The 57,671-nt window shown below is 36.5% G+C and carries 31 protein-coding genes (1 of these 31 running past the window's edge); 27 read left to right on the forward strand and 4 right to left on the reverse strand.

The features are described from left to right. Positions 1 to 66: 66 nt before the first annotated feature. A complete protein-coding gene (locus tag ACRD62_RS10450) occupies positions 67 to 1,428 on the reverse strand; it encodes a TonB-dependent receptor plug domain-containing protein (protein ID WP_430820056.1) in 1,362 nt (453 codons plus the stop codon). A 581-nt stretch (positions 1,429 to 2,009) separates the two neighbouring features. Between ACRD62_RS10450 and ACRD62_RS10455 the strand changes: the two genes are divergently transcribed. From ACRD62_RS10455 to ACRD62_RS10545, 19 genes are all read left to right on the forward strand, one after another. Continuing rightward, positions 2,010 to 2,957, forward strand: a complete 948-nt coding sequence (locus ACRD62_RS10455) for a LamG-like jellyroll fold domain-containing protein (protein ID WP_430820057.1) — start codon at positions 2,010 to 2,012, stop codon at positions 2,955 to 2,957. A 5-nt stretch (positions 2,958 to 2,962) separates the two neighbouring features. Then, positions 2,963 to 5,470: a sulfatase-like hydrolase/transferase gene (locus ACRD62_RS10460; RefSeq protein WP_430820058.1), complete on the forward strand. Its 2,508-nt coding sequence runs from the start codon at positions 2,963 to 2,965 to the stop codon at positions 5,468 to 5,470. Positions 5,471 to 5,870: 400 nt separating this feature from the next. Continuing rightward, a complete protein-coding gene (locus tag ACRD62_RS10465) occupies positions 5,871 to 7,433 on the forward strand; it encodes a glycoside hydrolase family 43 protein (RefSeq protein ID WP_430820059.1) in 1,563 nt (520 codons plus the stop codon). Between the two features lie 220 nt (positions 7,434 to 7,653). Further along, on the forward strand, positions 7,654 to 8,247 hold the full coding sequence (locus ACRD62_RS10470; protein ID WP_430820060.1) for an RNA polymerase sigma factor: 594 nt from the start codon (positions 7,654 to 7,656) through the stop codon (positions 8,245 to 8,247). A 76-nt stretch (positions 8,248 to 8,323) separates the two neighbouring features. Beyond that, on the forward strand, positions 8,324 to 9,400 hold the full coding sequence (locus ACRD62_RS10475; protein ID WP_430820061.1) for a FecR family protein: 1,077 nt from the start codon (positions 8,324 to 8,326) through the stop codon (positions 9,398 to 9,400). Positions 9,401 to 9,524: 124 nt separating this feature from the next. Beyond that, positions 9,525 to 12,947, forward strand: coding sequence for a TonB-dependent receptor (locus tag ACRD62_RS10480; protein ID WP_430820062.1), 3,423 nt, complete (start codon positions 9,525 to 9,527; stop codon positions 12,945 to 12,947). Next, positions 12,947 to 14,848 (forward strand): RagB/SusD family nutrient uptake outer membrane protein, encoded by a 1,902-nt coding sequence (locus tag ACRD62_RS10485; RefSeq protein WP_430820063.1) that lies wholly within the window; start codon positions 12,947 to 12,949, stop codon positions 14,846 to 14,848. The genes ACRD62_RS10480 and ACRD62_RS10485 overlap by 1 nt, the downstream gene beginning before the upstream one ends. 6 nt (positions 14,849 to 14,854) lie before the next feature. Beyond that, on the forward strand, positions 14,855 to 15,553 hold the full coding sequence (locus ACRD62_RS10490; RefSeq protein WP_430820064.1) for a DUF3823 domain-containing protein: 699 nt from the start codon (positions 14,855 to 14,857) through the stop codon (positions 15,551 to 15,553). Positions 15,554 to 15,650: 97 nt separating this feature from the next. Beyond that, a complete protein-coding gene (locus tag ACRD62_RS10495; RefSeq protein ID WP_430820065.1) occupies positions 15,651 to 18,149 on the forward strand; it encodes a glutaminase family protein in 2,499 nt (832 codons plus the stop codon). Between the two features lie 319 nt (positions 18,150 to 18,468). Further along, positions 18,469 to 20,301: a LamG-like jellyroll fold domain-containing protein gene (locus ACRD62_RS10500; protein ID WP_430820066.1), complete on the forward strand. Its 1,833-nt coding sequence runs from the start codon at positions 18,469 to 18,471 to the stop codon at positions 20,299 to 20,301. Between the two features lie 190 nt (positions 20,302 to 20,491). Continuing rightward, positions 20,492 to 21,925, forward strand: a complete 1,434-nt coding sequence (locus ACRD62_RS10505) for a glycoside hydrolase family 125 protein (RefSeq protein ID WP_430820067.1) — start codon at positions 20,492 to 20,494, stop codon at positions 21,923 to 21,925. A 588-nt stretch (positions 21,926 to 22,513) separates the two neighbouring features. Further along, positions 22,514 to 23,938, forward strand: coding sequence for an IPT/TIG domain-containing protein (locus ACRD62_RS10510; protein ID WP_430820068.1), 1,425 nt, complete (start codon positions 22,514 to 22,516; stop codon positions 23,936 to 23,938). Between the two features lie 23 nt (positions 23,939 to 23,961). Beyond that, a complete protein-coding gene (locus ACRD62_RS10515; protein ID WP_430820069.1) occupies positions 23,962 to 27,033 on the forward strand; it encodes a SusC/RagA family TonB-linked outer membrane protein in 3,072 nt (1,023 codons plus the stop codon). An 11-nt stretch (positions 27,034 to 27,044) separates the two neighbouring features. Beyond that, positions 27,045 to 29,090: a RagB/SusD family nutrient uptake outer membrane protein gene (locus ACRD62_RS10520; protein ID WP_430820070.1), complete on the forward strand. Its 2,046-nt coding sequence runs from the start codon at positions 27,045 to 27,047 to the stop codon at positions 29,088 to 29,090. A 104-nt stretch (positions 29,091 to 29,194) separates the two neighbouring features. Continuing rightward, on the forward strand, positions 29,195 to 30,178 hold the full coding sequence (locus ACRD62_RS10525) for a DUF4973 domain-containing protein (protein ID WP_430820071.1): 984 nt from the start codon (positions 29,195 to 29,197) through the stop codon (positions 30,176 to 30,178). 146 nt (positions 30,179 to 30,324) lie between these two features. Beyond that, positions 30,325 to 30,636 carry a hypothetical protein gene (locus ACRD62_RS10530; protein WP_430820072.1) on the forward strand — a complete coding sequence of 104 codons (312 nt, stop codon included), beginning with the start codon at positions 30,325 to 30,327 and terminating at the stop codon, positions 30,634 to 30,636. A gap of 57 nt (positions 30,637 to 30,693) precedes the next feature. Continuing rightward, a complete protein-coding gene (locus ACRD62_RS10535; RefSeq protein WP_430820073.1) occupies positions 30,694 to 31,803 on the forward strand; it encodes a glycoside hydrolase family 76 protein in 1,110 nt (369 codons plus the stop codon). 222 nt (positions 31,804 to 32,025) lie between these two features. Further along, a complete protein-coding gene (locus ACRD62_RS10540; RefSeq protein WP_430820074.1) occupies positions 32,026 to 34,533 on the forward strand; it encodes a glutaminase domain-containing protein in 2,508 nt (835 codons plus the stop codon). Between the two features lie 205 nt (positions 34,534 to 34,738). Beyond that, positions 34,739 to 36,877 (forward strand): family 43 glycosylhydrolase, encoded by a 2,139-nt coding sequence (locus tag ACRD62_RS10545; protein ID WP_430820075.1) that lies wholly within the window; start codon positions 34,739 to 34,741, stop codon positions 36,875 to 36,877. Positions 36,878 to 36,982: 105 nt separating this feature from the next. Here ACRD62_RS10545 and ACRD62_RS10550 read toward each other — a convergent pair whose 3' ends face one another. Both ACRD62_RS10550 and ACRD62_RS10555 read right to left on the reverse strand, forming a co-directional pair. Further along, entirely contained in the window at positions 36,983 to 38,383 is a 1,401-nt protein-coding gene (locus ACRD62_RS10550; RefSeq protein ID WP_430820076.1) for a sulfatase family protein, read from the reverse strand. 16 nt (positions 38,384 to 38,399) lie between these two features. After that, on the reverse strand, positions 38,400 to 40,445 hold the full coding sequence (locus tag ACRD62_RS10555) for a family 43 glycosylhydrolase (protein WP_430820077.1): 2,046 nt from the start codon (positions 40,443 to 40,445) through the stop codon (positions 38,400 to 38,402). A 254-nt stretch (positions 40,446 to 40,699) separates the two neighbouring features. On the opposite strand from ACRD62_RS10555, the gene ACRD62_RS10560 reads away from it, so the two are divergent. The 8 genes from ACRD62_RS10560 to ACRD62_RS10595 all read left to right on the forward strand — a co-directional run bounded on the left by ACRD62_RS10560 (position 40,700) and on the right by ACRD62_RS10595 (position 55,346). Next, a complete protein-coding gene (locus ACRD62_RS10560) occupies positions 40,700 to 42,979 on the forward strand; it encodes a GH92 family glycosyl hydrolase (RefSeq protein WP_430820078.1) in 2,280 nt (759 codons plus the stop codon). A gap of 23 nt (positions 42,980 to 43,002) precedes the next feature. Then, positions 43,003 to 45,282 carry a GH92 family glycosyl hydrolase gene (locus ACRD62_RS10565; RefSeq protein ID WP_430820079.1) on the forward strand — a complete coding sequence of 760 codons (2,280 nt, stop codon included), beginning with the start codon at positions 43,003 to 43,005 and terminating at the stop codon, positions 45,280 to 45,282. A gap of 10 nt (positions 45,283 to 45,292) precedes the next feature. After that, the gene (locus tag ACRD62_RS10570) at positions 45,293 to 46,273 is read left to right on the forward strand and encodes a glycoside hydrolase family 43 protein (RefSeq protein WP_430820080.1); all 981 of its coding nucleotides are present in this window, start codon (positions 45,293 to 45,295) and stop codon (positions 46,271 to 46,273) included. A 32-nt stretch (positions 46,274 to 46,305) separates the two neighbouring features. Continuing rightward, positions 46,306 to 48,798 carry a sugar-binding domain-containing protein gene (locus ACRD62_RS10575; protein ID WP_430820081.1) on the forward strand — a complete coding sequence of 831 codons (2,493 nt, stop codon included), beginning with the start codon at positions 46,306 to 46,308 and terminating at the stop codon, positions 48,796 to 48,798. A 182-nt stretch (positions 48,799 to 48,980) separates the two neighbouring features. Then, positions 48,981 to 51,752, forward strand: a complete 2,772-nt coding sequence (locus tag ACRD62_RS10580) for a beta-L-arabinofuranosidase domain-containing protein (protein WP_430820082.1) — start codon at positions 48,981 to 48,983, stop codon at positions 51,750 to 51,752. A 206-nt stretch (positions 51,753 to 51,958) separates the two neighbouring features. After that, the gene (locus ACRD62_RS10585) at positions 51,959 to 53,377 is read left to right on the forward strand and encodes a sulfatase family protein (RefSeq protein ID WP_430820083.1); all 1,419 of its coding nucleotides are present in this window, start codon (positions 51,959 to 51,961) and stop codon (positions 53,375 to 53,377) included. Between the two features lie 29 nt (positions 53,378 to 53,406). Then, positions 53,407 to 55,038: an arylsulfatase gene (locus tag ACRD62_RS10590; protein ID WP_430820084.1), complete on the forward strand. Its 1,632-nt coding sequence runs from the start codon at positions 53,407 to 53,409 to the stop codon at positions 55,036 to 55,038. 17 nt (positions 55,039 to 55,055) lie between these two features. Continuing rightward, entirely contained in the window at positions 55,056 to 55,346 is a 291-nt protein-coding gene (locus tag ACRD62_RS10595) for a hypothetical protein (RefSeq protein WP_430820085.1), read from the forward strand. Between the two features lie 65 nt (positions 55,347 to 55,411). Here the strand turns inward: ACRD62_RS10595 and ACRD62_RS10600 are convergent, their stop codons facing one another. Further along, positions 55,412 to 57,671 carry the 3' portion of a glycoside hydrolase family 2 protein gene (locus tag ACRD62_RS10600; RefSeq protein WP_430820086.1) on the reverse strand. 35 nt of this gene lie beyond the right edge of the window, so only the last 2,260 of its 2,295 coding nucleotides appear in the window; its start codon lies beyond the right edge, outside the window; its stop codon occupies positions 55,412 to 55,414.

The raw sequence follows: 57,671 nt of genomic DNA on the forward strand, positions 1-57,671 counted from the left end.
TAAGAGAGGTGCTTACGAAATACGATTACAAAAATGTCAAAGAACTTAAAAATAAACAATTAATAATCAGTGGGTTTTAAGCGCCCACCAATGAGGTGAGGTATTTAATTTCCAGTATGGATTATTAGGATATTCCCATGCATCAAGTCCGTCTGGTAACAAATGAATCAGATTGCCTTCTTCATCTTCATAAGCTTTCATGTCGTAACTTCTTGGATAATTAATGATGTTTTGCATGTACCCATCATTGGTTCCGTAAAGTCCTGATCCGGTTAATGTTTTTGTTGAAGAAGTTGAAACATAATTAAACTTGGTTCCGAAGGTGAAAATTCCTTCTTTTCTTTCAAGGTTAACTAAGAACGAAGATCTTTGATAATCGGTAGTTGGAACAATACCGTCCTGATCAGTGTGAGCTAATGAAATGTAATAGCTGCCCTTTTCGTTACCACCGCTAACATTAAAGGAAGTTTCATAGGTCCAGGCGTTCTCAAAGAAGTCTTCCATGTTGTTGTATCTTGTATCACCACTTTGAAATTCTTCACCCCATGATAAGTGGGTTTGATCTGTAAAGTTACCACCATCGCGATCAGCAGTACCGGCTTTATAAACACCTTGTTGTGATGGTAGTCGATTTACCTGATCCAAACGAGTTCTGAAGGAAAAGTTAACCTTTGCTTTTCCTTTTCCTTTTTTTGTTGTTATAACTATTGCTCCGTTTGCTGCTTTTAGTCCGTAAAGAGCAGAAGCAGCAGCTCCTTTTAGTACTGTCATTTCAGCAATGTCGTCTGGATTTAAATCAGAAATAGCATTTCCCATATCCAATGAGGAAGCAGACAAACCATCTGTTAATGAGTTACCAACGGCAGTAGTGTTATCCACCGGAACACCGTCAACAACAAATAAAGGTTGGTTGTCAAAAAGGAGGGATGTTCCACCTCTGATAATTATTTGAGATGAGGCTCCGGGAGCTCCACCGGAGTTGGTAACCGTTAAACCTGCAACTTTTCCGGCAAGTGAATTGACAAGGTTCGGTTCTGCTCCAATAACTATTTCTTCAGCTTTAACATCTTGAATCGAATAAGTTATTGTTTTTTTCTCGCGGCGAATACCCAATGCTGCAACTACTACATCATCAAGGTATACATCACCACTTAAAACTATGTTGATATCTGTTTTTTCACCAACACTGACTTCTTTTGTTTTCATTCCTACAAAAGAATAAACGAGAGTAGCACCTTTATTAACTTTGATGCTGTAAACACCAGAAGCATCGGTGATGGTTCCATTGGAAGTTCCCTTCTCTAAAATTGCAACTCCTGGCAAAAGCTCGCCGTTGTTGTCTTTAACTGTTCCTTTAATTAATAGATCCTGTGCTATAAGGCTATAACTACAAAGAAACAAACTTAAAAGTAGAATGATTTTTTTCATAGGCATATGTTTGTGTATTAAATGACTCCATTGATACAAGTAAAAATTTTACTAATCCTTTCGTCAACCCAATACTTATCTTACTATATGCCTAATTAGCAATGGCTTTTACTTTATAATAGAATATAAATTTCAGTATGTGTGCGTGCGAATTACTATTAATATGTATGTTGTAATACATGTGATTCAAAGATAATAATAACATTTTGTATATCTAGCAAAGTGTTATAATATTTTTAGAATCTTATAGTAATTCTTGAATCTGATGAATTATTAATAGCTGATGTTTTTTGTATAATAACTGAAAGCGCTATTCCCATAAATTAAAAATAGTTTAATAACTCAATACCTGAATCAGACTGTTTTAAAATTAATTTTAAGCCTTGTTAATCTTTTGAAATAAGGTTCAGAACTTCAGGCCTCATTTATTTTCTAAATCTCATTAAACATTATGTAATTTTATGTGAGTAATTAGTTAGGTCTTCTTGTAATAAAGGAGAACTATGATTTCAACTTTAGGCTTTTAGAGGATTTCATAGGGTTCTTCATTTTATTATTGTTAAACATTAAATCCAAAAATTATGAATGTTAGAAGACTACTATTTAGTTCAATTCTTTTTTTAACAACAATTCCTTTTCTTAATGCTCAACAGATTAGTACAGAGCAAATAAAATGTTATTTGAAATTTGATAATAATCTGGACAATTCGTCAACGAGTGGAGCTACTTTTTCTCAAACTGTAGGTAATGATCTTACTTATGATACCGGTAAGTTTGGTGAGGCTGGATATTTCAATGATATGGCAGTTGTATCATCAGGAATAGATTTCAATCCGGTAAACAGTTTTACTTTAATGGCATGGGTTCAAATGGATCAGCTTTCTTTTGCACAAACCTGGGTGCACCAAAAGGATGTTTCAGGTCAGAATTTCGGCCGTATTCATATGGAAGTGTTAGATGCAAATGTATTAGGTTCTTTTACCGATGGAATCCGATGTGATGATAATACAGCCATTTCTGCTGGTACATGGTATCATTGTGCTGTAGTAAAAGACGCTTCTGCTGGCAAAAGATATATCTATGTGAATGGTATTTTGGTTAATGAAGTAAATGGTGGAAATGAAAGTAATACCGGTGAAATTGTTTTAGGTGCCAGAAAGAATGAGACAGAATATTTTGTTAAAGGAGGACTAATGGATGAATTGTTGCTAACATATGAAGTACTTGATGCAACAACAATTAATTCAATAATGAATGATGGTGTTGCAGCAGCTATGACTTCGACTTCTATTAAGAAAATGCCTTTGCAGGCAAATAATTATTACTCAAATGGCCAAATCCATCTTTCGTTTAGTGGCGATGTTTCTGCTGCTTCATATGCAATATATGATGTTACCGGTAAGTGTTTATTAGAAGATAATATTTCAACAAAGACCAATTCTATACCTGTAAATCTTAGAAAAGGATTATACATCTTAAAGGTTTCTTCTGAAGAGGGTGTTGTATCTAGTAAGTTTATGGTTAAGTAATTAGGATGTACAAATATTTGTTTCTACTGTTGGTTTTTTGTTCTGCGGTAATCTTAAAAGCCCAGGAAAAGCCAAACATCATGATCATCATGGTTGATGACATGGGTTATTCAGATTTAGGCTGTTATGGCGGTGAGATTCAAACTCCTAATATTGATAAGCTTGCATCCGACGGAGTTCGTTTTACTCAAATGTATAACTGTGCTCGTTGTTGTCCAACGAGAGCATCTCTTTTAACAGGTCATTATCCACAACAGGCAGGTATTAATGCTATGGGAGTTAACCTGAATCGCAATGCAGCTACCATTGCAGAAGTTTTAAAAGAAAATGGCTATCACACCGGGATGACCGGAAAATGGCATCTGTCAGAGACAAAAGCATTAAGTGATGCTCAGGAGCATTTAAGATGGTTAGCTAATCAGGTTGATCACAGTCCTTTTGCTCCTGTCGAAAGCTATCCTTCCAATCGTGGTTTTGAAGAGCATTGGGGTGTTATTTGGGGTGTTGTAAACTTTTTTGATCCTTTTAGTTTGGTTCATAATGAAACACCAATAGCTGAAGTGCCGGATGATTTTTATATGACTGATTTTATAACCGATAAATCAATTGAATTATTGGATCAGTTTTCGCAGGATGATCAGCCATTTTTTATGTATGTTGCTCATACAGCTCCTCATTGGCCATTGCATGCTTTGCCTGAAGATATTGCCAAATATGATGGTAATTATGATGATGGATGGGAAGTACTAAGACAGACGCGTTACCAAAATATGGTAAATATGGGTATTCTAAACAGTGAAACATGTGCTTTGCCTGAAAATTCATCAGGAAGAAGTTGGGCTGACTGTCAGGAAAAAGAATACGAGTCTAATTGCATGGAAGTTCATGCTGCAATGATTGACAGGGTTGATCAGGGTGTGGGAGAAATTATAAAGCATTTGCAGGATATTGGCGAATATGATAATACTATCATTTTTGTTTTGTCTGATAATGGAGCTTCTTACGAAAGAGGTTACCCTCCCGGATTTGACCGACCCGGATTTACCAGAGATGGTACAACCATTGTTTACAATGCTCAAAATCCAGGGCCGGAGACTACCTGGAACTATATTGGACAGGCATGGGCTAGTGCTGTGAATACGCCATTCCGCTATTGGAAAAAAGAATCATATGCAGGTGGTACCACTACGCCAATGATTGTGCATTGGCCAAATGGCTTGCAGGGAAAAGAGAATACACTGAACAGGGGAGTAGCCCACGTTATTGATGTTTTACCAACCTGTCTTGAACTGGCTGGTGCAACCTACCCTGAAACCATCAATGGAGAAACTACGCTTCCTCCTTCAGGCAAAAGTTTGATGGCGCAATTAAATCAAACTTCTGTTAATACACACGATACTGTTTTTTGGGAACATGAAGGTGGAAAGGCTGTTAGAGTTAATGATTGGAAGTTAGTTTCTTTGCCAAATACTCAATGGGAATTATATGATCTTTCTTCTGATGCTTCTGAAATGGTTAACCTGGCTTCAGAGTATCCTCAAAAAGTTTTCGAATTAGCCGAACTATGGGAGCAGTGGGCTATTGAAGTAGGCTTAAGAGAAGCCCCAGTGAATGTGCCTGTTGAAATGGTTTTTCATTATCCGTTTGATGGAAATGTCGATGATGCTTCAGGAAATGCAAATACGTTACAATCTGTTAATGGATATGACTTTAGCGCAGGTCAACATGGACAGTCGTTATTACTAAATGGTACCAATCAATACCTGGATTTAAATACTGAGAATCTTGTTAATCCGCAATCTACACCTTTTACTGTTTGCGCATGGGTTTATAATACATCTGATTATGTTCCTGGGACCGATAGCTTTTATGAGGAAGTGATTCTGGCTCAAAAAAACGGATCCAGTGATGGTAATGGCAGAATCTTCACCTATTACAGGTTATTATCTCAGAGTGGAAGCTTTAATAACTTTTTAGGTGCGAATGCTAATCTGTCATCCAGTGGTTCTTTTGAGCGAAATAAGTGGATACATGTTGCACTGCAATGCGATCCTCAAAGCCAGACTGTAAAATATTATATCAATGGAGAAAAAGATATTATCTGTTATACTCCTGCGTTTGAGAATTGTACTGGTGGTTTCAGAATTGGAGCTCATAAAACGGGTGATAAGAACTTTTGGGGAGGTAATATTGATGAGCTTTACCTGTTTAAAGGATTGTTAAGTCAGGAGGAGATTAATGATGTTATGAATGATCAATGGTCGCCATCAACTGATGTAACCAAAGCCTTGGAATCGGAAATTATCGTCTTTCCTAATCCTGCTGATGATATAATTACCGTAAAGGGAGTTCGTTGTCAGAAGTTAGAGTTATTTAGTATTTCGGGAAGCTTGGTTCTATCTTGTTATAATTCAAATGCAATGAATATTGAAAATGTCTCTAATGGGCAGTATATTCTAAAAATTTATGACGACAACGGCCAGTCAATTAATAAGAAAGTAATTGTCCAGTAAATAGTAATTACCATTTCTGTTATCAGAAAGGTAAGTAAAGAGAGAGGTCATTGAGCTTTAAAGTTCAGTGACCTTTTTTTTTATAGTCTGCCTGTAAATGTTGTTGTCTGACAATAGTTATATTGAAACTAGATAAACAGCTTTTATAATAATGTTTGTTAACCTTAATAAACTGCCCGGAAATTTATACTTTCGTATGATGCACAATATTTTCTTAAAAAAAATACGTTTTGCGCGTGAGTAATTTGGTTAAGAAAATTGTATACAACTTGAGGAAGTGTTTTTTATCAGGTGCAGATTTGTTGTATGTATTTGGTTTTAAGGGGATAATATTTAGAGTTAATTTAGGTAATTTCTCCTTAATAATCATTCATACTGAAGAGGTTTAATTTTTGATGAAATGAAAAAAGTATTATTTGCTGTTTCTGTCTTAATAATCATTCTCGGTGGTTTTAGTGGATGCGGGCTGATGGAAGGAAATAATGATGTGATTCTTAATCCTGTTTTGCCTGGTGATTATCCAAATCCTACTGTAGTGAAGATAGGGGATTGTTATTACGCTTCAGCAACAAGTAATGAATGGTCACCATTGTTTCCTATTTTTAAATCGTATGATTTGCAAAAATGGGAGTTGATTTCATATGTTTTCCCCGGAGGTGCACCGGATTGGGCCAATAAGAACTTTTGGTCTCCTGAATTGGCTTATGATGAAGAACAGCATAAAGTTTATTTATATTATTCAGCCCGAGATAAAGAAACTAACAGAATGTCGATAGCCGTGGCTTCGGCAGATTCGCCAGAAAAACCATTTACTGATCATGGTCCACTGATTTCTCAGGAAGTTGGCTCAATTGATGCCTTTGAAATGAAAGATCATAATGGAAAAATTTATTTGATTTGGAAGGAAGATGGAAGTAGTGTAGGATTACCGACACCTATTCTTGCACAGGAAATAAACAAAGACAGAAGTAAGTTATTAGGAGAGCCTGTTGAACTTATACGAAATGATCAGGTATGGGAAAATGGTAAAGTTGAGGGAGTATGCTTGTTCGAAGAGGATGAATATTTCTATATGTTTTACTCATCAGGAGAATGTTGTGCAGTTAATTGTAACTACAAAGTAGGTGTTGCACGTGCGAAAAACCTTTTAGGTCCGTGGGAAAAATATCAAAGTAATCCGATACTAAGAGCCAATGTTGACTGGAAATGTCCTGGACAAGGTGCCGTTGTTACGAAAGATGGAGATCATTTTTTGTTATATCATGCCTATAGTCGTGAAGGAAGTGTTTATGTGGGGCGTCAGGGAGTGTTGGAAAAAATATTGTGGACTGATGATGAATGGCCTTATTTTAGCAATGCACAAACATTCAATCGTCCAAAAGAGAACATGAATTTTGAGGATGATTTTAAGGATGCATTGGATTTGATCTGGCAATGGCGTGTTACTCAAAATATTACTTATGCAACCGGGGATGAAGGGTTGATGTTGGGAGCTTCTCATGAGAACTATGATTTAGGTAGCTTATTGGTTCAACCAATGAAGTCTATCCATTATGAGTTTGTGGCTACAGTTGATGTAGGTAATTCAGGTTTAAATTCAGAAGGTGGGATTGGATTGATTGGAGCTGTTAATAATGATTTCTATGCACCACTTGCAGGTATTGGTATTTCAGCTAGTCATGATTTGATTAAGGTTTGGAAAACAAGTGATGCTAAAACATCGATCCTTGGAGAATTTTCTGTTATGGAAGTGGGTGATGATATCATAGACTTAAAAATGGAAGTAATTGAAGGACATTTTATTGATTTTTACGTAAAGGTGGATGGACAGTGGAAGAAAATTATTGAATCGGTTGATGCGTCAGTTTTTGTGCCGTGGGGAATGGGTTACCGATTGGGTTTGGTTGCCAAAGGTGAAAACAATGAATTTGTTAATATTAAAAGAGTAAAAGTTACGAATTAAATATTGTTCTAAGGGATAAAAAGAGTAAAAGAATTAACAGCATTAAGGAGGTGCTTTTGAAAAAATCTACAAACGATAACGTAAAATCTAGGGCATAGATGAAGTTGAGAAACGAAATAATTGAGAAGTAAATGCCCGAAAGTAAAGCCCTGAACTTTAATGATTATTAAATGAAATGGTTATTAAAGGTTCTAAATCATGTTAATCTAAATTTGTGAATTTGAAAACGAATCGATCTGGTAGCATAAGTCCGCAGGTGATCAAACGACTTAAGGAAGGGGATATGCGTGCCTACAAGCAGATATATGAAAGTTTCAGTGAGAGTCTTTTTCACTTTACCTTTTATTATCTGAAAAATACTGCGGAATCGGAAGAAATTGTTCAGGAAGTGTTTTTGAGAATATGGGAAATTAAAGAAGAGATTGATGAAAATAAATCGTTTAAGAGTTATCTGTATAAAATGACTATTAATAAGGTTTATAACCATTTAAAACATCAGGTAGTGGAGCAAAAATACGAAAACTATCTTCTTCATTATAATCATTCATTTTCTGAAACTCCTGAGACAAGTATGGACTATAAAGAGTTGGATGAAAAAATCTGCTCATTATTGGAAAGGTTGCCTGATCAGCAAAGGAATATATTTAATCTGAGTAGGATTGAAGGTATGCCTAATCCAAAAATCTCAGAGAAGCTGGGATTGTCAATTCGTACTGTTGAGAATCAAATATATAGGGCAACAAAATTTTTAAAGCAACATTTAAAAGATGAATATCACCTGGCTCTTTTCTTTATTATCTGGCTATTTAACTAGATAATGAATAAAAAAAGACAAGAATTTAAGATTTATGTGAGTAAAAAAGGAATGGTGATTGTATTAGTTAGTAGAAATGAAAAGCGAAAAAGAAATACAAGATAGGTTTAAGATACTTCATAAGCAGTTTGTGGAGGGGAACTGTTCTGTCAGCGAATTGGAAGAGTTAGATGCGCTGATGGAAGAGCATGAATCTGCCAACAGTATTAAAAGCCAAATGCATTCTGAGTTGGAGAAGGAGGAATTCGTGAAAGAGGGTGCTTTTAATAAAGATGGATTATTTGATAAGATAAAAAGTGAAATTGATTTTCAATCCGGAGAGAAGAGTAATAAGGTAAGAAAGTTATATATTAATCTCACACGGGTTGCAGCAATAATTATATCCTTTGTTTTAGGAGGTGCAGCCTTTTATCTGTTTCAAAGTAATTTTAATAAAGAGGTACCTGTAGTTAAGTTCAGCGAAATTGTTACTCCTCTGGGAGCTAAAACAAAAGTAGTTTTACCCGATGGTTCGGTTGTATGGGTAAATGCAGGAAGTCGTTTAAAATATTCTAACCTTTTTAACGAAAGCAACAGAAAAATATCATTGGAAGGTGAAGCTTACTTTAAAGTAGCCAAGAATAAGGATTTGCCTTTCGTTGTTGATGCATATGGGTTTTTGGTTGAGGCTGTGGGAACGGAGTTCAATGTAAAGGCTTATGAAGAAGAAGCGACCATAGTTACCTCATTGGTTGAGGGTAAAGTGAAACTTAATCATGAAACCGAGAAAATTGCTAAAAATGTTTATCTAAACCCAAATCACAGGGCGACCTTTTATAAGTCTGATACACATGAAAAAAGCAAACCTCGTTTAGTTATAAATACCAATGTTGATCTGACTCCAATTATTGCATGGCGTGATAATCAGTTGATTCTGGATAAAGAATTATTAAAAGATTTGGCTGTTAAGTTAGAACGTATGTACGACTGTAAATTTCATTTCGATGCAGATGAAATAAGAAATTATGAATTTACAGGTTCGATTAATAATTTGACACTGAATGAAATAATGGATGTAATTAAAATATCTTCTCCAATAAAATATAACATTAAAGGAAACGATGTTTATGTAAGAAGAGATGAGCAACGTAGCCGAAAATTTACAAAATATTAGGCATCAGTGGTTAGTTGAGTAATTCCCCGTATTTTCAGCTAAACTTCTGTTCTTTCTCTTTATACAGTAATCTATGACTTGGAATGTCCATAGAAATTGTATAAACTTCGGTAACTTTATTGTGATGCAAAATCTTAGGGGATCTGTAATTTATAGAAGAGCAATACTCAAATCAAAATTTCAAGCTTTAAAGCATGGAACAGTGATTGCTATTACATTTTTTCTTCTGGTAAATATTACAGTTAATGCCCAAAACGAAAAGATAAGTGGCAATTTTTCCGGTAAAACCTTAAAAGAAGTTTTTAGCTTGATTGAAAGTCAAAGTACATATCGATTCTTTTTTAATGAGAACTTCATTAATACCAATAAAGTGGTTAATATGAGATTCAATAACGAAAGTATTGAAGATGTACTAAAGAAGTTATTTAGGGGATTAGAAGTTAGATATGAAATAAAGGAGAGTGGGTTAATTGTTTTGTCAACAGAAAGTGACAAGAAGAATTTCAGAGTTTATGGAAGAGTAACAGATAGGTCGGGTCATCCTTTACCGGGCGTTGCAACACTTATAAAAGGTACAACTATAGGCACAATTACAGACATAAGAGGAAATTATTCATTGAATGTAAATGACAGTAATGCATCGTTGTGTTTTTCATTTATTGGCATGCAGTCGCAGGAAATATTAATTGCAAACAATGAAAATATTGATGTTGTCATGCTTGAGTCTCCTTTTGGATTGGGTGAGATAATAGCTGTTGGCTATGGCACCATGAAAAAAGGCTCTATTACCGGGGCAATTTCATCCATAAAGGATATTGATATAGATCAAACACATGCTACTACTGTAAGTACATCGTTAGCTGGAAAAATGGCAGGGATATCTTACCGTATGTCTGATGGCAGACCCGGTTCGAGTGCTTCCATCCAGATACGGAACATGGGAAGTCCGCTGTATGTAATTGATGGTATTCCGAAAGATGTAGGTCAGTTTAATAATATAGCTCCCAATGATATTGAAAGTATCTCTGTTTTAAAAGACGCATCAGCTGCCGTGTACGGAGTAAGAGCTGCTAACGGAGTAATTGTTGTAACAACAAAGAGAGGAAAGAAAAGAACAGACAACCATATCAATGTTGATGCATTTATGGGTTGGCAGAATTGGTCACGTTTCCCACAAACAGTAAATGCTTATCAATGGATGCTTGGGAAGGCTGATGCTGAGATGAATGAATTCGGACAAACATCTATCACACCACAAGAATTAGCCAGGTGGAAGAAGGGAACTGAGAGTGGATATAAAAGTTTTGATTGGTACGATTTTATCATTCAAAAAAATTCACCACAGAAGTCTATTAATGTAAATACAACCGGTGGCTCTGATCGTATCAGCTACTATTTATCATTTACCCAACTGGATCAAAACTCGGTATTGGGTGATGAGTTTATTTTTCATCGGTCTAATATTCAGTCAAATATTGATATTGAGGTAACAGATCGTTTTCAGCTGGGAATGCAGTTAAACGGAAGAGTGGAGAAAAGAGATTATCCTGGCGTTCCAGGTACAGATGATTACTGGGCTCCTATTTATGCTCTTTTCAGAAACAGACCAACCGAGCGGCCATATGCAAATGACAATCCCAATTATATAAACAATATTGGTCATAATTCTGAGAATTGGGCTTTGTTGAATAAAGATATCTCAGGCTACTGGAATGAGACCTGGAGAGTTGTTCAGGTTAATCTTACGGGAGAGTATGAATTTCCTGTTAAAGGTTTAACAGCCAAGGCAACATATTCATATTATTTTGCCGATAGGCTGATGGATGGACATGAATATACCTACGATACTTATACTTATTATCCTGAGAACCCGGAAGGAGAGCAATATGTTGTGACCTTTAGTATGCAAAATCCATGGCGCGAAAGAGGTACTCGAAAAGTGATTGAAGATGTAACACAATTGCAGCTTGATTATCATAGAAGGTTTGGAACCCATGACGTAAAAGCCACTTTTGTAAATGAACGTTTGCATAGACGAGATCAGTCGGTGTGGGTGCATGCTGTGCCAACTACCAATGATCTTACCTTAATTCAATTTGAAGACATGGATACCTATAATGATGGTGATTCCAATGAAGCCCGAATTGGTTATGTGGGACGAATCAATTACAATTATGCAAACAAATACTACCTTGAGTTATCTGGAAGGATGGATGGTTCGTGGAAATTTGCTCCAGACGTTCGTTGGGGATTTTTTCCATCTGTTTCAGCTGGCTGGATGATTACAGAAGAACCTTTTGCAAAGTCAATCTTAAATGAATCATTATTTGATTTGAAGTTGAGATTATCATATGGAGAATTGGGAGATGATGATATTGCGGGTTTAGGAGCTTTTGATTATTTATCTGGATATACATATGGATCTTCTACAGTAATAATGGATGGAGAAGTTATAACCGGAGTAAGAGATAAAGGAGAGCCCATAACTAATATTACCTGGTATACAAGTAAAATAATTGATGTAGGTGCTGATTTTACTATAGACAATGGAAAGGTTAATGGATCAGTTGATTTTTTCCGAAGAAAAAGAGATGGTCTAAAAGGAAGAAAATATGATATTTTGATTCCAAGTGAGATTGGTTATGATCTTCCCGATGAAAATGTTAGCAGTGATGCAATCGTTGGTGGTGAATTTACTTTAGCATATAATGGTAAATTACAAGACTTAAAATATACTATTGGTGGAAATTTTTCTTTTGCCAGGGAGAAATTTCTACACTCATACAAACCTATGTGGGGTAACTCCTGGGATTATTACCGGAATTCGTCAGAAGAAAGATGGACAGGTGTATTTTGGGGGTATGAGGTTGAAGGTCAGTTTCAGTCGATGGAAGAGATTAATAATTATGATGTTGACATTGACGGATATGGCAATAGTACACTTCTACCTGGCGATTTGATTTATAAAGATACCAACGGCGATAAGATAATTGATTACCGGGATGTTCGACCCATGGGTTATCCCAATGATCGTAATCCGGCAATTAATTTTGGTTTGAATTTTTCTTCAACCTATAAAGGATTTGATTTTAAGGTTGATTTCTCTGGAGGTGCTATGTATTCGTATAATCAGTTGTCTGAGATGAGAGTACCATACCAAAGTGGAGGTAATTTATTGAAGTTTATTTACGAGGACAGATGGCATCGTGAGGATCCGTTTGATGTGAATAGTGCGTGGATTCCCGGGAAATACCCGGCACTTCGGTTTAATAATGGATCGCATAGTAATTATTCCAGAAATTCAAACTTCTGGCTAACCAATGTATATTATCTGAGAATGCGAACAATGGAATTAGGATATTCAATACCTAAAACATTATTAGAGAAGGTTGGTATCGAAAAATTCAGGGTTTATTTAAATACATACAATCTGTTTTCGATTGATAATTTGAAAGAGATTGGTATTGATCCGGAAACAATGAGTTCTAACGGAGTTCAGTATCCACAAAATAAAATAGTAAATATTGGTGTGAATCTTTCTTTCTGATGATGGATAGGATATCTTACATATTACTGTTAATAATACTGTTAGGTGGCCAAGCCTGCCAGGATAACCGCTTTCTCAATGAGGAGCCTAATGATGTGTTATCCGAAGAGCAGGTGTGGAGTAATCAAACCTTAATTTTAGGATTGTTGGCTGATTTGTATAACCGAATTCCTGAATATCAGACGATTGAAAATTGGTGGAACTTCAGTGATTTCGATGAAGCATTCGGTTCTGCCTATTCCGATTATTGGAGACAAAAAAATACCCAATGGAATTACGATGAGTGGGCATTTAACTGGGATAATTATTACACTTATCTACGCGAAATAAATCTGTTTATACAAAAAGCCAATTCCGATTTGGCAGATTGGCTTGATGAGAATGATAGAAATAGATACATTGCTGAAGCAAAGTTAATACGAGCAACACTCTATTTCGAAATGGTGAAACGAGTGGGAGGAGTCCCCTTAATAACCGAGCCATTAACATACGATTTTAGTGGCGATCCAACCTATCTTGAACACCCAAGAGCTAAAGAATCAGAAATCTATGATTTTATTCTGTCAGAATTGGAAAGTATACTTGATTACTTGCCTAATGACGTAGACATTAAAAGTAGAGCCACCCAAGGTCTTAACCTGGCTATGTCATCAAGGGTAGCATTGTATGCCGCTTCCATAGCAAAGTATGGTGTCAATACCCCTGAAGTTTCATTGCCTGGCGGAGAGGTGGGTATTGATGAGTCAAAAGCAAATAATTATTACCGAAAATCTTTAGAAGCTGCAGAGAAATTATTGAAAAGCAGTATTTATTCATATGAACTTTATCTTGAAGATCAAGAGGATCTTTCATCTAATTTTGCAAATATTTTTCTTAAGAAGACGAATAATAGAGAAGTCATCTTTGTGAAAGATTTTCAATTGCAGAGCGGTGTAACAAATAATTTCACGGTTGAGAATCAGCCATGGTCAGGTACAGAAGATATGGAAGGCGGACGAATGAATCCTTCATTAAATCTTGTTCAGTCATTTGAAAAACTGGATAACACTTTTGAATTGCTACAAGTGGCAGATGAAAACGGAGACTATTACTATTATGATAATCCTACTGATTTATTTAAAGATAGAGATGCCCGTTTGATGGGTACTGTTTTGGTGCCTGGTAGTAGTTTTAAAAACAAGAACCTGGATATTTGGGCTGGATACATTTTAAGCGATGGAACGGTAATTAGCGGCGATACATATGGAGCCCGAAAAGTTTTGCCTGATAAGAACGAAGAAGAGAAAGTAGTTGGGATGGATGGTCCTATAAATAGTTTGGAATTTACGGCTCAAAGCGGGTTTTATTGTCGTAAATATCTCGATCCAACAACGGGCTCAGGACAGCGTGGTGTTAAAAGTGAGGTTTGGTGGGTGCGTTATCGGTTGGGCGAAGTGTATCTGAATGCTGCTGAAGCTGCCTTTGAATTGGGTGATAAATCAAAAGCAGCAGATTATATAAATACACTGCGTTACAGGGCCGGGTTTAAAACTGATCTGACTGCTGCTGATCTAACATTTGACAGAATTGTGCATGAACGAAAAGTGGAGCTGGCCTTCGAAGGTCATCAATTGTGGGATATGAAAAGATGGCGCCTGGCACATAAAGTGTGGAACGGTGATAAGGTCGACTTAACTCAAAAACCATGGAAAGCTGATGAAGTGAGTAACAGAGTTTATGCATTGTGGCCATACAAATATTATAATCCGGGTGATGAAAATGATGGTAAATATATTTTTAAGATTGTATTACCGGCAGAGGTAACCGGAGCCGATTATTTCAGAATGGGTAATTATTATTCTTATATCAGTGATGAAGTGAGAAACAATAATCCACTGATCGTTATTAATCCAAATCAATAGAAAGTTATGAAAATGAGGAGTTGGATTATATTGGTGTGTATTTTCTTAGGAATGCTCTATTCATGTAAATATGATAATTACAATGAACCTGAATCATTTCTGACAGGGAATCTGATTTATGAAGGAGAAGCCATTAATTTGGGTAATGGTGATGTTATCATTGAATTATGGGAAGATGGCTGGCAAACAAAAAATGCTATTGACGTATCTGTTGCACAGGATGGATCGTATTCAGCTAATGTATTTAATTCAACTTACAAGTTAGTTATTCCATCGTCTCAAAATCCTTTTCAAACTATAGTAAATGAAATAACAGATTCAGATACGATTATAGTTGAAGTTAATGGAGATATGCATCTTGATATTGAAGTGTTACCATATTATTTAATTCAGGATGTTGATTTTTCGGTTATTGCGAGAGATGTGTCAGTAAATTTCTCAATTAATCAAATACTAATAGAAGATTCAAAGAGTATTGAAAAAGTTTATTTATATATCAATAAAGGTCAGTTTGTAGATCTTCAATGGAATATTGCCGACGCTTCAATGGAGGCAGGCTCTATAGAAGATCTGTCTTCAGTAACATTGACAGTAACTGTGCCGGAGTTGACACCTGCCCAGGATTTTGTTTTTGGCAGGATAGGGTTAAAAATAAATGGAGTGGAAAAGATGATCTTTTCCCAGGTTCAAAGAATTAGTTTTTAGGAAAAAAAACATATTTAATCAAACATGTCTGATCATCAGTATGATGATTGGTTAGGAATTTATACGCCTTTTTTTAAACAATTAAGATCTAAAACAAATGAAAAACAATAGCATTTTTCGAACGATTATATTGCTTATAGCAATTGGTTTTTCACTTTTTTCATGCCAGGAGAAGATTAAACCGGTGGCTACCGAGTTGAGAGCTCCGGCTTACCCTTTGATCACAATCGATCCATATACAAGTGCATGGTCGGTTACAGATAATTTATATGATGATGCAATTCGCCATTGGACAGGTCGCATTCATTCATTGATTGGTGCTATAAGGGTGGATGGTAAAACTTACCGTTTTATGGGTAAAGAGCAGATTTCTCTTGATCCGATTGTGCCGATGGCCAAGGTTAAGCCATGGGAAGGTACATATACATTCAATAGACCATCAAATGGATGGGAAGCAGTAAATTACAATGCTACTGGATGGAAAACAGGTGATGCTGCTTTTGGTACCCGTGATATGCAGGCTATTTCCACTCCATGGGAAACGCATGATATATGGGTGAGAAGAGAGTTTGAAATACCAGCAGATTTATCGGATAATGATCTGTTTCTTGTTTATTCACACGATGATACTTTTGAATTGTATTTAAATGGTAAACAATTGGTTAGAACCGGTTACGAATGGCATAATGATGTGGAAATTAAAATCGATAGATCATTGCTTAATTTAGGTGGAAAAAATGTGATATCAGCGCATTGCGAAAACCGTACTGGTGGGGCTTATGTTGATTTTGGTGTTTATCAGGAGAGTGTACAGAAGGAGGTTTTTGTTCAGGCTGCCAAACAGAACAGTGTTAAGTTAACTGCTACTCAAACTCAATATAACTTTACATGTGGACCGGTTGACCTTGATGTAAAATTTGTTTCTCCATTATTAATGGATAATCTGGACCTTTTATCTCGTCCGGTTAATTACATCAATTACCAGGTGGCGTCTAACGATGGCCAAGAGCATGAGGTACAAATTTATTTTGAGACTACACCGGAATGGGCAGTAAATGATCTGATTCAGGAGGTGAAAGTTTCAAAGGGTGAAACAGCTAATGTGCAATTTACTAAAGCAGGTACCATTGAACAACCTGTATTGGCTAAGAAAGGTGATGATTTAAGAATTGACTGGGGTTATGTTTATCTGGCTTCTGCTAAAGATCAATCACATGAAGTTGGCGTTGGAAATTATTTTGATATGAAGTCAGCTTTTGCTCAGAATGGAAAATTACCTGAATTAAAAACTGAGATTAAATCTAATTTGGTTGCTGCCATGCCTGCTATGGTTTGCATTGACAATGTTTCAAAAGTAACAGCAATGCCATCAAAAGGCTATGTTATGATTGCATATGATGATGTAGAATCGATACAATATTTCAATAAAAATTTAAAAGCCTGGTGGACTCAAGATGGAAGCCTGACAATCAATGATATTTTCGAAAAATCGATTTCGGAATATGATCAGATAATTAATAGTTGTGAGAATTTTGATGCTAAACTTTGGGATGAATGCTTGACAGCAGGTGGCGATAAATATGCCGATTTGTGTGTGTTGGCTTACCGTCAGGCTATTGCTGCACATAAGTTGGTGAAGGATACAGAAGGAAATATCTTATTCTTATCAAAAGAAAACTTTAGTAATGGATCAATCGGAACCGTTGATGTTACCTACCCTTCAGCTCCTTTATTCCTGAAGTACAATCCTGATTTGTTGAAAGGAATGATGAACCCAATCTTCTATTATTCCGAAAGTGGTAAATGGAACAAGCCTTTTGCTGCTCATGATGTGGGTACTTATCCACTGGCTAATGGTCAGACCTATGGGGGAGATATGCCGGTTGAGGAATGTGGAAACATGGTTATTCTTACAGCTGCTATTGCTCAATACGAAGGAAATGCCGAATATGCCAAACAACACTGGAATGTGTTAACAACCTGGGCAAATTATTTGTTGGAAAATGGTCTTGATCCTGATAATCAATTGTGTACCGATGACTTTGCTGGGCATTTTGCTCATAATGTAAACCTTTCAGTGAAAGCAATAATGGGAGTCGCATCTTATGCTAAAATGGCTGAAATGTTAGGTTATAGCGAATTGTCTCAACAATATACCAAGGCTGCCAAAGAAATGGCAACAAAATGGTGTGAGATGGCCGACGATGGTGATCATTATCGTTTAACTTTTGACAAACCTGATACCTGGAGCCAAAAGTACAACCTGGTTTGGGATAAATTATTGGATATGAATATATTCCCTAAAGAAGTGGCTAAGAAAGAACTGGATTATTATTTGACTGTTCAGAATAGTTATGGATTACCGTTGGATATTCGCCGTACCTATACAAAATCAGACTGGATAATGTGGACAGCGACTTTAGCAGATGACCAGGAGACATTTCAAAAATTTATTGAACCTGTTCACCGTTTTGTTGTGAGAACAAAAGACAGAGTCCCAATGTCTGACTGGTATGAAACAACTAATGGTAATAAGGTTGCTTTCCAGGCCAGGTCTGTTGTAGGCGGTTACTTTATTAAATTGCTCGAAGAGTAGAATTTTTTTTCAAACAAAAAGAATTAGGAAGGTTGTTATTTCTCGGTATTTGGGAAATAACAACCTTTTTTTATAAATACGTCCTTATGTAAGTGCCATTAAATGAGGCTAATGTGATGAATTATGTAAATAATTGTAAAAAAAATGAAAAAAGTTAGTGAGTAGTGTGAGTAATCTGATTTGTGCAGTTGTATTAAGTACGTTGAGGTCAAAACTAATTTATTAAACCTTTAAAAATGCTCTTGAAAGTAAGAGCTAAAAGTAGTTAGTTGAGCTTCAACTTTTCCTAAAAATCTAATTATTAATTAATTCAATTATTATGAAAAGAAAATCTTTACTTTTTAAAATGCTTTTTGCATTCATGCTTCTTTTAGGTTTTGGAAGTGTAAATATGATGGCACAAACATTGAAGCACTCTTATACATTTGATGGAAATGCAAATGATGCTGTTGGAAATGTAAACGGAACTGTTTCAGGTGGTGTATTCGAAAATGGAACATATATCATGTTTAACGGTGATGAATATATTGAGTTTGATGCTGCTGCGTTGGCCTTAAATACTTATGAAGCGATAACTGTAGAAACATATGTGAAAAGAGGAACAAATGGTGATAACGAATATAATGCTGTTTGGTCTTTTAATGGATATAGAGGAGGTAATGATTATTTATTGTCTATAGTTCGTGGTAGCAATTCATGTCAGACGGAAGTTAATGGTATGGGTGTTGCAGGTCCTGAGCCATTAAATGACGAGATACATCACTATGTGTCAATTCTTACAAAAGAATCATTGAGCTTATACATTGATGGCGTTTTGGTTAATAAAAAAGCAACATCAGGTGATATGATTTCTACAATAGGTGCTCATCCTGAGTATCCTGCTACTGCATTTATCGGTAAAAGTACCTGGCCGGATGCAAGTTTCAAAGGAACATTATATGAGTGGAATATTTATGAGGGAGTACTGGATGATGCAACAATTTATGATAATGCAAAAGATTTTGGTGTTGTAAGTAATTCTGCATTGTTGGAAAGTCTTACCATTACAAATGGTTCATTATATCCAGCATTTAATCCTTCTACTACTGACTATGTTGCCATTTTGGATCCTGGAACAACTACTATGAATGTTACTGGAGTAGCATTTGAAGCTGAAGCAGGTGTTATAGGTAATGCAGACGTTGCTATAGATAGTGAAACAGGAAGTTATACTGTAACTGTTTTGAATGGTGATGATCTAACAGAGTATACCATTAAATACATGGTTGATACAGAATTGACTTTAAAACACTCGTATGATTTTAATGAAGCATTTCTGGCAACAGATGTTGTGGGAGGTGTAAATGGTGAGACTAGTGATTTTACTAATATTTTTGACGGTGCATGGCATGCTGATGGAACAAATGCAAATAAAATTGTTTTAGATCCTGAGCAAATTGCTATAAATACATATCCATCAATCACTTTTGAAGGGCATGTTACATTGGGAGAAAATCCTGGATATACCATATTATATTACTTTGGTGGTGACGGAAACAATAATGCTACTTTATTGCGTTTAACTGATGGTTCAGGTGCTAGTGAAAGTTGGGCTCAAATTAGTTCTGCTGATAATAATGTTACTCATGTAGCTACTCCTGAGCCTGATGCTTTTACTGAACATCACTATGTGGTAGTTGTTACTTATGGATCTATTAAGTATTATTTAGATGGATATTTGGTTGGAGAGTCTCAAATTACAAGTCCTGATAATTTCATATCAAATATTGGAACTGATGTTGCTTATTTAGGAGTTGGAACATGGAATGATCCATTGCTAAAAGCAGATGTAGATGAATTTAATATTTACAGTGGCGAAATGGATGCTGCAACTGTAAAAACAAGAGCAGAAGCATACGGAATAGCAACAGCTATCAGACCTGAAAAAGCCAACAATACAAAAGTATATCCTACTATTTCATCAGGTGATTATACTGTTGAATTTACTGGTAAACCAGGCTTAATCAGTGTATATAACTTAGCAGGTAACTTAGTTAAAAAAGTTCAGCCAGCTGCAGCTAAGGGTTCATTCTCAATTGATCAACCAGGTATGTACATCGTAAAAGTACAAGGTGAAGGAGGAATGAAGACATTTAAAGTGATTAAAAAATAAAACCTAGAAGTATTACAAAGAAAGAGGGACTGTTCAATTGGGCAGTCTCTTTTTTTGTTGTAATGTTTATAAACTCAATGGATCTGATAAGTTTGAAATTTATGATGAGTGAAAAGTATTCGTAAATTGTATTGAATACAGAGTTTGATTAGAGTTTATATTTATTGATTTTATATAAAAAATTATAAGCATGACCAATAGAAGAGATTTTCTTAAAAAAGGAGGTATTGCTGTTGCCGGTTTGGCTGTTGCCGGATCTGCAAGGGCTACTCTTTTCTTTGATAAATCATATGTTTCTAACAGACCTGAAATGAGCAAAAGACATTTTGTTTCTTCGGCTGTAGAGAAGACAATTAAAAAAACAGTTAAAAATATAAAAGATCCGAAGCTTGCCTGGATGTTTGAGAATTGTTTTCCCAACACACTTGATACAACGGTTGAGTATGGAATGAAAAATGGCAAACCCGATACTTTTGTCATTACGGGAGATATTCATGCTATGTGGCTAAGGGATTCAACAGCTCAGGTATGGCCATATCTGCCATTGGCAAATCAGGATGATGAACTGAAATCACTTCTTGCTGGTGTTATTCATCGCCAAACGCAATGTGTTATTCTGGATCCTTATGCGAATGCTTTTAATAAAGATGAGCATGAAAAAGGTGAATGGATGACGGATAAAACGGATATGAAACCTGGTTTACATGAGCGTAAATGGGAAATTGATTCACTTTGTTATACCGTTCGTTTAGCCTATCATTACTGGAAAGTAACCGGTGATACCTCTGTTTTTGATGCGGATTGGCAAAAGGCTGCTGAATTAATTGTACAAACATTTAAAGAGCAACAACGAAAAAATGGCCTGGGTCCTTATCGTTTTGAACGTGAAACAACCCGACAATTAGATACCTTGTCCAATGGAGGATTGGGCAGACCTTTAAAACCAGTTGGATTGATTAATTCTTCTTTTCGTCCATCTGATGATGCATCAACATATGGTTTCCTGATTCCTTCCAATCTGTTCGCTGTCACTTCATTGAATCAATTAGCAGAAATTAGTAATGTGGTAACAGGTAAATCTGCTTTTGCAAACACTTGTTTAGAATTGGCAAAAGAGGTAGATACTGCCATTAAAGAATATGCAATTGTTAGTCATCCAAAATACGGCAAAGTGTATGCTTTTGAAGTAGATGGTTATGGCAATGCAACGTTTATGGATGATGCCAACGTTCCAAGTTTACTGGCACTTCCGTATCTGGGTTGTGTAGATAAAAATGATCCGGTATATCTGAATACCCGTAAGCTTGTATGGAGTGAAGATAATCCTTATTTCTTCAAAGGAAAAGTAGCTGAAGGTATAGGTGGTCCGCATGTTGGTTATGATATGGTATGGCCTATGAGTATTATTATGAAGGCAATGACTAGTACGAATGATGCTGAAATACAGGCATGTGTTACTACTTTAAGAAATACTGATGCGGATACTGGTTTTATGCACGAAACTTTCCATAAGGATGATCCGTCTAATTTTTCCAGATCATGGTTTGCATGGGCTAATACCTTATTTGGTGAGTTAATTTTGAAGTTGGTTAACGAAGGTAAGCAGCATCTTTTAAAAATGTAAAGATATTGTTCTATAAAGTTATAAGAGGCTGTCTATTTTATTTTTTACGATAGCCTCTTTTTTATTGTCTCAATTTGCAATTAATATTTTGCATATTGATATATCTAATAATATTGATTAAGAGTTATTTATAGATAACTTAATTTAACACTTAAGTTATAACAGACTATCAGCTATTAGAATTTTTCTTTCGCTTTTATTTTTATTTAAAATGTATAAGTGTCAACTATACAGTAGTATAGGTGTATGTCTTTTAGAATCTTTTATTAATTGTTAAAAAAAGATAAAGTTCGATGAGTAGTATTAAAAGACTGGTTGTATTAGAGTGTGAAAGGACTCTGTATTCTTTGTCTTTTTAGTCATTTACTGGATCGAGGGAAGTAATGACAAGACACTGGGATCAGAAGTAAAATCAAATAGAAGTTAAAATATGAAGGTGTTCAATTTAGAGATACTTATTAATCAGGATAATTAGGAAAAAGGATTATTGGTATTGATTAATTGGTTATTAAGTGTTTTTGAATTCGTAATGCCAGGATAAGTAACTATGAAAAAGAATCAGTCTAATTTATTTTTAAAGTATTAAAAATGAAAAAATTATTTACACGAGGTCACAAAATTTTCTACTGGATGTTAGTGACATTAACATTTTCATTTGTCAGTTGTGAGGATGATACAATTGAGAAAACAGAAAAAGCTTATGATCCTACACAACCAGTGACAATTACAGATTTTACGCCTAAATCAGGTGGAGCGAATGAGCAAATGATTATTTATGGAAGCAATTTTGGTAGTGATGCTGACATAATTCATTTGACAATTGGAGGTGAAGAAGCTAAAGTAATTGGGGTGAAAGATAAAATCATTTATTGTTTAATTCCCAGACAAGCTGACGAAGGAACACTTGAAATTCAGGTAGGTGAAGGGGATAATGTTTCAGCAGTAGCCACAATAGATGAGAAATTGCAATATATTAAAAGAACTCTTGTGTCTACCCTTTGCGGGGAGGTTAATGACGATGGTGAATATGAAACAAAAGATGGAACTTTCGATGATTGTGGAGGTTTCTTTAATCCAAGCTGGTTTACTTTTGATCCTCAAAATCCTAATTTACTTTACATGACTCAGGATGGTGTTGCTGGAGGAGATGTGCGTTTACTAGACTTGGATGCAGAAACAGTTTCAACACCGATTACCAGAGCAATGGGCAACTGGGGAAGGATGAGAACAATTGATTTTACCCTCGATGGAGAATATATGATCATTTCTAACGACCAGGGAAATGAAGATGGTATTAGTACATCCATTCTATCCAGAGCTAATTATTTCCAGGATCCTCAGATATTAACTTCATATAAGCAATGTAACGGCTCAGCTATTCATCCTGTAAATGGAGAATTGTATTTTAACAGCTATGAGAAAGGACAATTTTTCCGTTTTGATCTGGATCAATATTTTTCAAGAGGATTGGATGTTAAAGCCTATGAAGAGTTGTTTAAGATACAGGATAACGCATGGGAATTTAATATTCGTATACACCCAAGTGGTGAGTATGCTTATATAGTAGTAATTAATCAACACTACATTCTCAAATCTGATTACAATTGGGAAACGAAGAAATTTACCTCTCCTTATGTAGTATGTGGAGAAGCCCGAAGTGCAGCCTGGGTTGATGGAGCAGGAACCAGTGCTCGATTAAATACTCCTTATCAAGGTGTTTTTGTTAAAAATGAAGATTACGTAGCACAAGGAAAGGCTGATGTTTATGATTTCTACTTTACAGAGAGAGGTAATCATGATATCCGGATTTTAACACCTGAAGGTAAAGTAACAACATATGCCGGAAGAGGAAGTGAAAATGTTAACTCTGATCCATTCGGATACATTGACGGAGGCCTGAGAGATGAAGCTCGCTTTAATGGACCTGAAGCACTGGCCTATGATGAGGAGAATAAGGTTTTTTATATTGGTGATTGCCAAAATCACGTAATTCGTACCATAGTTGTTGATTAATTAATACCCTAAACACGAAATACATGAAGAATTTATTATATACAATTATTCTTGTGTTATGCTTTACAAGTAATGCATTAGCCCAGGAAAAAGTTGTAGTAACAGGAAATGTAAAAGATGCCAATAATGAACCTTTGGTTGGTGTAAATATAATTATTAGTGATATGCCCGGTTTGGGAACCATTACTGATATAGACGGAAATTTTAAAATTTCTATGGAACCATATCACAAATTAGTTTTTTCATTTATTGGATTTGATAATCAGGAAATACTGATAAAGGAGCAACGTGTTGTCAATGTTGTGATGCAAGAATCAGCAGCAAGTAAATTGGATGAGGTTGTCATAACAGGAACAGGAGCTAAAAAGAAAGTAACTGTAACGGGTGCTATTACCACTGTTAAGCTTGAAGAAATGAAAGCCAATCCAACTTCCAGTATTGTAAATAGTCTGGCAGGTAATGTGGCCGGGGTAATGACAATGCAAACTTCAGGACAACCGGGTAGAAATGTATCCGAATTCTGGATTCGTGGTATTTCTACTTTTGGTGCAGGAACAGGAGCTTATGTGTTAGTTGATGGATTTGAACGTGATCTTAACGATATTAATATTGAAGATATTGAATCGTTTTCTGTATTAAAGGATGCTTCTGCAACTGCCATTTATGGATCAAAAGGTGCAAATGGTGTTATTTTAATTACAACCAAACACGGTAAAGCCGGTAAGGTTCATATTAGTGCAAAAGTTGAAAGTACTTATAATACCCGAACAATTACTCCTGAATTTGTAGACGGAAATACATATGCAAATTTGCTTAATGAGGCTCGTGTTACCCGAAATCTTATACCTAAGTATTCGAACGAAGAGTTAGAGATTATAAAATATGGACTTGATCCGGATCTATATCCAAACGTAGATTGGTGGGATAAAGTATTAAAAGACGGAGCCTTTAACCATCGTGCTAATATTAATATTAGTGGAGGTAGCAACAAAGCACGTTATTTTGTGTCTGCCAGCTATGTTGAAGAGCAGGGTATGTATAAAACAGATCAAGCCATAAAAAAGGAATATGATACAAACGCTAATTACAAACGATGGAATTATCGTTTAAATACAGATATTGATGTAACAGAAACTACACTTCTTAAAGTAGGTGTTTCAGGATCTTTGGCCAAGGTAAATACTCCTGGTTTAGGTGGTGATCTTTGGGGCGAATTATTTGGATATACTCCATTACTTTCTCCAGTAGAATATTCCGATGGTCGTGTACCTGCATATGGTACAGGAAATCAGACCAACCCATGGGTATCAGCTACGCAAACTGGTTTTAATGAGGAATGGTTTAATAATATACAGACGAACATTACACTTGAACAAAAACTTGATTTCATAACTAAAGGACTTCATTTTAGAGGTATGTTTGGTTATGATACTAATAACAGTAATAACATTGACCGTCGTAAGTGGCCTGAGCAATGGTATGCTGAAAGAAGGGATGCGAATGGTGACTTAGATTATAAAAGAATCTCAGAAGCCAGTGTGATGACACAGTCAAGTGGTTCATCGGGTAACAGAAGAGAATTCCTTGACTTAACAATGAAATATGATCGAGCTTTTAATAACCATCATGTAGGAGGAACTTTTAGATATACGCAGGATGCTTTCATTAATACGCAAGGGTTAGGAGAGGATCTTAAAAGTGGTGTAGCCCGAAGGAATCAAGGTTTAGCAGGTCAGTTGACTTATAATTGGAGTTTACGCTATTTCCTTGACCTGAACTTCGGTTATAACGGTTCTGAAAATTTTGCACCAGGGCATCAGTTTGGTTTTTTTCCAGCTTTCTCAGTCGGTTGGAATATTGCAGAGGAATCATTTGTGAAAAACAATCTTCCTTGGGTAAACATGTTTAAGGTTCGTTACTCTTATGGAAAAATTGGTAATGATAATCTTGGAGATAACCGATTTCCATACTTGTACTCGATCAGTTTAGAAGGAGGCGGTTACCAGTGGGCTGAATATGGTAATGATAAGTCTTATGCTGGTGCTTATTACTCACAGGTGGCTTCTCCGTATGTTAGTTGGGAGATAGCGACTAAGAAGGATTTAGGTTTAGATTTTTCTTTATTTGATGATAAATTATCAGCAAACGTTGACTACTTTGAGGAGAGACGTGATGGTATCTATATGGCTAGGAACTTTTTGCCCGACATGGTAGGTTTGGAAAGTACGCCTAGTGCTAACGTTGGTATCGTAGAAACAAAAGGATTTGATGGTCGCTTTGACTTTAAGCATAAAGTTGGCGATGTTGAATTAACTGTTAGGGGTACTATTACCTATAGTAAAAACGAGATATTGGAAAAAGATGAGGAAAACACTATTTATCCTTATCAGCTGGAAGAAGGTTACAGGGTTAATCAAAACAAAGGATTGATTGCATTGGGTTTATTTAAGGATTATGATGATATTAGAAATAGTCCTACTCAAACCTTTGGTGTTTATCAACCCGGTGATATTAAATATAAGGATGTAAATGGAGATGGAGTCATTAACGATGATGATATTGTTGCCATTGGATCTACTACAACACCCAATTTAATTTATGGTATGGGTACCACTGCACGTTGGAAGAATCTGGATGTGAATGTACATTTCCAGGGAGCAGGAAAAAGTACATTCCCTATTTATGGTAAAACAGTTTATGCTTTTAGTGAACAATTGTGGGGGAATGTATTGGCTGGTTTAGTTAATGAAGATCGTTGGATTTCTGCTGATATTTCTGGTGATCCTTCAACTGAGAATCCAAATGCATCTTATCCAAGATTGAGTTATGGAGGTAATAGCAATAATTACCGTAATTCTACATATTGGTTACGTGATGGATCGTATCTACGTCTTAAAACGGTTGATCTTGGTTTTACAATACCAAAACGAATTGTTAACAAATTTCATCTGGATAATGTACGTATTTCATTGGTGGGTACAAATCTACTGACATGGTCTAAATTTAAATTGTGGGATCCGGAGATGGGTAGTCCACGAGGAGAGAAATATCCTCCTTCCAGATCAATTACTTTTGGATTAAGCCTAAATTTATAATACTTATAGCGATGATAAATAAAATAAAAATATTCTCAATAGTATTCATTTTTGCAGGCCTGTTTGGTTCCTGTACAGATTATCTGGATTCAGATGCATACTTTAAAGATAGGGTGACAGATGAAACGGTATTTACCAGTAAACTTCATTCAGAACAATGGTTGGCCCATACCTATTCATTCTTAGAAAATGAATGTGCTGACGTTTGCAGTAAAGGTTATTCACCACACTGTTTTGCTGATGATATGTATTACGGTGATAGAGATATTGAATATGATAATAAAGAAGGCAATGCTTTATCATATAATCAATTTCATATGGGTCAGTATGATGAAAATACCAAACAAGATACCTGGACTCAATGTTACAAGGGTATACGTAATGCATCTATTTTCATCCATAATATTGATGTAAATGAAGATTTAAATGAAGAAGAAATAGCCGATTATAAAGCACAGGCTCGTTTTGTAAGAGCATATTATTATTGGTTATTACTTCGTAAATACGGCCCTATTCCATTACTTCCAGAAGAGGGTATCGATTATACCAATAGTTATGAAGAAATAGCTATTCCTCGAAGCAGCTATCAGGAATGTGCCGACTTTATCAGTAATGAAATGGTTCTTGCAGCAAAAGATCTAAAAGTATATAGGGATGAGCAATCTATGGCAAGGCCTACACGTGGTGCCGCATTAGCAACAAGAGCAATGGTTCTTTTATATGCAGCAAGTCCATTGGCTAATGGAAATACAGATGCTGTTGCACAAGAGCTAGTTGATGATCAGGGTAGAAAACTATTATCATCAGAGTATAGCGAAGAAAAATGGGCTAAAGCTGCAGCAGCAGCCAAAGATGTTATGGAATTAGGAGTGTATGATTTGTATGTGGCTGGATTTAAGGCAGCTGGAACACCTTCCTACCCTGCAACAATAGCACCTCCTTACAGTGCTGATTTTTCTGATAAGAATTGGCCGGAAGGTTGGGCTAACATTGATCCATTTGAATCGTATCGCGCATTATTTAATGGTACAATTAGTGCTTCAGATAACCCTGAATTAATTTTCTCAAGAGTTAATAATGGTGGTGAAACACCAGATGCTATGGTTGCGCACCAGTTACCACGTATTGCTTCAGGATGGAACACGCATGGTATTACACAAAAACAATGTGATGCTTATTACATGAATGATGGTACGGATTGTCCGGGTAAAGATAAGGAAATAGGACGTGGAGATGGTAGTGATAGAGTTACAGGCTATGTGAGTGCTTATGATGCATATTATGGAAACTATAAACCTTTAGCCCGAGGCGTATCACTTCAATATGCAGACAGAGAACCACGTTTTTATGCTTCTGTAGCCTATAATGGAAGTGTTTGGCATCTGGAAAATGAAGCTTTGCCTGCTAACCGTGAAAAACAAGTGTTTTACTACAGAGGAGATGGTAATGGTTATACCAACACCATGTTCTGGCTTCGTACAGGTATTGGAGTTATGAAATTTGTACATCCAAGAGATACTTATGAAAACGGTGATATCAATAATATTGTTGATAAAACAGAACCTGCTATTCGTTATGCTGATGTATTATTAATGTATGCCGAGGCACTTAATGAATTAAATGGATCATATACAGTTTCATCCTGGGATGGATCTCAAAATTATAACATAAGTCGTGATATCAGTGAAATGAAAAAAGGTATTCAACCGGTAAGAATCAGAGCTGGTGTTCCTGATTATACAGATGATGTTTATAGCAGTCAGAGTGAGTTCAGAATTAAATTGAAACGCGAAAGACAAATTGAACTTATGGGAGAAGGAAAACGATATTATGATTTGCGCAGATGGAAAGATGCTCCTGTTGAAGAATCTATTCAGATTTACGGTTGTAACGTTTTAATGACTTCAGGAGAAAGAGACTTGTTCCATACGCCTGTTGCTGCTTTTGCTCTTCAAACAACTTTTTCTGATAAAATGTGGTTTTGGCCAATCAAGCACAGTGAGTTGAGAAGAAACAAGCGTTTAACACAAAATCCTGGATGGACATATTATAATTAACCAAAACTGAATTTGAATGAAACTCTCCTGATCAAAGATAATTCATATAAGATGATGAGAGCATTATGCGGGTTTCATACAAATTAAATTCAAAACATAAGCGCATGAAAAATATATATCAAATACTATTTTTACTGGGAATACTGGTAATGTATAGTGCATGTAATGATGAATGGGAAGATGAGCAATATGTACACTATGTATCATTTAAGGCTCCTCTTGACGATAATGGAGTTACTCCAGTTTATGTAAGATACAAGGCTGATGGAGCAGTAACATATCAGCTGCCTCTGATTGTTAGTGGGTCGAAAGACAATGATCAAAACCTGCAGATTCATATTGGAGTGGATACTGATACCTTGACAGATCATAATTATGCCCGTTTTCAAAGTAGAGAAGAGCTTTATTACAGAGAATTGGGTAGTGAATATTTTGAAATGCCTACTACAGTAGATATTCAGAGTGGAGAAAATACTTCTCTATTGAATATTGATTATTCATTGAAAAATATTGATTTGGTGGATAAATGGATTCTACCGTTAACAATACTTGATGATGCATCCTATAATTATACTGCTAATCCTAATATGCATTACAGAAAAGCATTACTCAGAATAATGCCGTTTAATGATTATTCGGGTTCATACAGTAGTACTGCATTAAGTATTTACCTAAAAGGATATGAGGAGGAAGCTGCGATTGTTAGGAATACAACCATGTTTTATGTAGTAGATGAATCTTCAGCTTTCTTTTATGCTGGTACTGTGGATGAAGATAATATTGATCGTGGACATTATAAGATTGTTGCAACCTTTAATAGTGACAATACAGTAACACTTTCTGCAAGTGATCCAAATATTAACTTTGTTTCTAATAGTGTTCCTGAATTTAGTGTTGAAGAAACACCTAATTACGACTATCCATATATAATAGACCGTTATCTTACAATTAGTAATATAGATTATAATTTTACTGATTATACATCTGTTGTTGGTGCTGAGATTAATTATACCGTGAGAGGTACCGTTATTCTTCACAGAAGTATAAACACACAGATTCCGGATGAGGATCAGGCTATTGAATGGTAATTAACTGTTTGGAAAGAGATATGGGGTGTTACAAGGTTATGTAGCACCCTGTGTTTTTTATAGGATGATAGAACTGCCAAAAACTTATTTTTTTCGAATCAAAAGAGTTAAATGATCCTTTACTAATTATTTCTAACTTTTAAATGATGATGAAATTTATTGCCATAGTTCTTTTTCTTCTTTTCATTCTACCAGTAATCTTTCAACTTGCTGCAGGTTATAAAGCTTTAAAAAGAAAGATAAAATTGAGATTCTGGATGGTTTGTACCATTAGTGTTGTAACTCAAATTCTGGCTTCTTTTTTCATGTTATTATTAATGTCTTATAATGCAAGTAAGTCCGGAATCAACGATGGACTAGGATTTTTAGGTGTTCAATTATATGGAGTATTGATACTGGCTATCATCATCATTGTATGTGGCATTCAATTAGTAGTTTATAAAACCAGAAAGTTATAAATAGTGTGAGTTGTGATATACAGATATTAAATAAAATTCTAAGAAATAATATAAAATATGAAATTCTTATTCTCCTTCTTACTGGTACTGACGATTTCCGGTAATCAATGTAATAGCAAATCTGGTTCAGAAAAGAATCAAAGTTTTACCAATGAAGATGCAACTGTTTGCTTAAAAGCTTTTAATGATGCTTTTTATAATGAAACTACAAAAGTATATAACAAATCCACAGATGTAAAAGACAGAGCGGCAATTTGGACTCAGGCTATTTACTGGGATATGATTATGAATGCTTATAAACGCACAAACGATCCTCAATACTTAAATCTGATTCATGAAATTTATGAAGGTGCGTGCGGGCAGTATGATAATTTTAATTGGAACAACACAACAGAATGGTTTATCTACGATGATATAATGTGGTGGGTAATATCATTAAGCAGAGCCTATGTTATTACCGGAGAAGAAAAGTACCTCGAACTTGCTGTGTCAGGCTTCGATAGAGTATGGTACGGTTCGGAAGGCATTGATGACAGAGGATCGTATGATACAGAAAAAGGTGGAATGAGATGGGGTTGGAAACGCGATGAATGGAAAGGAAAGATGGCCTGTATTAATTATCCGACTGTTATTGCTTCAGCCTTATTGTATCAGATAACCGGGAAAAAGGATTACCTGGATAAGTCAAAGGAGATTTATAACTGGGCAAATGATAATTTATTCAATAAGCATACAGGTGCTGTGGCCGACTCAAAACATGGAGATGGTGAACCTGCCTGGAGAATGCATCTATATAATCAGGCTACGTGTATTGGAGCAGGTGTTATCTTATATCAGATAACCGAACAGGATAGTTGTTTGAAGAATGCTGTTTTGGCAGCTGATTATGTCAAAAATAGTATGTGTGATGCCAATGGTTTTTTTCCATTTGAAAATGGTATTGAACAGGGTATTTATGCAGCCATTTTTGCACAGTACATTGCCGATTTAAGCAATTGTAATCAGCCTCAGTATCGTGATTGGTTACTTAAAAATATAAATACAGCATGGAGTAACAGGGATAAAAGAAATCTGACATTCAAAAATTTTGGTATCCCTTGCCCTGAAGGAGATGTTGAAGTATATGACGCAAGTGGTTGTCCGGCGTTAATGCAAGTAATCAAATAAAATTTTTAGATAAACATATCTCTTAGAACCTGTATCATTTATTAATTATGGTAGCTGCACAAACCTTATTGTGCGGCTTTTTTTATCTGGTTTTTCAAAACAGTTTGAATAAAACCTTTTTCGATGAGTGTTTTTGAGTGGATAATTGTATTAAATGCAGAGTTGTTTTTATGAAATGAGATCAATCAACAATTAAAAAAGTATAAAACTAATTTAACAGTAATGAAAGTAAAAAGGTTAATAAAACAAGGTTCATATGGCTTTGCTGTATTATGCGCTTTATTCACTTCGTGTAATGTAAGCTCAACAAAACAGGAGTCAATAACAACCGAGTTAAGGGCACCAGCCTACCCATTGGTTACCATTGATCCATATACAAGTGCCTGGTCAATGTCTGATCAGTTGTTTGATACTCCGGTACGTCACTGGACAGGAAAAACTCATTCGTTAATTGGAGCAATTAGAGTGGATGGACAGGTTTATCGTTTTCTGGGGAAAGAAGATATACCGTTAAAATCAATTGTGCCAATGGCTGATGAAGTGGCATGGGAAGGTAAATACACAATGGACGAACCTTCTAAAAACTGGATTAAAAATGATTTTAATGATAAGTCGTGGAAATCAGGTATTGGAGCATTTGGTAATGCAGGTAATCAGGATGCTAAAACTGTTTGGGAAACTGAAAATATCTGGGTGAGAAGAGTTGTTCCTGCTATTGACTTATCTAATGTAACCAAAGCTTACTTAAAATATTCGCACGACGATGATTTTGAGTTATATCTAAATGGTAAAGAGATTCTGAACACAGGAAACAGAGCTCGTGATAAGCAAATCATCGAAATTGATCCTTCTTTCCTTTCTGGTGAAGGTGAAAATGTATTTGCAGCTCACTGTCGCGACAGAGGTGGTTTGTCCTATCTTGACTTTGGTATTTATGTCGAAAATGATAGATCACAGGCTTTTGCTCAAACAGCAGTGCAGAATAAAGTTGAGTTAACTGCCACACAAACACACTACTCATTTACTTGTGGACCAGTAGGTTTAAAGGTGAAATTTATATCACCATTGTTGCCAGATGATTTAGATATCTTGTCACGTCCGGTTAACTATGTTACTTACGATGTTGAATCTAAAGATGGAAAAGCACACGAAGTTCAGGTGTTTTTTGAAATGACACCTGAATGGGCTGTTAATCAACCGGCACAAGAAGTAGAAGTGTCAAAAGGAATGTTTGATGAAATCAGTTATGTGAAAGCCGGTACAACAGAGCAAGCTGTTCTGAAACGTAAAGGTGATAACGTGCGCATTGATTGGGGATATGCTTATCTGGCTTCTCGCCAATCGGAGACAAAGACGATAGGATTGGGTGATTATTTTGGCGTTAAGCAGGATTTTACCTCAAATGGTGCCATCACTTCTGATGTTGAGTCAACCATCAATCGTCCGGTTAAAGAAATGACTTCGATGTATTTGGTTGATAACCTGGGTAAGGTTCAATCTTCATCAAGCCAGGGAATGCTAATGATTGCCTATGATGACGTTGAGTCAATCCAATATTTTGGTGATAACCTGAAAGCATGGTGGGCAAATGATGGAGCTGTTTCTTTCAAAGATGCCATGGTTGCTGCCGAAAAGGATTTTTCTGATATCTCAGATAAATGTAGTGATCTTGATAATAAAATATGGAATGAGGCTTCAGAAGCAGGTGGTAAAAATTATGCCGATTTATGTGTGCTGGCTTTCCGTCAATCGATTGCTGCACATAAATTAGTAAAAGATAAGAGTGGTAACATATTGTTCCTTTCTAAAGAGAATTTTAGTAACGGTTCAATCGGAACAGTGGATGTTACTTATCCGTCAGCACCGCTTTATTTGAAATACAATCCTGATTTATTAAAAGGAATGTTAAACCCAATCTTTTATTACTCTGAAAGTGGAAAGTGGACTAAGCCATTTGCTGCGCACGATGTTGGAACTTATCCTTTAGCTAATGGGCAGACCTATGGTGGTGACATGCCGGTTGAAGAATGTGGTAACATGATTGTGTTAACAGCTGCCATTGCAAATGCAGAAGGAAATGCTGACTATGCAGCAGCGCATTGGGATGTTTTAACGGTATGGGCTGATTATTTGCTGGAAAATGGATTGGATCCTGAAAACCAGCTTTGTACTGATGACTTTGCTGGTCACTTTGCACATAATGTGAATCTATCAGCTAAGGCAATTATGGGTGTAGCTGGTTATAGTCGTCTGGCTTCTATGTTGAATAAAGAGGATGTATCAGAAAAATATATGACTGCTGCCAAAGATATGGCTGGTAAATGGATTGAAATGGCTAAAGATGGTGATCATTATAAGCTGACATTTGATAAACCAGGCACCTGGAGTCAGAAATATAACCTGGTTTGGGATAAACTACTTGGTTTTAATCTTTTCCCTCAGGAAGTTATTCAAACAGAGATTGATTATTATCTGACAAAACAGAATAAATATGGTTTGCCATTAGATAACCGTAGAACCTATACTAAATCGGATTGGATTGTTTGGACTGCTACCATGGCTAATACTAAGGAAGAGTTTCAACAGTTTATCGATCCTTTGCATTTGTTTGTGACTGAAACTGAAGATCGTGTGCCAATGACTGACTGGTATGAAACACCAGATGCCCGCCAGGTTGGATTCCAGGCCCGATCGGTAGTAGGTGGATATTATATAAAACTTTTAGAATAGTGCTTAACGGATACATAAGCCAATCCCCTTATGAAAAACGGTTAATGTATCCACTTAATAAACTTTTAGTCAAACTTAACCCTGATTTTATGGATTGCTGCATTCACATTTTGTGATGCAGCAATTATTGTTGTTTACAGTTTGTAATGAGTTGTCTGAGAATATGTTAATCTAAGTATTGTAATCGTTGCTAAATCAGTTTTCTATGAAGAAATTATACATGTGTTTGATATCATTATTGCTGAGTATTACTTTTTATGCACAGAATTTTACCAATCCCATTTATGAATTGGCTGATCCGCATATTGTAACCTACAATGGCTTCTACTATACCACCGGAACCAGTGGAGGGAATGTAGTTTTAAAGAAATCAACAACATTGGAAGGACTTAAATCTTCACCTGCTGTTGAGGTGTTCTCTCCAGCCAAAGGTGGACCCTGTTGTGCATATTGGGCACCTGAGTTACATCGGTTGGATAACAAATGGTATATTTATTATACAGCAAATGACATAAATAATCTCAGTGGCCAAAGAACATATGTCATTGAAAACAGCAACGATGATCCTACATCTCAGAATTGGGTTAATAAAGGAAGGATTTATGATTCATATGCTGATTATTGGGCAATTGATGGAACCGTTCTGACATTGAATGATGTTAATTATTTTATCTGGTCTGGTGTGGCTAATCCATCTGATGGAGATAAACCACAGCGAATATACATTGCTGAAATGCTTAATCCTTACACGCTTAAACCGGGAAGAACATTACTTAGTAGTCCGGATCAATCCTGGGAATCAAACGGTGCAGTAAATGAAGGCCCGGAGGTTATCAAGAAAAATGGGAAAGTGTTTGTTGTATATTCAGCTAATGGTTGCTGGACCCCTGATTATTTGTTAGGAATGATTTCGATGGATGAGACAGAGAATCCATTAAATGCTGCTGCATGGACCAAACATTCGTCTCCTGTATTTGTAAAGAAACCGTCAATACAAGTTTATGGCCCCGGTCATCATTGTTTTTTTACCTCGCCCGATGGAACTGAAGACTGGTTTGCTTATCATGCAACAACAGAAGAAGGTGGAGCATGTGATTATACCCGATCAGTGAGAGCGCAACAATTATATTGGAATGAAGATGGAACACCGGATTTCAGAGAGGCTTTGCCAACCGGACTTCGTATGAAAGCACCTTCGGGCGAACCTACACTTCCTGAAAAGAGCACATTGGCAAATGGAGTTTATAAAATTCTGGCTCGCCATAGTGGTAAAGCTTTGGATGTAGCGGGTTGTTCGCAAAAACCGGGTGCCAATGTACATCAATGGGACGATAATGGACTGGATTGTCAGAAATGGGTTGTACAGGCAACTGAAGGAGGATATTATACAATAGTTGCTGTAGCCGGTGGTTTAGCATTGGATATTAGCAATTGTTCTACTGAAAATGGTGCAAATGTTGGAATGTGGCAACCAAATGCGGCTGATTGTCAGTTGTATTCCATCTATCAGAATGGAGATGGGTATTATTACATTGTTTCGAAGAGAAGTAGCAAAGTTCTTGAGATTGCAGATGGATCAACGCAAAGCGGAGCAAATCTTCAACAAAATAGTTCGATAAGTGCAGATTATCAGCAATTTGATTTTGTATTGCAAGGTGAGTTAATTAACCCAACAGGTGGATATGTATCGTGGGAAAGTTATAATATGCCGGGTAAATTTATTCGTCATCAAAGTTCACGTGCGAGAATGGATAGTTATCTGCCGGATGCAGATGATAGTTACTGGAAAATGATTCCTGGCTTGGCGGGAGCAGGGGTGTCATTTCAATCAAAAAACTTTCCAACACAATTTTTAAGATATCAGAATGGCGAACTGTGGTTGGCAGAAGATGATAATAGTAATGACTTTGAAGCAGAAGCTACATTTAATAAGCAATCTGGGCTGGCAAGTTCAAAGATGGTTTCATTCCAGTCTTATCTGTACAATGATAAATACATCAGACATAGAAACAATTTATTGTATGTCGAAACTATTTCCTCTGATCTTGACAAGACAGATGCTACTTTTCAGCAACTTGGTACAGATGATGCTAGTACCGGGTTAAAAGACGACAAAACAGAAAGAGTGAGTGTGTATCCAAACCCTACTGATGGGGTGATACATTTCAGAGGATTATCTGATCAGATAAAACATTATAATGTACTTAATATCTATGGAAAGAAGCTGAAAAGTGTTGAGACAAGCACTAATATGCTCGATATTTCAGAATTACCTTCGGGCTTATATTTTGTTGAAATTATATCTTCGAAAGGAAGAATAATAGAAAAAATACTTAAGAATTAGAATTTATATTCGTTCTGGTTATAATACCAATAAAAATAAAAAAGCTGTTTACCTAAATTAGAATATAGGTAAACAGCTTTTTTATATATCCTTGTTAATTAAGGATTATTTAATCGAATCATTCAGTACAGGCATGGATCGATACCAACTGACCACCATTTGTGTCTTCTGTTCAACTTTCTCAGGATAATTATCAGCAAGATTTGTGGATTCAGATGGATCATTTACAATATTGTATAATTCTGGTCTGCTTCCATCATAATCGCATAAAAGTTTCCAATCACCATCGCGCATAGCTAAATCAGGAAGGTTTTCAAAGTTGTAATAGTTCTTCCGGTCTGGTGGGCGACTGTAAAAGATCGGAGCTTGTCGTGATTGATTACTTTTTCCAAGAATGGTTTGAATCATACTTTCTCCATCGTAGTTTTGCTTAGTATTGGCTACATCAGCAAACTCAAGTATCGATGGTGTTATATCAATGGCTGAAAAGCACGATGATTGATTGCGAGTACCCTCAGCTTCCTTTGCAATAAAGGATGGTCCCCAGGCAATTAAAGAAGAGCGAATGCCTCCTTCGTATAAGTGAGTTTTATACCCTTTTAGATTACCAGCCTGTCCGGCCCCCAGTTCTGGTCCATTATCAGAACACAATAAAATAAGTGTGTTGTTTTTTAATTCATCGTTACTTTGGATGTAATCAAATAGTTGTCCGAATTGTTTGTCCATTGCTTCAAGAACTGCCAGATATAACCCTCTTTTTCCGGCTTCTTTTGCTACTCCGTATTCTTCATAGGGTGGCCAGTAGGGGCTGTGTACATCGTCAGGCCAGATATTGACATAAAATGGTTTATCGTTTTTAAAAGCATCATCCATAAAAGCGATAGCTGAATTGATAAATCCACCCGTAATCTCCGATCTTTGCATCCATGTAAAAGGCTTACCTAATCTCTCGGCATCTTGCCATATTCGACCAACGTTGCCTGTCTCATCTTTTGTTAAGGGCAATAATTTGGCGCCCATGCCTTCGAAATTGGTGAGCGATTGATCAAAACCGTACTGATCAATGTTTGGGGCATTGTCAACATCGCGTTGTCCTCCCATGTGCCATTTACCAAAATGTCCGGTTGTATATCCAGCGGTTTTTAGACTGCGTGCCAGCATAGGTGCTGACGGATCGAGCCAATTGGCAAGGCCACGTTGTTGGTTATAATTGCTTTCAGCCAAATAAGAAGTGATGTTCCATCGTTGTGGATATGTGCCGGTTGATATGGCAACACGTGAAGGAGAACAAATGGGAGAATTAACATAAAACTGATCAAAACAAATGCCTTTCGATGCAAGTTTGTCAATATTTGGGGTTTGAGCATCCGAATTGCCAAAGCAAGATAAATCAGCCCAACCCATATCATCAATAAAAATTAAAATGATGTTGGGTGATTTTTGCTTTTTATCAGTGCATCCATATAAAATGGTGATTGAAATGATCAATAAAAGTAGCTTTCTCATTAGGGATAGGTATTTATTAATTGATGATTAGTTTATGAGTACTTCTTTTAGTTTGATCCTCAGCCACAATAAAATAAATACCTTGGCTTAAGTAGGATAGGTCAATTTTTTGACTCTCATTAATATGCACCTGTTTCACAGCTTGTCCGTTAATATCATAAATGGTAATGTTTAAAGGATTGCCGGTTTCCACCATAACGAAGTTATCTGTAGGGTTAGGATATATTTTAATCAAATCATCAGTGTTTGGTAATTCAGATTCATTAACTCCAGTGCTGATTGGATTCTCAGTGAGCTTGATCCAGTTGATATTAAAACCTCCTGTGCTGGTAATAAAGGTGAATGTTTGAAGCCCTTCTTGCAGATTTACATTTGCTGTAACAGAGTTCCAGTTTTGCAGCCCTCCGGTTGAGTTAATCGTAAAATCATTATAGAGTTGCGAACCACTTTCATTCATCATCTTTAATACACGATCGTTCTGATCACTTACTACTCGCACTTCAACCTGATATTCACCAGATTTGGGAATGAAAACTTCATATCTCGTGTATTTGTACGAATTAAGAGTAATGTTTAATCCTCCTTCACTGCAGGTTTCTTTTACTGCGCCATTTGATAATGAGTAGTTTTCGGCTTCTATAAAAAGATCATTGCCAATATTTAAACCGCCATTAACCGATGTTGTAATATCAAAGAAGGTAGCATCGCTAAGGTTAGTATTTGGGTCTTCATTGTAGAGTAACGAATTTCTTTGAATAATGTATCTTCCCGGGAAGTTGAATGATTCAAAACTGATTCCTTCATCATCAGAAAGACCGGTGCGAAGATACCAGCTAGCATCATTTTTAAATAATGTTGAGTTATCATTGGCATCCATCCATACCTCACCGTTTCGATGACGAAGATAATGACCCGGGAAATTAGCTGCTTCGATTGAAACAGCATTTTCATCAGCCAATCCCTGAACAATCTTGAACTGGCAATCAGGAAGGATAGAGATCTCAGCATCAATGCGTCCTCTCGAACTCATATGACGAACAAAATATCCCGGGTTCCTAGCCGATTCTAGTTTTACAAACCTACCATTGGCTGGTACTGCAATTGGAACACCGTTACCAACCGGAATGCCAAAATTAGGTGTGCCATCGTAATTCCATGTAAAACGTTGGATACGAGGTTCGCGACCTTCCCAGCCTGCATTGGGAGCACTCATGCCATGATAACAAATCCAGTCTTCCTTCCCATCAGGAGAGATAGTTAATGAAGCATGCCCTACACCATAAACTCCATTGGCATCGGATTTTTGAAATACAGGTTCGGGTGATTTAACCCAGGAGGATGCATTCATAACATTACCATCGCTGCATGTAAACATACCCAGACAATACCATTGTGTCCAGCTGGCACTAGCCGAATAAATAAGAAATATTTTTCCGTTTCGCTGAATTATCTGAGGACCTTCGTTACAGTTTTGATCACGCTTCTCCCAGTCATACCAATCGTCAATATTTGGCCATGAAATTTGAGTCCATTCACTTGCCAATGAAGTGGGACTATTCATTGGAGCAATGGAAATATTTGTTAAGGAGGTTCCTTCGTGGCGCATCCAAATCATATATAAACCACCATCAGGATGTTTTAAAATAGTTGCATCAATTCCACCGGCAAGATTGGCTTTATAGGTAAATGTGCCTTGTGGATTATCACCTTCCAAAACAATAACCCTCATCTGGTCAGTCCCGGGAACAATACCGGTTGTGTAAATGTACCATTTGCCATTAATATGATGTAGCTCGGGTGCCCAGCAAGGTCCGTTCATGGCAGGTTCTTCCCATGATCTCCAGGCTGTAACAGGCTGTGCAGCTGTAATTCCTTCAAGAGTAGCTGATTTTCTGATTTCTACATGATCACCGGTTGTATAAGTGTAGTAATAAAAACCTTCGTAATAGGTTACATATGGATCTGCCTGACTATTCGGCGAAAGAGGATTGGTAAAAACACCTTGTGCCAATACTGCAAAACTGATCACTATGAATGTAAATAGTAAGTATAATTTCTTCATCTATTAAATTGTAAAATTGAGATTAACAGGTTGTTTTTATTACAATTTGAAGGTGTTATTTACTCATTCAAATTCATTACTAAGAATTAAGAGGTATCTATTAAAATCTAAGGGTGGGATAATGATTGATTTCTAATATTTATTTACAATGAATCGGTTTTTTCTGAACTTTTAGAATGAGTAAAAATCCCCTTAAAGTTTTATTAAAGATGAAAACACATTGTAAAATCAGCTATTTAAACAATTTGTCAATAATGGTAAAAAGATCAATCGCACTTTTATTACTGATTATTAATATATCCGTATTCGGAGTAAAGGCACAGGATTATGCTCCTGTAGATTTTGTTAACACATTAATGGGTACCGATTCGGAGTTTAAATTATCGGCTGGAAATACTTACCCTGCAATTGCATTGCCTTGGGGAATGAATTTCTGGACTCCACAGACTTCGCGAATAGGAGATGGTTGGGTTTATAACTATGATGCCTATAAGATAAGAGGATTTAAACAAACCCATCAACCCAGCCCCTGGATTAATGATTATGGACAGTTTTCACTTTTTCCGTTAACAGGAGATCTGAAGATAAAGGGTGATGACAGAGAGAGTTGGTTTTCGCATAAAGCCGAAACAGCTAAACCTCATTATTATAAGGTTTATCTAGCCGATTATGATGTAACAACTGAGATAACACCCACTGAGCGTGCAGCAATGTTTCGTTTTACATTTCCTGAGAATGATCAGTCTTATGTATTGATTGATGCTTTTGATCACGGATCATATATAAAACTTATTCCTGAAGAGAAAAAGATTATTGGTTATACCACACGCAATAGTGGTGGAGTGCCCGAGAATTTCAAGAACTATTTCGTAGTAGAGTTCGACAAAGCATTTGAAACAAGTGATGTTTGGAGTAAAGATCAGCTAGTTCCGGATGTGAAGGAATTAAAAGATTATCATGTAGGTGCTGCTATCCGCTTCAAAACAGCAAAAGGTGAACAGGTTCATGCCAAAGTTGCTTCTTCGTTTATCAGTTTTGAACAAGCGGAGTTAAACCTGAATGAATTGGGCAATAATAGTTTTGATGAGCTGAAAACAGCAGGCGAAAAAGTCTGGAATGAGGAATTGTCACGTATCAAGGTAGATGGTGGTAGTGAGCAGCAAGTGAGAACCTTTTATTCATGTTTATATAGAGTTTTGTTATTCCCTCGTAAGTTTTACGAGTTTGATAAAGACGGCAAGGTAGTACATTACAGCCCTTATAATGGTGAAGTATTGCCTGGTTATATGTTTACCGATAATGGATTCTGGGATACTTTCCGGGCCGTCTTTCCATTTTTTAATCTGATGTATCCTTCTCTCAATGAAAAAATTCAGGAGGGATTGGCTAATACATACAAAGAAAGCGGATGGTTGCCGGAGTGGGCCAGTCCCGGACATCGCGATTGTATGATTGGTTCCAACTCAGCTACTATTGTTGCTGATGCCTGGTTAAAGGGCGGTAGAGGTTATGATATTGATGCCTTATGGGATGCTGTTGTGAAAAATACACAGAGTGTTGGGCCTTTGCATTCCGTTGGTCGTTTTGGAGCAGAATATTACAATAAATTGGGGTATGTTCCTTATAATGTTGGAGTAAACGAAAATGTTGCCCGTACACTTGAATATGCTTTTGCCGATTACTGTATTTATCAGCTGGGTAAATCATTGGGTAAGCCCGAAAGTGAGATTGAGATATATGCCAAACGCAGTATGAACTATAAAAATGTGTTTGACAAAGAAAGCAAACTGATGCGAGGCCGTAACGAAGATGGAACCTTTCAGTCTCCTTTTAGTCCTTTTAAATGGGGTGATGCCTTTACCGAAGGAAATAGCTGGCATTATACCTGGTCTGTTTTTCATGACGTTCAGGGCTTGATCGATCTGATGGGTGGAAAAGATGACTTTGTAAACATGTTGGATTCAGTTTTTGTTGTTCCGCCGGTTTTTGATGATTCATACTATGGAGGTGTTATTCATGAGATAAGAGAAATGCAGATTATGAACATGGGTAACTATGCGCATGGTAATCAGCCTATTCAGCATATGATTTATCTATACAATTTTGCCGGACAACCATGGAAAACACAATATTGGGTTCGTCAGGTGATGGATCGCTTGTATAATCCAAATGCAGATGGATATTGTGGTGATGAAGATAACGGTCAGACCTCGGCATGGTATGTTTTCAGCTCAATGGGATTTTATCCTGTAACACCGGCTGTTGATGAATATGTTTTGGGTGCTCCATTATTTAAAAATATTACCGTAACACTTGAGAATGGTAAGACTATCGAAATAAAAGCTCCTGAAAACGGAAAAGATAATGTGTACATCAATAAGATGATGATGAATGGTAAGGCGTACGATAAAAACTATTTGAAGTACGAAGATTTGATGAATGGAGCAGCGATTGAATTCGAAATGACTAAAGATCCGAATCAAAAAAGAGGATCCAAGAAATCAGCATTCCCTTATTCATTTTCAAATAAGTAAGTATTAGAAAATTCTAAGATTACATGAATGTTAAGTTGTTCATAGCAGTTGTTTTATTTTTTGTTTGGGAGTGTGATTCTTTTGCCAAACAGAAACCGGATTTGGTGCAATATGTTAATACTTTGCAAGGTACCAATTCGAGTTTTGAATTGACCAGAGGAAATACATATCCAACAACTGCTATGCCTTTTGCAATGCATACCTGGACTCCACAAACGGGTGTTAATGGAGATGGATGGAAATACCAGTTTTTTAAGGATTCTATTCGGGGATTTCAGCAGGCTCATCAATGTAGTTCGTGGACCAATGATTATGCTGTATTTTCATTGATGCCTGAAACAGGATCATTGGAATTGAATCAGTATGGTCGGGCAGCAGCTTTTTCGCATGATAATGAAATAGCTAAGCCACATTATTACAAAGTAAAGCTTGATAATGAGATAATCACCGAGATGGCTCCGGTTGAACGTGGAGCTCATCTGCGTTTCACTTTTCCTGCCGGTCAATCATCCTTTCTTACATTAGATGGATATACAGGTAAAAGCATGGTTAAGATTTTGCCTGAGAAGCAAATGATTCTTGGCTTTGTTCATAATGGACGAGGACTTCAGAAGAATTTCAAAAACTACTTCATCATTCAATTTGATAAACCATTTAAGATTTATGGTATCTGGGAAAATCAGACTAATCAGAATTGGAAAGGAGTAAAAGAGATGGAAGGTAAAGGTGTGGGTGCATGGATTCAGTTCGAAGATGGAGCATGCGTTCAGGCAAAAGTTGCTTCATCGTATATCTGTTTTGATCAGGCACAGCTTAATTTAAAAAATGAATTAGGCAGTTTTAAATCATTAGATCAAACAAAGGAAGCAGCCTGGGATATTTGGAATGATCATTTGAATCGAATAGTTGTTGAAGGCGACTCAGAAGAGGATAAAGCAACTTTTTATTCCTGTTTTTTCAGGGCCAGCTTGTTTTCGCGCAAGTTTTATGAGTTGGATCAAAATGGTGAACCATATTATTTCAGTCCATACGATGGAAACATTCACAAAGGATATTTTTTTACCGATACGGGGTTCTGGGATACTTTCAGAGCACAGTTTCCTTTAAACGCCCTTCTTTATCCTGAGATGCATGGAAGATATGTTGCAGCTCTGTTGGATGCATACGATCAATGTGGCTGGCTGCCTTCCTGGTCATTTCCTGGTGAGGCCGGAAGCATGATTGGTAATCATGCCATATCCCTATTGGCAGATGCCTGGGCAAAAGGTATTCGTACGTTTGATCCGCAAAAAGCCCTGGAAGCCTATTATCACGAATCAACAAATAAAGGTCCATGGGGGCCTGCAAATGGTCGGGATGGTTGGAAAGAGTACTATGTGTTAGGCTATGTTCCTTATCCAAAATATGGTGAAGCTACCGCAAAAACCTTGGAATATGCATACGATGATTTTTGTGGATATCAGCTAGCTGAAGCTGTTGATAATACTTTCTACAGCGAAGTATTTGGCAAGCAAATGTATAATTATAAAAACCTATTTGATCAATCTGTGGGTTTTATGAGAGGTAAAAATGCCAGAGGAGAATGGAAATCAGATTTTGATCCATATGAATGGGGTGGTCCTTATACCGAAGGTAATGCCTGGCATTATTTGTGGTCGGTTTTTCATGATCCAAAAGGTTTGATTGATTTACTGGGTGGTGATGCTTCTTTTGTTGCTAAAATGGATTCTGTCTTTGAGGTTCCCAATAAAGTCAATGTAGGAACTTACGGTTATAAAATACATGAAATGACCGAGATGGAAATGGCCGAAATGGGACAGTATGCCCACGGAAATCAGCCAATTCAGCATATGATTTATATGTACAATTATGCCGGTGCTCCCTGGAAGGCACAACAAAGAGTCAGAGAAGTAATGCGCAGGTTATATAATTCAACTGAAAATGGCTATCCTGGAGATGAAGATCAGGGGCAAACATCGTCGTGGTATGTATTAAGTGCATTGGGATTTTACAGTGTATGTCCGGGGACAGATCAATATGTTATGGGTAGTCCGGTTTTTAAGAAAACTACCATAACGCTTGAAAATGGAAATCAATTCGTTATAGAAGCCAAAGATAACAGTGCTGATAATGTTTTTATTCAGTCAGCTCAACTCAATGGCCAAAATTATACCAGGAATTATTTAAGTTATCAGGATATCATTAAAGGGGGTAAGATGATTTTTGAGATGGGGGATAAACCCAATCGGGAAAGAGGTATTGAATTAATAGACAGACCATTTAGTGTGTCTGAAAAGCAATAAAAAAATAATAATGGATTTTAAAAAGATTTATATTCTGGGATTTGTTTTGTTAGCATTTGTTGTAAGTGCTTCGGCGCAAAAAGTGAAAACAGCAGGTAATCCTGTCTTTAAAGGTTGGTATGCCGATCCGGAAGGAATAATATTTGATAATGAGTACTGGATTTTCCCTACCTACTCAGCTCCCTATCATGAGCAGATTTTTATGGATGCATTTTCATCAAAAGACCTAGTTAAGTGGAAGAAGCATAAAAGTATAATAGATACAACTGAGGTTAAATGGGCCAAATATGCCATGTGGGCTCCTGCAATCATTAAAAAAGATGATAAATACTTTCTGTTTTTTGCTGCCAATGATATACAAAACAACGAGCAGCCCGGAGGTATCGGAATTGGAATAGCAGATAAGCCTGAAGGACCATACAAAGACTACCTGGGTAAACCTCTGTTGGATAAAATTCATAACGGAGCGCAGCCCATTGATCAGTTTATTTTTCATGATAAAGATGGTCAGTATTACATGATTTATGGTGGTTGGGGACACTGTAATATTGTTAAGATGAAAGATGATTTTACCGGATTTATACCTTATGAAGATGGAACCATCTTTAAAGAAATTACACCTGAGGGATATGTCGAAGGTCCATTTATGTTTATCCGCAATGGCAAATACTATTTTATGTGGTCCGAAGGTGGTTGGGGTGGTCCTCATTATCAGGTGGCCTATGCAATTGCCAATTCACCATTTGGACCATTTAAACGCATTGGCGTTGTTTTAAAGCAAGATCCTACAGTGGCTACAGGTGCAGGTCATCATTCATTAATTCAAATCCCGGGAGAAGACAATTGGTACATAGTTTATCATCGAAGACCACTGGGCGAAACAGATGCCAATCACCGTGTAACCTGTGTTGATAAACTAACATTTGATGACAATGGATACATACAACCTGTAAAAATCACTTTTGAAGGAGTGAAAAGGAAAGAATTATAATTATTAATTAATCAATAACTAAAGAATCTTTTATGAAATTTATAATCTATTTAATGCTGGTGTTGTTGCCATTCAGTGTAGTGGCGCAAACACCCTGGCAAATGAAGCAGGCTCCGCTGATGACTTCTTTTTCGAATGACATCGATCCTGCAAATGTGTTGCCTGAATATCCAAGACCTCAGATGGTCAGAGAGCAATGGCAGAATCTGAATGGTATTTGGCAATATCAACCGGCTTACTCAATTAGTGAATCAACTCCTGCTGGAAACCTTGCACATGAAGTATTGGTTCCTTTTGCTATTGAATCTGCTATTTCGGGTATCATGGAGTATCATGAATATTTATGGTACAAGAAAAGTTTTACTGTTCCAACAGATTGGAATGGGCAAAGAATAAAATTGCATTTTGGAGCAGTTGATTATCTGTGTAAAGTTATTGTCAACGGTACTACTGTTGGAACACATCAAGGTGGATATGATTCATTTGCGTTTGATATTACAGATGCTTTAACAGCATCAGGTGATCAGGAATTAGCCGTTTTGGTTTATGATCCTACAGACAGCAAAGGTTTTCCAAGAGGTAAACAAACATTGTATCCGGGTGGTATCATGTATACATCGGTAACTGGAATCTGGCAAACTGTTTGGTTAGAGCCTGTACCTGATACAAATATTCAAACCATAAAAATGGTTCCTGATATCGATCAAAGTGTATTAAATCTAACAGTGAACACTGAAGGTGTTGCAACTGGTGTTACAGTTACTGCCGTAGTAAAAGATGGTGAAACAACTGTTTCAACTCAAACAGCAAATGCTAATGAATCATTTAATATTTCAGTGCCGAATGCTAAATTGTGGTCTCCAACGGATCCTTTCTTATATGATATTGATATTACCATCGAAAAAGATGGCGCTGTTCTTGATCAGATAGGCAGTTATTTTGGTATGCGAAAAATTGCTATGGTTGAAGAGGAAGGTATTCAAAAATTGTATCTGAATAATGCTTTCCTGTTTCACTTAGGACCATTGGATCAAGGATTCTGGCCTGATGGATTATACACAGCACCTACCGATGAAGCGCTTAAATCAGATATTGAGAAAATAAAGGCTTATGGTTTCAATATGGTTCGTAAGCATATAAAAGTTGAACCACAACGTTGGTATTATTGGGCTGATAAGTTGGGTGTTATGGTATGGCAGGATATGCCTTCGATGAATTCTTACACGTCGAATCCTCAACCGAGAGAAGATGCTGCATTCGAAACTGAGTTGATTCAAATGGTAGAAGAGCATTGGAACAGCCCAAGTATTGTTATGTGGGTTGTATTTAACGAATACCAGGGACAACATGATGTGACTAACTTAGTGAATATGGTAATGCAAATGGATCCAACTCGCATGGTTAACCAGGGAAGTGGTGGTCCATTCGAAAATGCAGGACACATTCTAGATTATCATGCTTATCCTCCTCCAACAGCGCCTGAATCCTCTACACAAGTTCGTGCATGTGGTGAGTTTGGGGGTATTGGTTACAATATCGATGGCCATCTTTGGGATCCATCTCGACTTATGGAATATATTACTGTTGATAACGAAGAAGAATATCTTTCAACTTATGAGGAGTATATGGATCAGCTTACAGTATATAAGACCAATAATGGGTTGAGCGCTGGTGTTTATACTGAGATTACGGATGTTGAAATTGAGCTGAATGGGTTAATGACTTATGACCGTTTGGATAAAGCAGAAATGAGTAGAATATTTGCTGCTAACCAAAAGGTAATCAACAATAATATTTACATCTATGAGTTAGTGCCATCTTCAGAAAAATCACCACAGGTATGGAAATACAGAACTGATCAACCTGCTACAACCTGGTATCAAACAACCTACACCGATAGTCATTGGTCAACTGGTAATGGTGGTTTTGGAACTTATGGAACTCCAGGAGCTGTTATTGGAACAGAGTGGAATACAAATAACATCTGGATGCGTCGTCAGTTTGAATTAGGTGATTTATCATCTGTTAATATGGATGATGTGTATTTGTATATTCATCATGATGAAGCTTGTGAAGTATATATTAATGGAGTTTTAGCAACTTCTTTAACAGGATATACAACCAAATATATTACGGTACCGATATCTGCTGAAGCGAAAGCTGCGTTGATTGAAAACGGAACTAATTTAATTGCTGTACATTGTAATCAAACTGCCGGTGGCCAATTTATGGATGTTGGATTATCATTACGCAGTCTGGATTATCAATATCCAACAGCTATTAATAATCATAAAATTTTAAATGATTTAAATCTTTATCCCAACCCTGTTGAGGATACGATGACCATATCTAAAGAACTTTCAAGTGATGCATATGCAAGTATCATAAATTTGAAAGGTGAGGAAATGCAACAAATAAAAGGTCAGATTGATCATGTTGATGTTTCAGGTTTGAAAACGGGTTTGTATGTTCTAAAAGTGAATGATGGTGGGATAGTGCAGAATATAAAGTTTTATAAAAAATGATCGATTCGTTTTATAAAAAAGAAGTTGTCGTTTGCTTCTTTTTTATAAGTATCATTTTTTGAAATGGGGGTGCTGAAATGGTTGTAGATCCATTTAGCACCCTTTTTTTATTTTCTATGCTTAATGAGTAAAAACACTTTTCTTTTTGTATTAAAAGCAGTTAAATATCTAAATCCAATTCAATGAAATTTTTATTCTCCAAACTACTTTTTCTATTGGTAGCTTCTTTAAATGTAATTCATGTCAATTCTCAGAACAATAATTACATCACCAATCAATCACCTTTGATTGATGTTCCTTTTTATGCCTTGCCTTTGGGCTCTATAAAAGCTGATGGATGGCTATTGAAACAATTGGAACTTCAAAAAGACGGATTGACAGGTTATTCTGAGACATTGTATAGAAGTGCTGATGACCTGGGAGCAGGTTGTGATTGGTTAGGTGGTACCGGAAATAGTTGGGAGAGAGCTCCATATTATGTAAAAGGATTAATAGCTCTGGCTTATACTTTAAACGACGAAACACTAAAAAATCGCACTCAAAAGTGGATTGATTGGTCATTAAATAGTCAGGATGAGAATGGATTTTTTGGTCCGCCAAATAATACGGAATGGTGGCCTCGTATGCCAATGCTCTATGCAATCCGCGATTATTATGATGCTACTCAGGATGCAAGAGTTTTGCCATTCTTTACCAAGTATTTTCAATATGAGTTAAACCATCTGGATGAGGTTCCACTGATTTATTGGGGAAAAGCACGTGCCGGTGACAATATGGAGATTGTTTTATGGCTTTACAATCGCACGGGTGACCAGTTTCTATTGGAATTAGCTGATAAGTTGGAAGCTCAGGCCTACGACTGGACAAATATTTTGAAGGCAAATTATTTCAATGGTTTTGTTGGTGATTTCTATCCAAAACATAATGTGAATGTTCCTCAGGGAATTAAAATGCCGGCTATTTATTACCAGAAATCGCAAAGTGATAATGATAAAATAGCATTTACAGAAGGAACTGAACATTTAATGCATGATCATGGACAACCTGAAGGTATGCAGTCGGGTAATGAAATGCTGGCAGGTAAATCATCATTAACCGGGTTGGAAATGTGTAGTATTGTTGAGCAGATGCAAAGCTGTGAGACAGTACAAATGATAACTGGTGATGTTAGTGTTGGTGACCAGTTGGAAAAGGTTGCATTTAATGCTTTACCAGGTGGGGTTAGCAAAGATTTTAAAGGTTTACAGTATTATACACAGGCAAACCAGGTAAAGAGTGCTGATGGTCATCATGGCTTTGGACAACAATATAATAATGGTTTGATGCCAGGTCCGTATTCAGGTTATGGCTGTTGTCGTTTTAATTTACATATGGGTTGGCCTTATTATGTAAAAACTATGTGGGCAGCGACCAACGATAATGGATTGGCTGCCTTGGCTTACGGACCTAGTGAAGTAACGGCTATGGTTGCTGATCATGTTGAGGTGACAATCAAAGAAACTACAAATTATCCTTTTGCTGAATCTTTGGTGTTTGAATTAACAAGTTCAGAGAATGTTGCTTTCCCATTGAAGTTAAGGATTCCTGAGTGGTGTTCAAATCCTCAGATAACGGTTAATGGTCTAGCTCAGACAAATGTAGTTTCTGGTGAATTTTATACCATCGACAGAACCTGGAGTAATAATGATGTGGTTGAGTTAAGTTTACCAATGGAAATTGTCATTAATGATGAAGTTAATCAGTCGGTAAGTGTTCAACGCGGTCCAATAGTTTACTCATTAAAGATTGATGAAAACTGGTCGGTTAAGAATGATTTTGGAAATGGTTTTAAAGAATATGAAGTGTTGCCACAAACAGCCTGGAATTATGCCTTAATCCTGGATAAGAATAACCCCGAAAATTCGATTACGGTTAACCAACACACAATGCCGGAAAACCCATTTTTGCAATCGACAACTCCAATTACCTTAACCGTAAATGCCAAAAAAACGGATAAGTGGAAATATACAATTAACGGCTTAATGGCAAGTGATCCTCCTTTTGGATCTGTTTCATCTGATTATGCAACTGAACAGGTTGAATTGGTTCCGTTTGGCGCAGAGAATATTAGAGTAACCTGTTTTCCTGTAATTGGTGAAAGTCAGTTGTTGACAGAAACATTTGAAGATGATTTTAATGATGGTAATTACGAAGGATGGGTTGAATACAGTGGTAGTTTTATGACAAGAAATAATGAGTTGATTTCGACCAATACCGTTGGTACACCTGGATCGAAAGCTATTCAGTCAGCCACTTCTTTTGCCGATTTTACATTGGATGTAAGAATGCAGGTTGGGAATACCGGCGATGCAGGAATCATCTTCAGAGCCAGTGATCTTTCATTTAATCCGGACGATTATAATGGTTATTATTTTGGCTTGAGCGCCGAAAGAAATGAATTGATATTAGGGAAGGCCAATGGAGGTTGGCAGGCTTTAAAAATTATATCTAATACAATTAATAACGATACATGGTATAATATCAGGGTGATTGCCGAAGGAAATAATCTAAAGATATTTGTTAATGATATGACCTCTCCAAAAATAGAATTTAATGATGCATCATTTACTTCGGGTAGTATTGGAGTCAGAACCTATTCTGCTTTGGCAAAATGGGACGATATTAAAGTGATAAGCTCATCGGCTACAGAATTAAAAAACGTCTCATCAGATCATAAAATTAAAATTTATCCTAATCCAACAAATGATTCCATTCACATTAATTTTAGTGAATCAGATTTAGGAAAATGTCAGATCAAATTATATTCTGAGGCTGGTAAATTAATGCAATCAGGTAAACGAAATCAGGAAGAAACCGAATTTGTTTTTGATCGCAAAAGAATGAAGGCAGGAACATACATTATAAAAATTGAATCAGATAAGGACGTTGTAAATTCTCAGGTGGTAGTAATTTAGTTTAGTTTGGTAGAGTAACCTTGCAACTGGCGAAGGGTAAATAATTTGTTATCACAGCAAAAAAAGGAATCTTCTGAAAGATACTCCTAAAAGGATTCGCTTAAACGGAGAATAAAAGCCTGAACAAATAGATCATCAGACTAATATTACTCTTTAATATTAGTCTGATGTATACTTTAGATTATATTTAATTAAACACCTATTAAATGAAAAAATCCTTATCCCTAAATCTGTTTCTTTGCTTATGGTCTTGTTTATCTGTTTATTCTCAAGATAAAAAGCCTAATATCGTTATCATCATAGCCGATGATTGTACGCATAACGAGTTAGCGCTTTATGGGGGTAAAAATGTTAATACACCAGCCATTGATAAACTTGCATCAGAAGGTTTAACGTTTAACAAAGCATACGTAACCATGTCGATGTGTACACCCAGTCGTTCTGAGTTGTACACAGGTCTGTATCCAACACAAAGTGGGGTTTGCTGGAATCATGCTCAGGCTCGGGAAGGAACTCAAAGCATTGTTCAATATTTAGGTGAACTTGGTTATAGAACAGGTATTGCAGGTAAATTGCATATTAATCCGATGAAAAGTGTTTTTCCATTTGAATTAGTTGAAGGAGTAGAGCGAAATTGTGTGAGTAATACTGCTAAATACGATTCAAAAGGAATGCATGATTTTGTTACCCGCGATGACAGCCAACCATTTTGTTTAGTTACAGCGTTAACATGTCCACATGTTCCCTGGACGGTTGGTGATCCATCACATTTTAATACGGATAGTTTGATTTTGCCTCCGTACTTTGTTGATACAAAGGAAACACGTATTGCCTATTCAAAGTTCCTGGCCGAAATTGAAGTTTTGGATCAACAGGTGGGTCAAACCATTGACATGCTTAAAAAAGCGAATGTATATGATAATACAATAATCATTTTTACTTCGGAGCAAGGGGCGCAATTTCCTTATTGTAAATGGACCAATTACGATAATGGAGTTCATACTGCATTTGTAGTTAAGTGGAATGGGGTTACTAAACAGGGTAGCAGAACAGATGCATTGATTCAATATAATGATGTTTTGCCTACTTTATTGGATGCATTGGGTAATAAACAATCTGGGTTTGATGGTACAAGCTTTTTACCTGTTTTAAAAGGTGAAACTGATCATCATCGTGATTACGCTTATTTTATGCATAACAATTATCCCGAAGGACCATCATATCCGATTCGTTCCATTACCAATGGAGAATTTCATTATGTCCATAATCTGAATCATGAAAATATTTATGTAGAAAAGCATTTAATGGGACATCCGGTACATTCAGGTTATTGGTCGTCGTGGATGTTAAATATTACGCGCAGCGAAGAAGATTTTAATCGTGTTTCTAACTATATGCTCCGACCTGAAGAGGAATTATATTATACTTCGCAAGATAAATATGAAAGAATCAATTTGGCAGGGCAAAAAGATTACACATCTATCCAAAAGAAGTTGGCCAAAGAATTAAGTAAATGGATGGACGAACAAAGTGATCCGGGCTCTGAACTTGATTCGGAAAAGGAGTTTGAGGCACAAAAAGAAGGACGTCATTTTCAGTTGAAACAGCCTGAAGGTATTAAGTAGTAAATTATGAATAACTAAAATTCATGAATATGAGATATCCCGTTACAGTCATAAAAATTCTTTTTCTTACAGTTATTGCTATCCTAAGTGCTTGTGCAGAGAAACAAAAACAGCAAAGGCCAAATGTTATTCTTATCATGGCCGATGATATGGGGTATTCCGATATTGGATGTTACGGGGGAGATGTTCAAACACCCAATATTGATAAGTTAGCTAATGAAGGGGTAAGGTTTACTCAGTTTTATAATGGCGCCCGTTGCTGCCCTACACGTGCATCCTTAATGACTGGTTGTTATCCCCATCAAACCGGAATTGGTCATATGACTAATACTCCTGAAAATTTCAAACAGCACGATTTGGACGTTGATGAATACCGTGGATTTTTAAATCATAATTGTGTTACCATTGCTGAGGTTCTTAAACAGTCGGGGTATTCAACCCTGATGACAGGAAAATGGCATTTGGGCATTTCAGATTCGACTAAATGGCCATTACAGCGAGGTTTTGATAAGTTTTATGGATGTATCGTTGGAGCTACCAATTTTTTCAAGCCACAATATCCCAGAGGTATAGTGTATATGAATGATACCATCTCAATAAATGATGAAAATTACTACACTACTGATGCCTTTACCGATAATGCTATTCAGTTTATTGATGAATCGGAGAAAGAATCAGGCAAGCCATTTTTCTTATATCTGGCTTATACAGCTCCTCATTGGCCCTTAAATGCTCCCAAAGAAATTGTTGAAAAATATAAAGGTCACTACAAAGAAGGTTGGTCGAAATTGAGATCTGAGAGATATGATCGAATGAAGCAACTGGGTATAATAGATGATAATTGGTTATTATCCGGTGATGATGGTATTGACTGGGATTCGCTTTCGGAGGATAAGAAAAATGAAATGGATCTTCGAAGAGCCATTTATTCTGCCATGATTGATCAGATGGATTATAATATTGGGAAACTGACAGACTATCTCAAACAAAATAACTTGCTGGATAACACATTAATCATTTTTCTGAGCGATAATGGAGGCTGCGAAATAGGAGGTATGTTAGGAGGAGGTCCTGCATCTCAATTGGGAACAAAAGAGGGTTATTTCCTCACTTACGGTAAGGCCTGGGCCAATCTATCAAATACTCCTTTTAAAGAATATAAGCACTGGGTACACGAAGGAGGAATTAGTACTCCATTAATCGTTCATTGGCCGCAACAGACTACTGCAAATGTAAAGGGAAAGTTGGTTTCTCAATATGGGTTTTTACCAGATATAATGGCTACCATTCTGGATGCAACCGGTGCAACTTATCCCAAAGATTATAATGGAAAAAGTATACCCCCTCATTCTGGCAAGAGCTTTTTGCCGGTTGTTAAGGGTAATGAAAAGGAAATCCATACAGAACCTATTTTTTGGGAGCATGAAGGGAATAAAGCAGTACGATTAGGGAACTATAAGTTGGTTTCAAAATGGAAAAATAATGAAACAGCCCAGTGGGAACTTTATGATATGGTTAACGACAGAACAGAGATGCATAACCTGGTAGAATCAATGCCTGATAAAGTTATTGAAATGGAAAAGATGTACTTAAAATGGGCATCTGACAAAAAGGTTTTGCCATGGAACGAAGTTTTACAGAAATATAAATCGAAGAACTAAACCAATTTTATATACTTATGAAGTTTATTTTATTTATCACATTCCTTACATCGCTGGCTAAAGCCGGATTGTTAATTGGACTAGGCATTCTGCTTAAAAATCATTTTGAAACGGTACTGTCAACTCTTATTCGAAAACCTATTCCTGAAGATTTAATAGAGAGGTATAGCTATGAAAAGATGAAAGAAGTTATAAGATGGATTGGAATCTTTGTCATGATTCTGGGAATTGGAATGGCCGTTATCGGTTTATCTACCCTGATTATGGGATTTCAAATGCCAATGAATAATTTCAATTTTAATTTTTAAGAAAGAATTTTGAATTGTTGCTGTTCGTGTTTTTGATCAGCAACAATTCAATTTTATAAAGTATTTTACTTTTCTATAGGTCTCTGGGTATAAGTAACCAGTTTTAATCCCATATCAAAATATTGCCCGCCTGTTGTTTGCTTGCAATGAACTGCAATTACATTTTTACCGGGTTTAATTGCATTCAAGGCTTCGTCACTGATCTTAATTGTTTTGTAATTCGATACGTAGCCTTGTTCTGATGCTGCCAAAACACCATTAATGTATATCTCACAGTCTTCGTCGTAATAAACAACCATGGTTAGTTTATCTAACTCTTCGGTTGAAAGTTCACGAATATCAATGGTTTTTCTTAACCAGATATCAGTTGTATTCCAGTTGGTTTGTTCATTTGAATTAGGAGGATTTCCATTACCAAAACCACTTAAACCAATCTGCCATTCTGAATCATTAAAAGATTGTATTTGCCAATCAGATTCTGGTTCTTTATTGGTGTATTTCCACTCACAGGGTTTTGAAATAGCATCGCTTAAAAAATACTCAGTTTTTTCAACATCCTGATAAATAAGTTTCTCATTTAAAGCTTTTATTTTATCAATATCAACTTTAGGTATTCGATCATAAGTAAGTAGTCCGTTAACCTCTTGTTCCACGTCTGTTAACTGCGTAAAAACGGCTCCACTCATATGGTTTTGTGTTTTGTATTGTAGAAGCATATGAACATACTCATCATAGATCTCTTCCAATTCATCTTGGGAGTTCACTTTCAGCATTCCAACACCTTCACCCGGCTTCCATTCATGCCCCTGCACTTCCAGTGCTATGGCACCGAATTCACCACAAACACCCGCCATACCATAGTTTGGTTCAATAATTTTTGGGGGAGGATAAGAGTGATAATCCAGAATGTCACCTACATAATCATGATGATGATTATCGCTGGCTGCATTTATCAATCGGGTAGGGTCCAGTTTGCGGGTTAATTCAACCATTCTTGTGGTTGGATTAATTCCGTCGGCTGTTTTCTGTCCCTGAAGTTCGTTATAAATGATCCAACTGGTTATGGATGGTACATTATACAAGCCCTCAACCATTCTGATGTATTCTTTCTGGAATTGAAGGGTATCAATCTTTGGTTTATGATGGATATATGAATTAACAGAAGGCATATCCTGCCATACCATTAAGCCCATTTTATCAGCATAATAATACCATCTCATTGGTTCTACTTTCAAATGTTTGCGAACCATGTTATAACCCAGCTTTCTTTGTATTTCTACATCGTAACGAAGAGCTTCATCGGTAGGTGCCGTATACAATCCATCTGGCCAGTAACCCTGATCTAAAAGACCATAGTTATAAACAATTTTATCATTAAGATATACTTTGGTTTTTCCATCCTGTTGTTTAATACCCACCTTACGCATTGCAAAATAGCTATCTACTTTATCCAAAACTTTATCTTTTCTTTTAATCGCAATTTCCAGATCATACAGAAATGGAGTTTCAGGTGACCATAATTTAGTATTTGGAACAGGTAGAATAATATCTGTCCCCGGCATCGATTCTACGGAAGAAACTACTTTACCTTTATCCAGTACTTTTGCCTCTATGGTTATATTATCTAAATTTTCATTGTAAGGTAGTACTTGAAGAGTCAGTTTTTCCTCATCGACATTGGGTGTCATTTTTATTTTTTCAATACCGTTTTTGTCCACAGCTTCCATCCAAACTGTTTGCCATATACCAGTAATTGGTGTATACATGATTAATAATCCATGAGGTGGATTCTCTTGTTTTCCTCTTGGAATACCCTGTTTTTCTGTTGGATCAAAAACACGTACTATCAGTTCCTGTTTGTCTCCCTTTTTGAGGAACGAAGTTATATCCACATCAAAGGCATCGTAACCGCCACGATGTAGCTTAACACTCTCACCATTAATGAAAATTTCAGATTCCCAGTCAATAGCACCAAAATGAAGAATGATTCTTTTTCCTTTCCAATTTTTTGGCACTGAAAATTCTCTACGGTACCACAGTCTGTCATAGTGTTCTTTTATTCCAGAGATAGCTGATTCTACAGGAAAAGGAACCAGAATTTTTTCCGACAGTGTTTTTCCAACTGGTGTTGTATCATCGGCTTTTCCCGGTTCAAATTCCCACAAACCATTAAGGTTCACCCAGTCGTTTCTTACTAATTGAGGACGAGGATATTCAGGCAGAGGATGGTTGATATCGATATCTTTCATCCATTGCGTTGGTAATTCTGCTTCTTTCATTGTCCAAATCTGGCTGAATGATTGAAAGTTAAGACTTCCAAGAACA

The organism is Carboxylicivirga caseinilyticus, from assembly GCF_050589785.1.
GTDB classification, from domain to species: domain Bacteria; phylum Bacteroidota; class Bacteroidia; order Bacteroidales; family Marinilabiliaceae; genus Carboxylicivirga; species Carboxylicivirga caseinilyticus.

Excerpts from the sequence above, each read along its gene's own strand:
- ACRD62_RS10490 (WP_430820064.1), top strand. The coding sequence starts at position 14,855 with ATGAAAATGAGGAGTTGGATTATATTGGTGTGTATTTTCTTAGGAATG.
- ACRD62_RS10525 (WP_430820071.1), top strand. The coding sequence starts at position 29,195 with ATGAAAAATATATATCAAATACTATTTTTACTGGGAATACTGGTAATG.
- ACRD62_RS10550 (WP_430820076.1), bottom strand. The coding sequence starts at position 38,383 with ATGAGAAAGCTACTTTTATTGATCATTTCAATCACCATTTTATATGGA.
- ACRD62_RS10565 (WP_430820079.1), top strand. The coding sequence starts at position 43,003 with ATGAATGTTAAGTTGTTCATAGCAGTTGTTTTATTTTTTGTTTGGGAG.
- ACRD62_RS10510 (WP_430820068.1), top strand. The coding sequence starts at position 22,514 with ATGAAAAAATTATTTACACGAGGTCACAAAATTTTCTACTGGATGTTA.
- ACRD62_RS10500 (WP_430820066.1), top strand. The coding sequence starts at position 18,469 with ATGAAAAGAAAATCTTTACTTTTTAAAATGCTTTTTGCATTCATGCTT.
- ACRD62_RS10545 (WP_430820075.1), top strand. The coding sequence starts at position 34,739 with ATGAAGAAATTATACATGTGTTTGATATCATTATTGCTGAGTATTACT.
- ACRD62_RS10535 (WP_430820073.1), top strand. The coding sequence starts at position 30,694 with ATGAAATTCTTATTCTCCTTCTTACTGGTACTGACGATTTCCGGTAAT.
- ACRD62_RS10570 (WP_430820080.1), top strand. The coding sequence starts at position 45,293 with ATGGATTTTAAAAAGATTTATATTCTGGGATTTGTTTTGTTAGCATTT.
- ACRD62_RS10495 (WP_430820065.1), top strand. The coding sequence starts at position 15,651 with ATGAAAAACAATAGCATTTTTCGAACGATTATATTGCTTATAGCAATT.
- ACRD62_RS10575 (WP_430820081.1), top strand. The coding sequence starts at position 46,306 with ATGAAATTTATAATCTATTTAATGCTGGTGTTGTTGCCATTCAGTGTA.
- ACRD62_RS10520 (WP_430820070.1), top strand. The coding sequence starts at position 27,045 with ATGATAAATAAAATAAAAATATTCTCAATAGTATTCATTTTTGCAGGC.
- ACRD62_RS10595 (WP_430820085.1), top strand. The coding sequence starts at position 55,056 with ATGAAGTTTATTTTATTTATCACATTCCTTACATCGCTGGCTAAAGCC.
- ACRD62_RS10455 (WP_430820057.1), top strand. The coding sequence starts at position 2,010 with ATGAATGTTAGAAGACTACTATTTAGTTCAATTCTTTTTTTAACAACA.
- ACRD62_RS10585 (WP_430820083.1), top strand. The coding sequence starts at position 51,959 with ATGAAAAAATCCTTATCCCTAAATCTGTTTCTTTGCTTATGGTCTTGT.
- ACRD62_RS10590 (WP_430820084.1), top strand. The coding sequence starts at position 53,407 with ATGAGATATCCCGTTACAGTCATAAAAATTCTTTTTCTTACAGTTATT.
- ACRD62_RS10480 (WP_430820062.1), top strand. The coding sequence starts at position 9,525 with ATGCAAAATCTTAGGGGATCTGTAATTTATAGAAGAGCAATACTCAAA.
- ACRD62_RS10465 (WP_430820059.1), top strand. The coding sequence starts at position 5,871 with ATGAAAAAAGTATTATTTGCTGTTTCTGTCTTAATAATCATTCTCGGT.
- ACRD62_RS10450 (WP_430820056.1), bottom strand. The coding sequence starts at position 1,428 with ATGAAAAAAATCATTCTACTTTTAAGTTTGTTTCTTTGTAGTTATAGC.
- ACRD62_RS10475 (WP_430820061.1), top strand. The coding sequence starts at position 8,324 with ATGAAAAGCGAAAAAGAAATACAAGATAGGTTTAAGATACTTCATAAG.
- ACRD62_RS10505 (WP_430820067.1), top strand. The coding sequence starts at position 20,492 with ATGACCAATAGAAGAGATTTTCTTAAAAAAGGAGGTATTGCTGTTGCC.
- ACRD62_RS10560 (WP_430820078.1), top strand. The coding sequence starts at position 40,700 with ATGGTAAAAAGATCAATCGCACTTTTATTACTGATTATTAATATATCC.
- ACRD62_RS10555 (WP_430820077.1), bottom strand. The coding sequence starts at position 40,445 with ATGAAGAAATTATACTTACTATTTACATTCATAGTGATCAGTTTTGCA.
- ACRD62_RS10540 (WP_430820074.1), top strand. The coding sequence starts at position 32,026 with ATGAAAGTAAAAAGGTTAATAAAACAAGGTTCATATGGCTTTGCTGTA.
- ACRD62_RS10515 (WP_430820069.1), top strand. The coding sequence starts at position 23,962 with ATGAAGAATTTATTATATACAATTATTCTTGTGTTATGCTTTACAAGT.
- ACRD62_RS10460 (WP_430820058.1), top strand. The coding sequence starts at position 2,963 with ATGTACAAATATTTGTTTCTACTGTTGGTTTTTTGTTCTGCGGTAATC.
- ACRD62_RS10580 (WP_430820082.1), top strand. The coding sequence starts at position 48,981 with ATGAAATTTTTATTCTCCAAACTACTTTTTCTATTGGTAGCTTCTTTA.
- ACRD62_RS10485 (WP_430820063.1), top strand. The coding sequence starts at position 12,947 with ATGATGGATAGGATATCTTACATATTACTGTTAATAATACTGTTAGGT.
- ACRD62_RS10530 (WP_430820072.1), top strand. The coding sequence starts at position 30,325 with ATGATGAAATTTATTGCCATAGTTCTTTTTCTTCTTTTCATTCTACCA.